This is a genomic window from Lactobacillus sp. B4015, from assembly GCF_026536055.1.
Lineage (GTDB): Bacteria > Bacillota > Bacilli > Lactobacillales > Lactobacillaceae > Lactobacillus > Lactobacillus panisapium.
Window position 1 is genome coordinate 57,672 of sequence record NZ_JAFNOY010000004.1, and the last position, 57,671, is coordinate 115,342.

Here is a 57,671-nt window from a genome sequence, read left to right on the forward strand (position 1 = left end):
TAATAAAATGGCTAATCAACGTCATTTAGCTGCGATTAGAGATACATTTATGACCCTTTTGCCGATTACTTTGTTCGGCTCAATTTTTGTTATTATTGGTGCCGCTCCTCCTGTTGATCGAAACAGTAATCACTTTTTGATTTTATGGGCTAAATTTGCCCAAAAGAATTCTCTTACTTTAAGTTGGCTGAGTGCTATCTCAATGAGCGCAATGTCTGTCTTTATTTGTGTGGGCATTACCTATTTTCTCTGTCAACACTATAAGGAAAATCCACTATCTCCAATTATGTTTTCATTAGCGGGCTTTTTCATGCTCGTTTTTGATCCTAAAAAACTTGGTTTTACAGGAAATATTGTTGATATTAGTTATTGGGATGGACGCGGAATAATTATTGCCATTTTAATCGCAATTCTTACTACGGAAGCATATCATTTTATGCGTAAGCATGACTTTGGCCGAATAAAAATGCCAAAGGGTGTTCCTTCTGCTCTATCAGAAAGTTTTGCTTCTTTTGTTCCAGCACTAGTTATTCTAGCAGTTGATGCTATTATTTTCATTATTTGCCAGAGTAATCACACAACAGCAGTTAAAGCAATTTACGGCTTCCTTTCTCCAAGCTTTAAAGTAGCAGATAGTCTTCCTGCGACGATTTTCTTAACCATTTTAGTTCATCTTTTCTGGTTTTTCGGTATTCACGATGCAGCATTAGCGGGTATACTAGGGCCAATACGTGATGGTAATTTATCAATCAATGCATCAGCTAAATTAGCAGGTAAGGCTTTGCCAAGAATTTTTACCACTCCTTTTTGGGTGTATTTTGTTATTATCGGTGGTTGTGGTTCGGTTTTAGCATTAGCTATAATCATGTCATTTTCTAAGTCAAAGCAAATGAAAACAGTTGGTCGAGTTGGACTTATTCCAGCCTTATTCAACATTTCGGAACCGATGATTTTTGGAACACCATTGATGCTAAATCCAGTCTTTTTTATTCCTTTTATTTTTACTTCTGTACTAAATGCGGCTATTAGCTATTTAGCCATGTCTTTAGGAATAGTTAAGAAAACTTTTGCTTTATTTTCTTGGCAAATGCCTTCTCCAATTGGTGCGTTTTTATCAACTATGGATTGGCGTGCAACTGCTTTAGTTCTAATTTTAATTTTATTAGATATGGCATTATATTATCCATTTATGAAAGTTTATGAGAAAGAATTATTAAAGGAAGAGAATGGTCAAAGTAATTAATTACAAGGTTTAAGGTATCAATTAAAATAACCTTAACCTATTGACAACTTCAAAGTAGAATGCTAACTTAAAAGTTAATTTAATAATTTCATCTTGAAAAGCAGAGTAATTATCATGGTAACCAATAAAGAGAGCTGGCAGTTGGTGAAAGCTAGCAGGTAACAGATAATGAACATGGGCTTCTATTTGATGACTGCTGGTGAAAGTTAGCCAGTAGCGGAATTGCATCCGTTATTATTGCAAGCTATTGTTAGATAGCTAGTGAGATTTATTACGTGAGTAATAAATAAAGTTAAAGGTGGTAACGCGAAGCACTCGTCCTTATTGAAGGAACGGGTGCTTTTTAATTTGTTTTTGGAGGTATTTAGATGACCAAAACTGTCTTTACTAACGTAAATTTGTTTGATGGAGTAACTGACCATATTCGTCCTAACACTTATTTGGTGGTTGATGATGAAACTGGCAAAATCGTTGAAGTTGGAACAAACACTGAACCTGAAGCAGATAAAACGGTTGACTTACAAAATAAGTATGTCATGCCGGGACTGATCAATTGTCATACTCATATCATTATGGATCCTTTGACCGCAGATGGCGGAACTGAAACCGGTGAAGTGGCAGCAGTTGTTCGCGCATTAAGTAATTTGCATGATTTGTTAAAATCTGGAGTTACTTATATTCGTGAATGTGGCAGCACGTTTGATATTGACATTGAATTGAGCAAGCTCATTAAAGATGGCAAAATAACGAGGGTGCCGGAAATTATGCCATCAGGTCGCCCATATTCAATGACTGGCGGACATGGTGATATGCCAAACTTTGGGCATTTGGTTGATTCACCAGACGAAATGCGTAAGGCTGTCCGTCAAGGCATTAAACGTGGGACAAAAGCAGTTAAAGTTATGGCAACAGGTGGCGTCATGACTGAAAACGACTTTATGGATGATCCGCAATTAAGTGAAGAAGAAATTCGGGTTGCAGTCGAGGAAGCTCATCATAAAGGGCTTATTGTAGCTGCCCATGCTGAGGGTAATCCCGGAATTTTAAACGCAATTAAGGCTGGCGTTGACAGTATTGAGCATGGTTTTTATGTAAACGATGAAGAAATTAAGTTAATGCTTGAAAAAGGGACCTACTTAACGCCAACTATAGTTGGTGCCTGGGCATTTATTGAATATGCGCCTGGTAAGATTCCTGAATGGGAAATGGCTAAAATTACGGCAGCTTGGAAAGATTTGCGCGGTAATATTACTAATGCCAAAAATGCTGGTGTGCCAATCACCTTAGGAACTGACGCTGGAACGCCATTTAATGACTTTAAGATGACGCCCGAAGAGTTGCCATTATTAGTAGAACAAGGTTTTACTAATTTGGAAGCCTTACAAACGAGTCTGAATTCGGCTAAATTAATGAAAATTGACAATAGGTATGGTACGCTTGAAAAGGGGAAATTTGCCGACTTCTTAGTTTTAGATGAAAATCCGTTGGAGAATATTAGTGCAGTTGTGCAAAAAGACAAGGCGGTTTACAAAAAAGGTGAACGCGCATATTAATTTTAACAAAACTATTGCTTTTACGAACAAGTGTTTTATAATAAAAAGAAGCTACTTATTAAAAGTAACTTCTTTTTATTGTTTAAAGGAGAAAAAATGGAGCAAAAGTTTTTAGAATTAATGAAGCATGAAGGCCCAGTAACAATTGTCACTATCAATGCTCATCCTGCAAGTGTTGTCAATACTTGGATGTCATATATTAAAGTTGACGAAAAGAATAATTGCTTATATATTCCAGCAGCTGGGATGCATAGTATTGAAAAAGATTTCGCTAAGGACAGAACAGTTCTATTGACAGTAGGATCAAAAAAAGTTGAAGGAACTGCCGGCCCTGGTGCTGGTTTTCATATTACTGGAACAGGGGAATTCTTAGGAAAAGGAGCAGAGTTTTATGAAATGAAAGCTCACTTTCCGTGGATTCGAAAAGTTTTAAAAGTAAAAATAATCAAGATGGAACAAAAGATATAAATCATGATGTAATTTGTAATGTCTATTGTAAAAATGCTCAAATAAATCTTTAATTTTTTACTAATTTTAGATAAAATGGTAACTATATTAATTTATCCAAAAAAGGAGGATTTATGAATGAAAGCATTACTTTACAATATGACGCCGGAACAAAAGGTTTATGTTGATGAATGGAATAAAGAACATCCAGATGATGATCTTGAAACAACTGATGATGAACTAGAAGCCGGGACAGTTGAACAAGCCAAAGGTTTTGATGTTGTTAGTGTCTTACAGATTTTTGACATTAATGATGAAGAAGTTTACCAAAAGTTGGCTTCCTATGGCATTAATCACATTGCTTTGAGGTCAGTTGGCTTTAATATTATTAACTTTGATTATGCCCACAAATATCATATTCTGATTACAAATACACCTGCATATTCGCCAAGAGCTGTGGCAGAGAACACTTTAACTTCTGCAATGTACTTATTGCGCAAGTGGGGTCCAATTCTAAAAAATGAAAAGGAAGATTTGAATTTTATTCGTGAAGCAAGTTTAATAAGCGATGAAATCTACAATCAAACAGTTGGTATTATTGGAGTTGGCCGAATTGGTACTGCTGTGGCCGAAATGTTTCATGCTCTTGGTGCCCGGGTAATTGGCTACGACTTAATTGAAAATCCAGCAAACGAAGCATTCCTTAAATACACTGATTTCGATACTGTGATTAAAGAAGCTGATATTTTAACCCTGCATACGCCACTTGAACCTGAAATTGAAAATATGATTAGTGCTAAGCAATTCAAGGAAATGAAGAATACTGCCTACTTGATTAACGCTGCGCGGGGTCCACTAGTTAATACGCACGATTTAATTGTTGCATTGCAAAACCAGGAAATTGCTGGTGCTTCACTTGATGTCATGACGGGTGAGGAAGAAATTGTGATGAAAAAGTTTACCACTATTTCAGAATTACCTGAAGATTACCGCGAATTGGTAAAAATGCCTAATGTCGTTTTCACACCTCATTCAGCATACTACACCAAGACCTCGGTTAAGAATATGATTAAGCAAAGCATGACAGATGCTAAGCGCGTTTTAAATGGGCAAAGACCAGTTTATCCCGTTGAAGACTAAGTAACTAACTGTTAAGAAAATGACTAGCCACAAAAGGCTGGTCATTTTTTTGCTGATTTGCTAGTTGTTGGATATATCAATTGCTTGCGGAATATTGTTATAATGGATTAGCAGATAAAGAGCTGGAGGTAAAGATGAAAAGGTTTCATCATAAATACACGTTACCAGCAATTATATTGCTGCTAATGGTTGCAATTGGCTTACTGATTACTGGCACGTTAAATATTCGCAATCAAACAACTTTGCCTGCGAATTCTAATTCAAGTGCAATTGGCGTAGAGCTAAATCAAAATTTTGGTTACATTGACTTACATGAGTTGCAATCAAATGGGATCTCTTTTGTCTACTTGAGAAGTACCCAGGGTCGCTCATATTTTGATGATGATTATTTATCTTACCGTGACCAAATTTTGGGAACAAAATTAGCTTTCGGAACTAGTATTTTTTATAGTAATGAATCCACTCCTACGGAACATTATCAATATTTTATGAAAAAGGTAGGCATAAATACAGGGAGTCTGCCAATTTTGATTGAACCTGCGGTTAATGACCGCAGCATTCGTTATATAAAGCAAATGGCTCAGTTTACCCGCATGTTAAGCGCGCAAGGGAAAAGAGTAATGGTTGAGGTCGAAATAAAGTATAAAAAGTATTTTCCCCAGAATGTTCTTTTTATTACCTCAGGTAAAAAAGCCCCTAATAAATTGCGGTACTCATTTTGGCGCTATACCAACAACGGTCGCGTTAAAGGGGTCAAGGGACTTGAAGATGGCGTAACCATGTTAGCTTATAATGGCTCAGTATCACAATATAAACAGAAATATGGACAGTTGACACAATAATGAAAACAGAAATTAAATCTACATTGACAAAATTAGGCCTGACAGAGCCCACATTAATCCAGACGCGAACCAGTCAGTTAATACTTGACGGCACTAGTCTGATCGCGCTTGCTAAAACTGGTACGGGAAAAACATTGGCGTATTCGTTACCAGCTTTAGAGCGAATCGAGCAGAAAAAACCAAATAGCTTGGTAATCATTGCTCCAACCACAGAATTGGCCGTGCAGATTCGCCATGCGATCAATCCCTTTATTCATGCACTAGGTTTAGCGGGTATCACCTTAGTTGGTGCGGGAAACCGTAAAAGGCAAGAAGATAATTTAAAGAAAAAACATCCAGAAGTGGTTGTTGCTACGCCCGGAAGATTTTTTGATTTTTATTCAAGCAACCGAATTAAAACTGAACAAATCCAAACGCTAGTCATTGATGAAGCTGATGATATTTTAGAATTTAGCAAAATGGAGCTCCTTAGCTCTTTAGGGCAGAATATGCCAGCTACTTCGCAAATTTTATTATTTGGTGCCACTGAATCAGAAATCACGCAAAATGCTGCTAAGTTGTTTGACCGGGAGTTTGTCCTCGTTGATGTACGCTCTGAGCAAACGACTACAGTGCAAAATTATTTTTTACAAATTGACAATGCTCATAAAATCGACTTTGTTCAGCGTTTAATGCGCCTAGAACATTTTAAGGGAATTTTGTTCTTTGATTCGAACCAGACATTGATGCGTTTTGCGGGAATTCTTGCTCATACCAAAACTAAATTTGGTTTATTAGCAAATGAATTTGGCAAACAAAAAAGGGAACAGGCACTGCTCGATTTTAGAGCTGGTCGAAGTAAGCTACTGCTTGCAACTGATCTAGCTGCGCGTGGTTTGGATATACCTGGCGTTACGTACGTTATTAACTACGATATTCCTAGCGAAACCAACACTTATTTACACCGGGCAGGCAGAACCGGAAGAATGGGTGCTAGAGGTTTTGTTGTTGCCTTGGGTGATGACCATGATCAGCGTGATTTAAGAAAGCTGTTAGAAGAAACGGTGCAAATTACGCGAGTTTATTTTGCGGGCAATAAGTTGGTGACAAGGCAACCTGAAAAAAAGCCCGTTATTGCTAAAAGTGGGGACAATAAGGCTGGTCAAAGTGAACTGGCTAAAAAGAAAAAACACAAGAAACGGCGCAACAAAAATAAGGGTTATCACCCTCATTATTTAAAAAAGAAGGAGTAAAAATGAGTCGATTAGTTGCTTGGTTAGAGGACTATCTTTTGCCTTTGGCAAATAAATTGGGTCAGACTACCTGGCTGGTTGCCTTGCGCGACGCCTTTGTTTCGGTAATGCCAATCACTATTGCCGGTTCAATTGCGGTTCTAGTTAAAAGCTTAATCGAAGCTGCCAAAATCAACTTGGGATGGAAAACATTTGCTTGGATAATGCAGCCATTAATGCTGGTTAGTGATGTGGTTTGGCGTGGGACTTTTGCTTTATTTGCCTTATTTTTGTCAATGTCATTAGGCTATCATTTAGCCAAAAGCATGGAAGTAGATCCAATTGCGGGTGCGATTGTTTCGCTATCATCGTTAGCGATGAGTATTGCGAACCTAACTAAATATCACATAGGTGGAAAAATGGTTTTACTCCATCATTCCTTTGATATTTCTCAGTTCTCGACGACCGGAATTTTTACCGCCATTTTGTTTGGGACAATCGGTGTTTCAATTTTTGCACTTTGCGTAAAAGCTCGTTTTAAACTTAATCTAACGACAACCTTGCCCTATGCAGAACAGATGGCGCTGGATTCACTAATTCCAGCAATCATTGCTATTTTTTGTGTGGGAATGATTAATTTCGCTTTTCAAACTATTACCGGGACCTTTTTTGGTAATTGGCTGCTGCATTCCATTCAAACGCCGCTAGTAAAACTAGGCCAGGGCTTTGGCATGGTACTTTTGGTAACTTTGTTAGTGCAGGTTTTTGCCTTTTTTGGCATTAATGGCTTAGGGGTTTGGGCACCGCTACTTGATTCTATTTGGCTGACAGCACAAAATGTTAACGTAACCGCGGTGCGTAACGGCAGACCCGCTTCTTTTATTTGGGTTCGTGGTTCCTTTGATTCTTTTGCTTGGTTCGGTGGCGCTGGCGGTACCTTAATGTTAATTGTGGCAATTTTGCTTTTTTCAAAAAGAAGTGATTACCGTACTATTGCCAAAGTGGCCCTTGCTCCGGGTGTTTTTAACATTAATGAGCCGATTGTCTTGGGCTTACCAGTTGTTTTGAACCCAGTTTATTTCATCCCGTTTGTTTTAGCACCGGTTGTCAACGTTGCGTTTTCATATTGGGTAACTTTAATGGGACTAGTTAACCCGGTTCAAGCGGCTGTGCCTGGAATCGTGCCCCCGATTATCGGACCATTTTTGGCCTGTAATTATGATTGGCGTGCCATCGTTTTGTGCATTGTTAACATGCTTATTGCTCTGGCAATCTGGACGCCTTTTGTTTTCGCGGCTGATAAAATTGCCGACACTAACAATCCAGAACCATATTTTACACGGCAATATTAATTACTAAAAAAATTGGCTTTTATCAATTAAATTTGGTAAAGTTAATTTACTATGACCCTGTAGTTTATCTGGATAGAACAATGGTCTCCTAAACCGTAGAGGTGAGTTCGAATCTCACCGGGGTCATTAAAAATAGCTAACAGCTGGATATATTTGTTGATGCATTTTCAATATTGGATCAATTTCATTCTTAATCTACCAAGCTTTATAATTTTAGCTGAATATTATTTAGTTACTATATAAATTGTTGTAAATAATTTTTAATTAACAAAAAGTCTGATTTCCTTTTGGAAGATCAGACCACATTACGAAAAATTTATTTGCTTTTTTGAATTAACATCTAAAGTTAACGTGAAATGTATAAATAGAGTACTAATTATAGTTCTAATCCATTAATATAAATGGATTTTAGCTGTGATAATTATTATCAATAGATAGAATTGCTTGTAAGATTAGTTGGTTATTTAGCCTTTTTTATAAGGATCATCATGGCCATAAGAATTCTTTAAGTTAATTTTACCGTCCCGTTTTTGGCTAATTAACTCGGTTTTTTCTTTTTTTGCACGGTTTTTGGCAAACTCTAATGCATCATCTTTACGATCAAATATTTTTAAAGGCTTCTCTTCACCTGCAATCTTAACAGCCCATTGATCGCCGTGAGTTGTAACCCAAACATTTTTTGTAACTTCTTCTTTACTCATTTTATTCACCTCTTTTCATGCTTTCTACCGAAATTATACAACAGAAATATTTTTAAGAGTTAAATGATGCACATTGAAAATATGTTTACTTTTTCATTCCGCTGCTAAAATTACTAAATACGAAAATTTTTTAATAAGACAATGAATACCGCAAAAGTATATCTTCTGCGGTATTTTTTGACGAAAATAAGATTTAAGCTAATGTGATTTCACCAATTTTTTCTCCGTGTTGAACATCAGTTGGGGAATTGATTGATAATTTTTTAATTTTTGTCATATTGGTAAAAATGACCATAATATCAGGTGATTTCCCAGCAGCCATTATTTGCTTAAGATCCATTGTACCAAGTAAATCCCCGGCTTTTATTGCTTGGTCTTTTTTGACCAGTATGTTGAAGGGCTTACCATTTAATTCAACTGTGTCGAGGCCAAGGTGTAACAGTACTTCTAATCCTGAATCTGTCGTTAATGAAATTGCATGTTTAGTTGAAAAAATGTTCGTGATTGTGGCATTAAGCGGACAGTATAAATCATTTTCAACCGGTTCAACCGCATAACCATCTCCCATGACTTTTTGTGCGAACATCTTATCTGGAACCGAATTTAAAGAAAGGAATTTCCCTGTAGCTGGGGCAAATAGCTCCACTGGTTTAGTAAAAATTTTCTTGAATAAGTTAACCATGTTGTCTCCTTAAAATTAATTTTGATATTCTTGCCAAACTTCAGCCATTCGCTCCATTGCCTGTTTAATGAGCGCATGCGAAGTTCCCAAGTTTAATCTGATGAAGTTATCGGCATTTGCGACATAATCATCACCAATTCCAACAATTACACCAGCTTTTTCCGCCATGATTTTGGCGATCGTGTGCATATCAATTTTACTTTCAGAAATATCAACCCAGGGAAGATATGATGAGTCCATTTCCATCATTTGCCAACCCTTAAAATTTTTCTTGATTGCCTCTTTGGTAATTGCCAAATTTTCTTTAATGTAATTTGTGCATTGGTCAAGCCAAGCATCACCTTTTTCATAAGCTGTCGTCATAGCAATTTGGCCGGGGACATTGGGCGAGGTTACTGAATTACGAGCATATTGCTGCCGCAACTTTTGGCGAATTTCTGGATTAGGGATAATTGAATAAGATAGCTTTAACCCACCCAAATTAAAAGCTTTATTTGGAGAAGTAAACATTACTAAATTATCAAGATATTGCCGATCAAGTTGTAGGGAGCTGACAAATTCGCCCTGCATAATCTGTTCGGAGTGAACCTCGTCTGATACAAGCAAAACATGATATTTTTGACATAGTTGGGCCATCTGGGTTAATTCTTCTTTGTTCCAGACTCGACCTGAAGGATTATGAGGATTACAGAAAAAGGTCAATTTGGGATGCTGGGTTTTCATTGCTTCTTCAATTTTGGTCCAGTTAAGTTGATAGCGGTTGTGTTCCTTAATTAATGGAATACTAATTACTTTGCGTTGATTATGTTCAGCGGCATAGGCAAAGGGGCCATATACGGGAGTATTTAATAAAACCGCATCATTAGGCTTCAGCAAGGCTTGAATAATAACATGCATATTGGGAACGGTTCCGTATCCTAAGGTAATCCAGTCGTGTTCAACGCGATTATGGTGCCGTCTTAATTGCCAATTAATTACGCTTTGGTACCATCTTTCTGTCGGATAAGTATAACCATATGCACCATTTTCTGCCATTCTAACTAAAGCTTGTCGAATTTCTGGCGCAGCTTTAAAGTCCATATCCGCAATCCAAAGCGGAATAAAGTCCGCACGAGCATGGGCAAATTTTTTGTGAACAATATTTTTATCCCATTTACGGGCGTTATCGATTGTTCTATCTGCTAGTGTGTCAAAATCATATTGTGTCACTTTTATAACCTCTATTCTACTGTCTTTGTATTCATTAGTTTTTCAACGCCGTCTTTGACGCTCTGAACTTGGGCACCGTAAACAACTTGAACCGACTTTTCCGCTTTCATTACTGCTAAAGCACCAGATTGCTTAAGTTTATCTTCGTCAATTTTTTGTGGATCTTTAACTTCAAGTCGAAGACGAGTTACACAATTATCAAGAGAAACGATATTTTGTTGTCCGCCTAGCGCTTCCAGAATTACAGTTGGGTCATAAATTCCATTATTTTTGGTCATTACTACATCACCAGCATCCTCACGACCGGGAGTTTTGACGTTATATTTTAAAATGTACCACCGGAAAAGGAAGAAATAGATGGCGAACCAAATGAGTCCAATTGGAATTAAAACCCACCATTTAGAGTTAGGCTGAAGCCAGCCAAATAATATCCAGTCTAAGACGCCGCCATCAGTATTGCCCATGCAAGCACCGGCAAGCATCATGACTGATAATGATAATCCTTGCAAAATAGTGTGGAATACATATAGCATTGGTGCAATAAACAAAAAGAGGTATTCGGTAGGTTCTGAAATGCCTGAGACAAATGCAATTAACGTTGCAGATAATAGAAGTCCTTTAATTCGAGTTCGGTTTTGTGGTTTAGCAGTTACATAAATTGCTAAACAGATTGCTGGCAAGCCAAACATGAATGTTGGCATAAAGCCTTGTGATAAAAATGCGGTTGCTTTACGTGAAATAGGAACACCTGCGTTTAGCTGAGCATAAAAAATGTTTAAAGCCCCGGTAACCACTTTTCCTTTTACAACCGCCGTTCCACCGGCGTCAGTAAAGCGAATCATTGCAAGCAGGATATGGTGCAATCCCATTAGTTTTAAAATTGATAGTGCAATTCCATAGAGGAAGGGACCAAAAATACCAGCATTTTGAATTAAATGTCCTAAGGCCACGATGCCACTTTGGAAAGTAGGCCAAATAAACGGTATTACCAAGCCAACAAATGACTCAACAATTACGGAAATAATCGGAACAAATCTGATACCACCAAAAAACGAGAAAGCATCAGGAAGTTTAATTTCCTGGTAACGTACTAATAAATAATAGGTAATAAGTCCTACTAAAATTCCACCTAGAACTCCCATTTCCAAGCTTTGGATCCCTAAGACATTTGCCTGTCCGGCAGCTTGCATTTTATTTAAAGGAGCTAATTTACCTTGTTGCTTAAGCATAAAGTTAATTCCCATGTTTAGGGAAATGTAACCAGCTAAGGCAGCAATTGCACCGACGCCCTTGTTTCTTTTAGCTAAGCCAAAGGGAAGTGCCATTGCGAACATCACTGGTAAATAAGTAAAGCCAAAGCTGCCTACCGTATTGATGAAGTCAAAGATAATATTAACAAAATGGTTTTGTAGAAAAGAGAAACGTGCCATCATCGGTGGAGCAGTGAAGGCGCTACCGATTCCTACGAGGATTCCCATTGCCGACAATGTAGCAATGGGAAACATAAATGATTTTCCTAAGTCTTGTAAAAAGGCATACAGTCTTGTTTTAAAGCTTTCCTTTTTTTGTGAATTTTCCATAACTTTCCTTCTAACTTTTTAACAAAAAAATACCCAACAACTGAACGCAAAAAACGTCTCGGTTATTGGGTATTGCCTATTTAAAGTAACAAGCCCTTATTTAATTAAGAAGTAATATGAATAATGTGAATCAGCAAATATAATTGGTCGGAATCAGAAAACTGATATTTCAACTGGTCTTTCAGATATGCAACTACTTGTTTTAAACAACTTGCGGCACGTCGGTTGTTATGACTAAGTGAAATTAGGAGTTCTGAATCGCCTGGCTTGGCCTTTTCTGGTTTAGCCGAATTGGTCCGTAAAATCAAATAATGTAAATGGTTCATTAACCGACTGACAGCTAAACTATTTTCAGAAAATTTGCACCCAAATTTTGCCTCAATAATATTATTCACTCCGTTTGAGATTTCCATAATAGTGGAAAAATTTTTGACTGAGCTATCTGATTTTTGAATTTTGTATTCTACTAAATGAATGGCTATAAAGCCAGCTTCATCATCAGATAAGGGGACGTGAGATACTTGCTCGATTAGATTTACTGCTTGTTTACCAACGTGATATTCTTGTGAAAAAAAGCGTTTAATATCGAACAACATTGGGTTAGATAAAGCTAATCCCATATTGTATCGCTTTACTGCGAAGAAGATGTGATCTGTTAACGGAATTAAAAGATGCTCATCAAAATTAGCATCAATTTCATCCTTAGCAAGTTGAATTATCTTTTCAGTTAATTCAAAGTATTCACGCGGGACCTCTTCAGAAAGTTTCTTGAATGAGGCAAGCCACTTATCATCTTCTGCAATTGCAGAAAAAACTTTATCAGTTGTTTTTAGATTGTAATTTTGTCCTGCATGAACTTTAAAGCCGATTCCACGACCCCAGATTATTTTTTCTTGCCTTCTTCCATCTTCCACGAGTATTACGTTATTATTCAATACTTGTGAAATTAGCAAAGCAATCTCCTCATACTGTGTAAATGTAATTGGTTAACCAACAATCTTAAATATTCGTAAACGTTTACAAAGATGATATTAATAATAAAATTTTTGTTTGTCAAATTTATTTTGAAGTATCAAAATTGATGGTAGTAGATTACAATTTCAACTTCACTAATAAAATATTTAGGCAAGTGGTGAACGAAAAAGGCGGTACATGATAACTGCAATCAAACAAAAGACAACTATTGCTGCAATAAATAACTGAAGACGACTTTTACGTGTTTTACGTACGTCAAAACTGAAAACTAAGCAAAAGGCAGCAACTACAATTAATGGTGCAGTTCCAAATAGTAAAACCGAATTAACTCCCATTTTTTCACCAACTTTTATTTTTATGATAATTAAACCACATCGGCTTGAGTTTTTCTTGTCAAATTAATATGATTAATATAGAAAAGGAGGATCTTATGACCAAAATTAAAGTAATGCTGGTTTTTGGCACAAGGCCAGAAGCAATCAAAATGGCGCCTTTAGTACTTAAATTAAAAGCAGATAATCGCTTTGATGAAATAACGGTTGTAACTGCTCAACACCGAGAAATGCTTGATCAGGTTCTGAACATTTTTAAAATAACACCTGATTATGATTTTAATATTATGAAAAAAAATCAAACCCTTGAAGGAGTTACAGCAAAAGTTTTGCTTGATCTTACCGATGTGATTAAAAAGGAAGATCCTGATATTGTATTGGTTCACGGTGATACAACCACTAGTTTTGCTGCAAGTTTAGCTAGTTTTTATCAACAGCGGCCAATTGGCCACGTTGAAGCGGGGCTAAGAACATGGAATAAGTATTCACCGTTTCCTGAGGAAATGAACCGGCAAATGACAGACGATCTAGCCGATTTATATTTTGCGCCGACTAATCTCAGTAAAGAAAACTTACTAAAGGAAAATCACAAGGCAGATAATATCTTTATAACTGGGAATACGGCAATTGATGCTTTGCATGAGACGGTTCGGGCCGATTATCATCACGAGGTCCTTGATTTAATCAAGCCAAAGCACAAAATAATTTTAGTAACAATGCATCGACGTGAAAACCAGGGCGAACCAATGCGGCGCGTCTTTAAAGTAATGCGTGATGTGGTTGACAGTCACAATGACATCGAGATAATTTATCCGGTTCATATGTCGCCTAAAGTTCAGTCGGTAGCAAAGGAAATACTGGGGAATGATCCCCACATTCATTTAATCCCACCGCTTGATGTTGTTGATTTTCATAACTTAGCTAAGCGGAGCTATTTCATTATGACTGATTCGGGCGGAGTTCAAGAAGAAGCTCCTGCTTTGAATAAACCGGTTCTGGTGTTACGTGATACAACGGAGCGTCCAGAAGGGGTTAAAGCGGGTACCTTAAAACTAGTGGGCACGCAAGTTGATGCTGTCCGTTCTGCTATGCTTGAATTACTTGAAAATAAAACTGCTTATAATCAGATGGCCAATGCCAAGAATCCTTATGGTGATGGTCATGCCTCCGAGCGCATTATGGAAGATATTGCTTATTACTTTTCTGATCATAAAAATAAGCGTCCAAGGGATTTTACCTAAATGAGGGAAATTATTTAAAATAAAAAACTGCTGAGTCACTTCACAATGACGCTCAGCAGTTTTTTATTGCCTATTTTGAACCTAATTAATGGGTCTCAAAACTTTTAATTGTCCTTTTTATTTTGATGAGTCTGTATTCTTTTTTTGGCCCGTTCAATCATAGTTGTTTCCTGTGCTTGAAAAACAGAGCGCGTCGTCAAGTAGTTGAAAATTCCAACTAAAATTTGGTCAATAATTTTAACTAAGAGCGCGTTGAGTTTTAACCAAGATAGACCAACCAGCATGATTAAACTGTCCGGAATTAGACTAATAATCCGGTAGGTAAAGAATACGAGTAATTTTTGCCAGGTTGAATGCTCAAGATCAACGTTATTAATAAAGACCGCTTTTTGATTAAAAACAAAAGATGCCAGATTTGAAATAACAAAAGCAATCGTATTGGAAATTAAAACTGGGCTATGCAAGTATTTATGTAATACCATGAAGGCTACAGTATTAATTAGCGCAGCAATAAAGCCAAAAAACATATAAACGAATAAGTTTCGGTGCCTTTTGACTAAATTTTGTCCTAAACGATGAATTGTTGGATCAGCTGTGGAATTAAACTTGGATGTATTATCGTTTTTTTCTTTAATCATTTAATTGATCAGCCATTTCCTTTGCGGCGTTGTCAATTGCAGAAATTGCCTCATCATCAGGTGCATTTTCGATAGTTACCGGTTTGGTAACTTCTGTTGCTCCAACTTGTTTAAACATTTTTTCAAAATCAAAAACATTTTCACAGAAATGGTCGGCATATACCATGTCTCCACTACCCATGACGGCGAAGTACTTACCGCTTAAATCTAGTTCCTTTAGTTGCTCATAAAAATCGGCAACATCATCGGTCATTTTACCCTCGCCATATGTGTAGGTGACAAAGATGCACAATTCACTTGCTAAATAATCACTAGCATCTGTGAATTCTGCTTCACTGGTTTCGACATCAAAGCCCAGGTCTTGTAAGTCTTCTTCCAAGATATCTGCCATATCGGCATCGTTACCAGTCATACTAGCATAGACAATTCTAGCCTTCATCCTTCTCCATACCTTTCTTATTTTTTTGCTTATCACAATATTATACATAATTTCACCGTCTTGATGAAATTCTTTAGTAAAGTTTTAAAAAACGCTATAATGTTAGTAAATATCATTTTACTAAGAGGAGAAGTTTAATTTTGATTACAATTAAATCCGTTCGTGAACTTAAAGGTATGCAGGCTTCAGGCCGTCTACTGGCGTCAATGTTTGAGGGCCTTCGGGATGTGATTAAGCCAGGAATTACAACTTGGAAAATCGAGGAGTTCTGCCAAGAATTTGTCAAAAAACGGGGCGGACGATTGTCAGAGCAAGGCTTTGAGGGCTACAAGTACGGCACGTGCATCTCAGTTAACGATCAAATTGCGCATGCAACCCCGCGTAAAGATACCATCCTAAACGAAGGTGACTTAGTAAAAGTTGATGTCACCTGCAATCTTAATGGCTTCGAAACTGATTCTTGTACTACATATGCCGTAGGCAAGATTTCGGATGCGGATCGTGACCTTATGGAAACAACCAAAAAAGCTATGTATCTTGGAATTGACCAAGCGGTCGTAGGCAACCGAATTGGTGATATTGGTGCGGTGATTCAACATTACGTTGAAGATGAACATCATTACGGTGATGTTAAGGAGCTAGTTGGTCACGGCATTCAGCCAAGCATCCATGAAGATCCTGAAGTACCACATTGGGGTAAAGCTGGACACGGATTGCGGTTACGTGAAGGCATGACTATTACCGTTGAACCAATGGTTGAAGCGGGAGGCGATTGGCGCATTGAACAAAAAACGGTTGCTGATCCAAATGACGATTGGGTATTTTATGCAACCCCAGATGGTTCAAAGTCAGCGCAATTTGAGCACACCTTTGCAATCACTAAAGATGGCCCCAAAATTTTGACTTTACAAAAACCTTATGACGGTTACGAAAAGTATTTACCACACTTTGATGAAATGGATGACTAAATTGAATGGGTAGAAAAATCGGCGCAGCCAAACAACGTATCTCTTTGTTTTATAAGACAGTTTCAGCTAAATTTACGAAAGGTGAAGTCTTGACTAGCGCAATTGCAATTGCTTATTATGTGCTGTTTTCAATTTTTCCGTTAATCATTATTATTGGAAACATTTTGCCTCTTTTTCGGATTAATACAGCACCTATTGCTAGTTACCTTAAGTTGATTTTTCCTGATCGAATTGCGGGATTCATTATGCCAATTATTGATTCTTTGTTAAAAAGCAATTCTACAGGGTACATTTCGTTTGGTATTTTGCTTGCCCTTTGGTCGGTATCTTCTCTTGTTAATGCGATTCGGATAGGAATGAACCGAATCTATGGCGTACGTGACATTGAATTACGTCAGAAATGGCAGGTAACTGTTTGGACGCGTTCCATTACCATTATGTTGACTAACCTGATGATTTTGGTTTTTGCCTTACTTAGTTTAACTTTGATTTTTGGTCAGCAAGTACTTGAATTCTTAAGACCGATTTTTTCTTTTTCAGTAGGCGAGATTGAAAAGGTCTTTAACTACCGTTACCCGGTGATTGGGATCATCTTGATCAGTGCTTTATACTATTTAAATTATTTTTTACCAAACATAAAACTAAAGAAACGGGTTATCTGGCCAGGAGTTTTTACGACTCTAATTGGTTGGCTAATTTTATCTTGGCTGTTTAGTTATTATTTACATAACTTCCACATTAGCTGGGAAAATTACGGAATAATCGGGACCTTTATTATTTTCATGTTATGGCTTAATATTTCTTCCATCCTCTTTTTGCTTGGAACTTGTGTCAATGCTGCAATTGTGACGATAAACTATGGTCAAGTGCAGTATTCGGTAGGACATTTAGCTGAATATGTGCAAAGAAAGCGCCACCGGAAAGACTAGATTCTTCCAGTTTAATTTGCTATATTAGGTTTTAGGAATTTTAAAAGAAAGTGTATAAGGTATGAAAGTAAGGAAAGCGATTATTCCTGCTGCAGGACTTGGTACGCGGTTTATGCCAGTTACCAAGGCGATGCCAAAGGAAATGTTGCCAATCGTAGATAAGCCGACAATTCAGTTTATCGTTGAAGAAGCAAAAAAGTCCGGGATTGAAGATATTTTAATTGTGACCGGAAAGAACAAGCGCTCCATTGAAGATCATTTTGATTCCAATCCTGAGCTTGAGCAAAACTTGCAGGAAAAGGGTAAAACCGGTCTGTTAAAGATGTCGCAGGCGATCACCCATCTTGGAATTAATATTTATTACACTAGACAGCCATATCCAGCTGGTCTGGGCGATGCAATTGCCCGGGGGCGCAGCTTTGTTGGGGACGAGCCTTTTGTTGTAATGTTGGGCGATGACCTAATGATGGACAAAGAGCCGCTTACTAAACAATTGATTAATCGCTACAATGAAACTCATGCCTCGACCATTGCGGTAATGCCTGTTCCGCATGAGGAAGTTTCGAAATATGGCGTTATTGAACCTGATAATGAAATTTTGCCTGGACTAATTAACGTTAAGTCATTTGTTGAAAAGCCTGCAATTGATCAAGCACCAAGTGACTATGCGATTATTGGCAGGTATTTATTAACTCCTGAAATCTTTGCAATACTTGCGGAACAAAAGCCTGATAAGGGCGGTGAAATTCAATTAACCGATGCCATTGATACCATGAATAAGACACAACGCGTCTTTGCCCATGTTTTTAAGGGTGTTCGGCATGATGTCGGGAATAAAGAAAATTATCTGGAGACTTCAATTGAATATGGTTTGCAACACCCTGAGACTAAAGACCAGTTGCGGCAATACATTATTGACTTAGGGAAAAAGCTGCAGGCACAAAGTAAGAAAAAATAATTAAATAACAAAATTTCAGAAACCACTGCAAAGTGGTTTCTTTTTTAGGTAAAATTTTTCTAAATCTAATTCAATTTACTACTTTTAACTAGCAAATTTAGGTATTATGCAATTTGAATATTTTGCTAGGAGAATAACTAATGAAAGATATTTATGTTGTTGCTGCTAAAAGAACGCCGTTTGGTCGTTATCGTGGCTTATGGAATGATCAAGATGCAACCAGTTTAGGTGAACTCGCTCTAATTGAAACCCTTAAAAGCATTAATTTGGATCCCCAAAAGCTTGATGCTTTATTCATGGGTAATGTTTTAGGGGCTGGCTTAGGGCAAAATATGGCGCGCCAAGTCGCTTTGGACGCTGGCATGAAAGAAACAAGCAGCAGTGTTACTGTTAATGAGGTTTGCGGTTCGAGCTTAAAAGCTGTGCGCTTAGCCCAGGGCCAAATGGTCATGAGTGATTTTGATTTAGTCGCAGTTGGTGGAGCCGAAAGTATGACGAATGCTGTTTATTTTGCGCAAGATAAATCTGGGCAGGATATGAAAAGCGAGATGCTTACTAACGGATTAACCGATGCCTTTTCTGGGATGCCAATGGGGTTAACAGCGGAAAATATTGCGGAAAAATGCCACATTTCAAGAACAGAAATGGATGAATTTAGTTTGCGGTCTCACCAAAAAGCGGTTGCTGCAAGAAAGAACGGCTATTTTGATCGTGAGCTAATTAAGGCGGATTCTAACAGTGTGCGGATTGTTTATGATGAAAATATTCGCCCAGATACTAATATGGCGGCTTTGAGTAAGTTAAAGCCAGTATTTAAAGAAAATGGTTTAGTTACTGCTGGCAATGCATCCCCGTTAAGCGATGGAGCCAGCATGATAATTCTGGCAACGGCTGCCAAGGTGGAAGAATTGGGCTTGAAACCATTGGCTCGTCTTGGTGCCTTTGCTGAATCAGGCAATGACCCAGCATACATGGGCTTTGCACCTTATTTTGCCGTGCAGAAGCTGCTTAAGGAAACGACCAGTCAGATCGAAGATTTCGATATTATTGAGTTAAATGAAGCATTTGCTGGTCAATGTGTTGCGCTCGAAAAAGCCCTGGCAATTCCAGCGGATAAGTTGAATATTGCTGGGGGAGCAATTGCATTAGGCCATCCACTAGCTGCAACGGGAACCCGAATTCTAGGAACAGCGATTAACGCTTTGGAACATTTGAAGGGTAAAAGAGCTTTGGTAACCTTGTGCATTGGTGGAGGTCAAGCAATTGCTTGCGAATTAACTAGAGATTTTTAAAATGACGAAGTTTTATGAATTATCCCCTGAAAAAAGACGCGCGCTTTTATCTCAGAAAGGCATCGAATTAGATGAGATTGAGCCAACTGTATTACACGAACTCGATCAATTGAGTGAGAATGTTATCGGACAATTACGTCTACCGGTGGGTGTCGTCCAAAATTTGCTCGTAAATAACAAAAGCTATTTAGTTCCCATGGTAACTGAGGAGCCTTCGGTTGTTGCTGCAGCCAATCACGGGGCAAATCTTTTTGCTCAAAATCATGGAGTCAAAGCACACAGTCAGCGTGATGGCATCTATGGCCAGATAGTTTTGCAAAAGACCTCGGGTTTTGTGCAAGCTAATTTACAAAGAGAGTTGCCTAATTTAATTGCTAAGGCAAATACTAAATTTCACAGTTTGGTTGCTCATGGCGGTGGAGTCCGCCAAATTGATGTGCAAAAAATTACCGGACAACTGGTTTTTTTAAAAGTATTAGTTGATCCTGCGGAGTCAATGGGTGCAAACCGCGTTAATTCAATTTTAGAATTTATGGCGAGCGAATTGAGCAGCTTTCCCGGGATAAGCTGTAAGCTTTTTGCAATACTATCTAATTATCCGAGTCAATTTACTGAAGCTAAAGCCGAATTGGATGTAGCTTCAGTTGGTGGCGTTGCTACGGCCAAACGCATAGCATTATTAAGTCAAATTGGCAAAGTTGATCCTTATCGGGCCGTGACTAATAACAAGGGCATTATGAATGGTGTCGACGGAGTATTACTGGCAACAGGTAATGATGTTCGCGCAATTGAAGCTGCCTGCGGAGTCTGGGCTAATAACAAAGGCCATTACCACAGTCTAAGTAAATGGACAGTCGAAAATGACAAATTGCTTGGGAAAATTGCGTTACCCTTAGCAATCGGAACAGTTGGTGGCTCCATCAGCGCCCGCAAGGATGTTCAACAAAACTTTCGGCTTTTGGGTAAGCATATTTCAAGTGCGGAATTGGCGAATGTGATTGCTGCAATCGGCTTGGCCAATAATCTGGCCGCTCTTTTAGCAATTGCGACTAAGGGAATTCAAGCAGGTCATATGAAATTACAAGCCAGAAACATCGTTGCTGATTTGGAGGCAACTGCAGAAGAAAAAGAACAGGTAAAGAAAAGAATGTCTGATGCAAATAAGTATTCTGTAAGTGATGCTGAATGTTTTTTGGCTAAGATAAGAGAGGAAAATAATGCAAGTAGGAATTGACAGAATTGGTTTTTATACGCCGAATAAATATGTTGATATGGTTGATTTAGCACATGCACGCGGTGAAGATCCCAATAAATTTTTAATTGGAATTGGACAAAGTAAAATGAGCGTTGCGGACCAGACGCAAGATGCCGTTTCAATGGGGATTAATGCTACTTTGCAGTATCTTGATCAAATTGAACGCAACAATGTTGGGTTATTAATTATTGGAACTGAAAGTGGTGTTGATCAATCAAAGTCAGCGTCATTATTTGTGAAAAGTGCGCTTAAGCTTAACCCAGATGTTCGCACTTTTGAAGTTAAAGAAGCGTGTTTTGGTATGACCGCTGGAATTATGATTGCACGTGATTATGTTCGACTTCATCCGCATCATAGTGCGCTTGTTATTGGTAGTGATATTGCGCGCTATGGTGTCAAAACCGGCGGTGAGGTCACTCAAGGAGCTGGCAGCGTCAGTATGCTAATCAAGGCTGAACCGCAAATATTGGCATTAGAAGATGGTCATAGTGCATACAGTGCAGATATCAATGACTTCTGGCGTCCCAATGATTCGACCGTGGCCCTCGTTAATGGCAAGTATTCAAAAGAAGTTTACTTGGACTTTTTCCAGCGTACTTTTAAATCCTATCAAGAAAAAACAGGAATAAAGACAAGCGCATTCTCGGCCCTAATTTATCATTTACCATTTGTTAAGATGGGTTATAAGGCCAATCAACTTGCAATCGCAGGGCAGAACGCAAGTACGACCAAGCACTTAGAAGAAAACTTTACGGCTTCAGCTAAATACAGTCGTGAAGTTGGTAACGTATATACGGCCTCGCTTTATTTAAGTTTGTTAAGTTTGCTTGAAAATGGTTCGCTTGAACCTGAGGCATTAGTAGGACTATTTTCGTATGGGTCAGGTGCGATGGGCGAATTTTATGCTGGTCGCGTTGTGGCTGCCTATCAAAATGTCTTAGACGCAAATGCTACTCAACAAATGCTTAAGCGGCGGCAAAAGCTTATCATCGCCGATTATGAACAAATTTTTAATGAGGCATTGGTTTTACCGCAAGATAATATTGAACTTAATAGTGACGAAGAGCCCGGTTACTGGTATTTTGCCGGGACAAAAGATCACGTCCGGCAATACAAGCAAAAATAACGTGGTGCTCTGATTTAAACGCTAAAAATTAATGTAATAAACAACAGCAGTTGTCAAATAAAAACCGCCTTGCTACAAAAGCAAAGCGGTTTTTATGTTAGTTTAAGTAAATTATTTTCGGGAACAATTTGAATGCCGTAAACATTGATTTTTTCTTGCTGGTCAATGATATATAACGGGATATTGCGACCGTGAAGGTTTTTAACCAGTTTGGTCATTTTGGCTTTAGTCATCGGCTTTTGACCAGGGTAAAGTAAGCATGCACTGCTTGAAATTTTAAGTTTTGCCAAGGGTTTGATTTGCTGATGAATCGTTAAAAAGATGTTGATTTGATCATTCAAATCATTGGTGAGTTGCAATAAATCTATTAATCTCATTATAGTCATTCCTATACAACTTAAAAGTGTTATACTATTGATATTAATTTTTTGAAAAAGGTGGCTTTATCGTTGAAACAATTAAAGCACAAAAAGCTTTTGCTTGCACTAATCGTTATCATTTTGCTAATTTGCATCGGATTTATTAGTGCAGGATTTTATTTCTTTAAAGTGGCTTGTGTGCCTGGTCCAAAGAGCTTCTTAAGTTCTTCAAGTAGCAAACTGACTAAGTCAGATCCACTTTATCACGAGAAGAAATGGTTTAGAGATTCTACCAAACAAAAGTGGCATATTAAATCAGCAGATGGACAGTACCAGTTAACGGCAAATTACCTTCCATGTCGTAATTCTAGCAAAACAGTAGTTGTTTTACCGGGTTACATGGATACAAAAGAAGATATGGGTGAATATGATGCACTATTTCACAAGATGGGGTATAACACGTTAACGCCTGACCCACGTTCTCAGGGACAGAGTCAGGGAAAATATATCGGTTATGGCTGGCCTGAAAAGAATGATGTAAAAAAATGGATTGAATTTCTTTTACAGAAGAAAGGCCAACAACAGCAAATTGTTGTTTACGGGCTAAGTATGGGTGCTGCTACCGCGATGATGGTTAGCGGACTGGAGCTTCCGCAACAGGTAAAGGCTTTTGTCGAGGACTGTGGTTATACCAGCGTAAAGGATGAAATTGAGCACGAGGCAAAGGCTTTGTATAATATGCCAGCTTTTCCACGTTTTCCTTTAGTTGAAATCCTAAGCGGTATTAATAAAATGAAGGTTGGCTATTTCATGAAAGATGGTTCAAGCATCACTCAGCTCCACAAAAATCACCGGCCAATGCTATTTATTCACGGTGATCGAGATAAATTTGTTCCAACAGAAATGGTGTACCAAAATTATCGTGCGACAAGAGGTCCGAAGAAGTTATGGATAGCAGCAGATTCTGCTCATGCCAAGTCTTTTGCCAATCATCCCAAGGCATATCGTAAACATATTGAGAACTTTTTAACAAAGTACGTTAAATAACGGGCAAAAGCTTTGCAAGCGCTTGCACAAACTGCTATGATGTAATTGTGGTTAGGGGTAATGACGTAAACAAGGTTTTATCTCCATAATTTGTATATTGTCAAAGTAAAGTAAAAAATATGTAATGATATAATTTAAATTTTCTATAGTTTGGAAAATTAGTGATTTTCAAAGATAAATATTGGCTGCTCAGACCGCTATTAATATCAGTCATTATTTACCATTGTATCTACAACACAGTAATATGCCTCATCCACTAACAAAAATAGTTGTCGCATTTGCGACAACTATTTTTTATTCGCTGATTTTAGCGCAAGGTTAATTTAACGACACATTCACAACGCGGAGTTTGTGGCAGCATATCAACATTTTCGATTAACCGCACGTTATAAGCTTCACTAAGTAAAACTAAATCCTGGGCTAAAGTTGAAGGGTTACAAGAAATATACACAAAAGTTTTAGGTTTAACCTTGAGTAAAGTCTTAATTAACCGTTTAGCCAGACCAGTTCTTGGCGGGTCGACGATTAAAGCATCAATTGGAACGCCATTTTGCTCTAATTCAGGTAGTACCTTTTCGACACTTCCCTGAATATAATTAGCATTTTTTAAATTGTTCAATTCAACGTTATGATTGGCATCAGCAACCGCCTCGCCAATGGTTTCGATTCCGATAACTTGCTTAACTTGGTCTGCCGCTAGTATTCCTAACGTGCCAACGCCACTATAGGCATCAATTAAAGTGTCTTCAGGGGTTAAGTCTAAAAACTTGAGGGCTTTTGAATAAAGGGTGGCAGTTTGAACCGGATTTAGCTGAAAGAAGGCGCGCGGCGAAAGAGCAAATTGTTTACCTAATATCTCATCAATAATTTGGTTTTTACCGGCAAGTTTTTCAGTCTTATTACCCCAGACTTGCGGATTGCGCCAATCAGTCTCATTTTGGTAAACACTCACGACATTTGGTAATTTCATAATTTCACTGCTTAGTTCAAGCAAGTTTTTAATTTTATGACCAACAGTAATTAGTGTTACTTGAATTTCTTTAGTGGCTTGAGCTTGACGCACAACTATTGTTTTTAACCCATCAGTGTGGCGGTAAGGGCCCGCAATGGTAACATGCAAGCGCTCAGCTAATTCCTTAATTTGCCGTTCTGTTTTTTGCGTTGCCACGCTTTGAGTAGGCATAACTGGTAAGTCGTATAACTGGTGCGAATTTGGCGCAAATAAACCCAATTTGGTTTTGCCGTGGTCGCGTTCAATTTGATATTGGGCCTTATTCCGGTAGTGCCAAGCATCCGGCGCTGGTATAGTTTTCTTAACCTTATACTTGCTAAAACCGCGGGGATGATATTTTTTAAGTGCTTCTAACACGTTGTCATGTTTAAATTCGAGTTGCTTGTCGTAAGATAGGTGAGCCAATTCAAGTCCGCCGATTGCAGGATCAACCCCTTTAGGGTATGCTACCCGGTCGGGACTTTTTTCCTTAATGCGGACAAGTTCCGCTTCAATGTAGTGCGGGTATTCCTTGTTAATTTTGGCTACTACTACTTCATCAGGTAAAGCACCAGGAATAAAAATAATTTTCTTACGGTAATAGCCAATTCCTTCACCGTTTATTCCTAAGCGTTTAATCGTAATGATAACGTCTTTTTCTTTAGTTTCTTTTTGGTTAAATTTTCGGTACATTCTTTTTCTTTCTACAATTAAAACGTTAAAATGATAACAATTTATTGTACTACCTAAGAAAAGTTTTTAGCAAGAATGAAAGAAATTTGCTAGCATGGACATAGACTAATAGAAAGGTGAACCAACATGCCAATAATTACTAAGGTTAGCAGCCAAAAACGACCTGGACGCTATAACATTTTTTTGGATGGTAAATATGCATTTTCAGCTAGTGAGCAAACCGTTGCGGAATATGTGCTCTTAAAGGGGCAGGAACTAACTCCGGAAAAAATAGCAGAAGTTAAGCAATATGATGCAGATGCCAAGGCTACTAATTTAGCTTCACGGTATTTAAATTATGAGCCGCGAACGGTCTTTGAGGTTTTGCAATATTTACAGCAACATCAAATTGATGATGAACCGGCACAAAATGCAGTGGCTCAACTGACCGAAATGGGCTTCTTAGATGATCAAAAATATGTCGAATTAACCATCAGGCAAAATCTGCGCATAGGAACCGACGGCCCGCTGAGTTTAACACAAAAACTGTTGAAAAAGGGAGTGGATCCCGAACTGATTCAGGTAGGGTTAGATGAAATTGCCGATGAAGAGTGGCAAGATGCAGGAATGCGAGTCTTAAAGTCAATGAAAAGCAAGGTGGGGAAGCTGGCTCAGCGCGAACTTGAGCGCAAAATGCGTACGAAACTTATTAGTCATGGCTTTTCTAGTGCATTGGCCGGGGAAATTATTTCCAGTCTTGATCTTGAACAAAATGATGAGGAACAATTAGAAGCGCTAAAAAAGCAAGGCGTGAAAGCTTATAAGCGCTTTCGGCGTTTACCAGAAAGTGAGCGTCAAGCAAAAATGCGAAATTATTTGTTTACGCATGGCTTTTCTAGTAGTGAAATTGATGCCTTTTTGGCGGGAGAGATTATTCCGCTTGACGAATTAGCTGAATATTAGGAGTACTTATGCAAAAATTACAAGAAGAAATTACCTTTGTTGGCCGTCCTTTTTCTGATCAAATGATTGATGAGCAAAAGACATATAATAACTGCAACATCGAGCTTGAACAAGATCAGCAGTTTCAACAATTTTTAACGGATAATGAACTAACCAATCGTAGTAGCATGGTAGTTTTCGGACCAGAAAATTTCATGTACTGGTATGGCGTGCTCACATCAGAAGTAACTGAGCTGCCACAAGGATTAATGAAATTTACGCTTCCTAAGGCTCAGGTGGCGGTTGAAGAAAGGGAGCAGCAAAATCAATCCTTCTTTGCCCAGCCCTTAAACATGGTGATTCCGCAGTTTCTTCAAACTGTGCGCGAACAAGGAATTCAAACATATGAAAACCCTGGGGACAGTTTGACACCTTATTTTGTACAAAAGCTTAATTTAGAAACAAAAAAACTGACCCAGATGCTCTATCTGGAAGTCAGTCAGTAGATATTAATGCTGTTTAGGGTCGATTGACAGATTATCATATTCAACATAAGCGCCCAAGCAGGTTGATAATAGCATGATTAAAAAAACAATGCCCACGGATTTACCAACAATTTGGTCTAGGGTAAGAAAAGCACGCACGACGAAAGTGGCGGCAAAACAAAGAATAAAATCTAAGATAACGTTTGCCATTTGCAAAAGAGGTCGCCTTCTAATACTGAAGAAACGTAAAAGCTGCTTTAAAATACCATCATCAACTTCAACAGCTAATAGGTCAACTGGACGCTGGATTGTGGCTTTGATTGCAAACATAATTAAGGCGCCAACGAAAGCACCGATAGATGTTCTAAATAAGTCAGCTGAGTGCAGGACTAAAGCATTATAGCCAATTCCAATTATCGTGAGGCTGCACAAGTAGGGGATTAAAAGTAAAAAGGTAAAAACAAGTAAGACATGACTTTTTTTCATTAAATAAACCTCATTTCTTACGTGCTATTCTAACATATCATGTGAGTACATGATATAATGTTGATATTAAATTTGTTATTTAAAGAAAGAGAGAAATTAATATGGCTAGCGACCCTGACAAGGGGAATTTATTTAATTTGTTAAAAAATAAATTTTCCCCTGCAAGTGATGAAGAAACTAAAGAGCATTTAACAGCGGAAATTAAAAACTTACACGATAATCACAAAGTAAGCGATACCGAATTTTCAATGTTAAACAATGTTTTGGACTTCCAGGGACGAATGGTTCGTGAAGTCATGGTGCCACGAATCGATGCTTTTATGGTAGATTATGGTGACAGCTTGCAAGATAACCTCAAGGAAATCTTGCGCGAGCCTTATTCGCGGATTCCTGTCTATCAACAAGACAAGGATAAAATTATTGGCGTTATTCACATTAGAACTGTTTTACGCAAGGCCTGGGAAAAGGGCTTTGCCAATATTACTTACCAAGATGTAATGAATCCACCGCTCTTTGCGCCAGAAACAACAGACTTAAGTGAATTGTTAGTTGAAATGCAACAAACGCAGCAACAGTTGGCAATTTTAACAGATGAATATGGTGGTGTTGTTGGTATTGCCACAATTGAAGACTTAATTGAAGAGATTGTGGGCAATATTGATGATGAAGTTGATCATACGGAAGTTTTATCTGAAAAGATTGCACCTAATAAGTATGTAATTTATGGTAAAATGCCCCTTGATGACTTTAACGATCAATTTGGAACCGATCTAGAAATGGAAGACGTTGACACGATTGCTGGTTATATGATTACCAAGTTAGGAATTATCCCAGCTAAAGGTGAAAAATTGTCTGTCAAATTAGATAACGGAATGGTATTGACAACACGCAGAATGATGCGGTCAAGACTACTCACTGTCTTATTAACCATACCGGATAAAGGGCAAAAGGAAGAAGAGCAGAAAAATTAATGAGTGAACAACTAACGGATAAAGTTAATAAAAGAAGAACATTTGCTATCATTTCGCACCCTGATGCAGGGAAAACTACGATAACGGAGCAAATGCTTCTTTTTGGTGGTGTAATTCGCAGTGCTGGTACGGTTAAGGCACGTAAAACCGGTCATTATGCGACTAGTGACTGGATGGAAATTGAAAAGCAGCGTGGTATTTCTGTTACAAGTTCTGTTATGCAGTTCGAGTACGACGGTAAAAGAATTAATATTCTTGATACCCCAGGACACGAGGATTTTTCTGAAGACACGTACCGGACATTAATGGCGGTCGATTCTGCCGTAATGGTAATTGACTCTGCCAAGGGTATCGAACCGCAAACAAAGAAACTGTTCAAGGTCGTTAAACAACGTGGCATTCCCATTTTTACTTTTATGAATAAACTTGATCGTGATGGTCGACCACCGCTAGATCTGATTGCTGAACTTGAAGACCTTCTTGGAATTGAAGGAGTGGCAATGAATTGGCCAATTGGTTCAGGTCAAACACTTCAAGGATTATATAACCTTGCAAACAATCAAGTTGAACTGTATCACAAAGATGGTCCAGATCGTTTTTTGCCTTTAGATCAAGATGGTAATCTTGCAGAAGATGAACCACTTAGTCAAAATCCGCAATTCCAGGATACGCTTGGAGAAGTTGAACTTATCAAAGAAGCTGGTAACACTTTTGACCTTGCTAAAATTATCAAAGGTGATCAAACCCCTGTCTTCTTTGGTTCAGCTTTAACCAATTTTGGGGTTGAGACGTTCCTTAAGAGCTTTGTAAAATTAGCTCCGGCTCCGCAAGAGCATGTTGTTAATGAAGATCAAACGCTTGCGCCAGATGACGAAGAATTTTCTGGTTTTGTTTTCAAAATTCAGGCTAATATGAATCCCAATCACCGGGATCGAATTGCTTTCATTAGAATTGGTAGCGGTGAATTTCAAAAGGGGCTTGATGTCACTTTAGCCAGAACGGGGAAGCCAATCCGGTTGAATAATGCAACTGAATTTATGTCAAGTGAACGTGTCCAAGTCTCTGATGCAGTGGCTGGTGATATCGTCGGCTTATACGATACTGGCAACTTTCAAATTGGAGATAGTATTTATGCTGGCAAGAATAAAATTGTCTATCCTCCTTTGCCAGAATTTACTCCCGAGCTTTTTGTGCGGGTAACTGCTAAGAACGTAATGAAACAAAAGTCATTCCACAAGGGAATGACACAATTGGTTCAAGAGGGGGCAATTCAGCTTTACCGTAATTATCAAACTGACGAGTACATTTTAGGTGCCGTTGGTCAATTGCAGTTTGAAGTATTCAAATTCAGAATGAAAAATGAATATAATTCCGAAGTGGAATTAAATAGTTTAGGCCATCGGGTTGCCCGTTGGATAGACCCAGACCAGCTAGATCCTGCCATGTCGAATAGCCGGAACTTATTGGTTAAAGATCGGTATGATCAACCACTATTCTTATTTGAAAATCAGTTTGCTGAACGCTTTTTCCAAGACAAGTATCCAGATGTAAAACTAACAGAAAAATTGTAAACAAAAAAGAGAGACATTCGTCTCTCTTTTTTACTTGTCAATATGAATTTCAATTAAGTGTTGACTTTTGTCGAAGGTTACCACGTACGAAGGATCTTGCTCTTTGATTAATCGCTTAATTACAAATTCTGCTTCTTCCTTACGTATACGACGATCGTGGTTCTCCAAGGCAATTCCGATCGCATCATTACTTTCGGTATAGATGACAGAAGTATTGCCTAATGAATAAACTTTGACATAATTAACGTTAGTCGAATTCAATTGACTGTGAACTAGATCCTTATAACTATTGGTTACATCTATTAAATGCATGGATTTCACCCGTTTCTTCTAGTAGTTCTTAATTTAGTATAACGCTATTTTAAACAATTTTCTCTATTAAAAAATAATATTTAGATTAATTTATCCCAAACTACTAGCTCAACTTAAAGTAATTAATCTTTGTTTACTGAACTGTGCACAGATTCAGCATTATCCTGTTCACTAATTGTGATTTGTTTATCTGAGACACTGGCTAAAAGGTTTTTAGCAGCTGGGTGATCTAGTTTATAATCAGCGACTTTATCTTCAATTTCTTCTTGAATAATTCTACGTAAAGGACGAGCACCCATAGATGGATTGTAACCCTCTTCAACTAATTTTTCTTTAGCATCGTCGGTAACAGTAATTTGCATTCCTTGATTCTTAACCATACTGTTAACTTCATTTAGCATTAAGTTAACAATCTTGATTAAGTCTTCTTTAGATAATTCATTGAATTCAATGACGTCATCCAGCCTGTTTAAAAACTCCGGTTTGAAGAACTGGCTCATTGAATTTCTAGCAGAGTCGGGATGTTCACTAGAATTTTCAGCAGCAAATCCTACACTGGTTTGTTTAATTCCTTGACCAGCATTAGAAGTCATAATAATGATGGTATCCTTAAAGGAAACCGTCCGTCCTTGTGAATCGGTTAAACGGCCATCATCCAGAATTTGCAAGAATAAGTTCATAACTGAAGGATCAGCTTTTTCAATCTCATCTAATAAAATCAGACTGTACGGATTGCGCCGAACTCGTTCAGTTAGTTGACCTGCTTCTTCATAACCAACATAGCCAGGTGCTGATCCAATTAATTTCGAAACTGAGTATGACTCCATATATTCAGACATATCAAAACGAATCATAGCGTCTTCTGAACCAAACATTTGCTTGGCGAGCTGCTTAGCAAGCTCGGTTTTACCCACACCCGTTGGACCAACAAAGAGAAATGAACCGATAGGACGGCCGGACTTGTTAAAGCCAATCCGGTTTCTGCGAATTGCGCGGGCAACCTTATCAACCGCCTTATCCTGACCAATTACGTGTGCTTTTAGGTTTGAAGCAAGATTTTGCAGTTGGCTTTCTTCCTGTTTTTGTAAGTCGCCAACAGGGATACCTGTTTTTTCTTCGACAATCTTGTTCATGATCTTGCTAGTAATAATTGGTGACTTATCAGGATCAACTTTTTGATCTTTCATCTTATTATATTTTTCGATTTGATCACGATAATAAGCAGCTTTTTCGTAGTCCTCATTTTTCAGGGAATCCTGCTTTAATTGTTGTGCCGCATTTATTCGTTCCTTTATTTTATCTTTATCAACATAGGGAATTGTCAAATTCATGCGAGAACCCGCTTCATCAAGTAAATCGATAGCCTTGTCGGGCAAAAATCTGTCTTGAATATAGCGCTCAGACAATTCAGCGGCGGCCTTGATTGCATCATCGGTGTAGTGAACATGGTGATAGTCTTCGTACCGCTTTTGAATACCTTTTAAAATTTGGATAGTTTCTGCAACTGATGGTTCCTTAACATCAACTGGTTGGAATCGACGAGCTAAAGCGGAATCTTTTTCAATTTCGCGGTATTCTTTTAAGGTTGTTGCACCAACAAGCTGTAAGTCACCGCGAGCTAGTGCAGGCTTAATAATATTTCCAGCATCCATTCCGCCTTCAGCATTACCGGCACCAACAATTTCATGAATTTCATCAATAAATAAGATGATATCATCATGATTTTGCAGTTCTTTGATAAGCTGCTGCATGCGCTGTTCAAATTGACCACGTATCCCGGTGCCCTGAACAAGTGAAACAACATTTAGTGAAATGATTCGTTTATCCTGTAATTTGGCTGGCACTGAACCGTCCACAATTTGTTGGGCTAAGCCCTCTACGACAGCAGTCTTACCAACCCCAGCCTCACCAATTAAGACCGGGTTGTTTTTGGTTCTTCTGTTTAAAATTTCAATGACACGCGCAATCTCTTTATCACGACCAATGACGGGATCAATTTTACCTTTTTTTGCCAATGCGGTTAAATCTGTACCATATTGATCGAGCAATGACCGTCCATTTCCACCATTATTTGGATTACCAGGATTACCTGGGTTCATTCCCGGATTGTTAGGGTTGCCATTCATACCGTTATTGCCGTTACTAAAGTTAAATAAATCGTTAAAATCGCCAAAGAAACCATTATTATCATTATTCATATTAATATTTCCTTGTTGTTGAAGTTCTTGATAGCATTGTTGACATAAATTAATTTCGCGGCTTTGCCCATTGACCTTTGCAAAAAGGTGAATTGAGGCAGGTCGCTTTTGACAGTTTTGACAAAGCATTATGTTATACCGCCTTTCTTTTCAATGATTAAATTATATAATTAGCACTCGCAATAATCAAGTGCTAAAACTCAAAACCTTTTCTGTCTACATGGTAAATATGCTAAAATAAGCCTTAGCAAATTTTTTGCTAAGGATGGAATATGTTTTATAGAAACGGTGGTAAATTTGGATTATCAAGAAATTCTGGAGCAGTTGGCAAATGGTGAATTAGATCATTATGAAGTTAAACCTGAAGAAGCCTTTAATTTTCAAGCTGCTTTAAGATCTTTTGGTAAAAGACAGAATATAACTGGCAAAGCCTTGCGAGGAGGCAAAATAGTTTACACTCAATCAAAGTCTGAACTTTAATGATGTAAACTGTTACATTTATATTGTCTAATTCACAAAAAAATGATAGTCTAATACAGGAATAGGTATTTACTACCGGTTTGATTTTTTCAATTCAAAGGAGATATTTATAATGGAAAAACGCGATTTTCATGTTATTGCAGAAACAGGTATTCATGCTCGTCCAGCAACTTTGTTAGTTCAAGCTGCTTCAAAGTTTGGTTCAGACATTAATCTTGAATACAATGGCAAGTCAGTTAACTTGAAGTCAATCATGGGTGTTATGTCACTTGGTGTTGGTAAGAATGCCGATGTTACAATTAGTGCTGATGGCGATGACGAAAAAGACGCAATTGCTGCTATTTCTGAAACAATGAAAAAAGAGGGTTTGGCTGAATAATGACCAGGACATTAAAAGGAATTGCTGCAAGTGATGGTATTGCTGTAGCACCAGCCTACCTCTTGGTTGAACCGGATCTTACGTATACAAAGACAACAATTAGCGATGTTGACAGCGAATTAGCTCGTTACAAAAAAGCAATTGAAGTTTCAACTGCGGAAGTTGAGCAAATTCGCGACAGTGCCAAAAAAAGTTTAGGAGAAGACGAAGCACAAGTCTTTGAAGCACATTTGATGATTTTGAATGACCCTGAATTTACGGGGGCAATTGAGAATGAAATCAAGGAGCAAAAGGTCAATAGCGAAGCTGCGCTAGATGAAACCGCTCAAAAATTCATTACGATTTTTGAAGGAATGACCGATAACGCATATATGCAACAGCGTGCTGCAGACGTTCGCGATGTTTCTAAACGGATTATGGCTCACCTGCTAGGTAAAGAATTGCCAAATCCTGCATCAATTGATCACGAAGTTATCGTTGTTGCACACGACTTAACTCCAAGTGATACTGCGCAGTTAAACAAAAAGTTTGTTAAAGGTTTTGTAACTGATATTGGTGGTCGGACTGCTCACTCAGCAATTATGGCTCGTTCATTGGAGATTCCTGCAGTTGTCGGGACTGATTCAATTACTAAAGATGTTACTAATGGTCAAAACCTAGTTGTTGATGGGTTGAACGGTGACGCTGTAATTGAACCAACTGATGAACAGGTTGCTGATTACAAAAAGAAAAGTGACGCTTTCTTAAAGCAAAAAGCTGAATGGGAAAAATTAAAGAATGAACCTTCAGTAACTGCTGATGGGAAGAAATTCACGATTGCTGCTAACATTGGTACACCAAATGATATGGCAGGTGTAAACGCCAATGGTGCTGAAGCTGTTGGCTTATATAGAACAGAATTTCTATACATGGATTCTAAAGATTTTCCGACTGAAGAAGATCAATTTGAAGCTTATAAAGAAGTTATTGAGGGAATGCATGGTAAGCAAGTCATTATCAGAACCATGGATATCGGTGGTGACAAGCACCTTGATTACTGGGATTTGCCTGAAGAGATGAACCCATTTTTAGGTGTACGTGCAATTAGATTGTCATTGCAAAATGAGAAGATCTTCCGGACACAGTTACGTGCTTTATTGCGTGCATCAGCATTTGGTAAGCTCGGAATTATGTTCCCAATGATCGGTACTTTAGCTGAATTACGTAAAGCCAAGGCAATTCTAGCTGAAGAAAAAGATAAATTAACTAAGAAGGGTGTAAAGGTTGGCGAAAACCTTGAGGTAGGAATGATGATTGAAGTTCCTGCTGCAGCAGTTTTAGCTGATCAATTTGCTAAGGAAGTTGATTTCTTCTCAATTGGTACTAACGACCTGATTCAATACACAATGGCTGCTGATCGTGGGAATGATAATGTTTCTTACCTGTATCAACCTGCTAATCCCTCAGTATTACGCTTAATTAAGCACACAATTGATGCTGCTCATGAGAACGGCATTTGGTGTGGCATGTGCGGTGAGGCTGCTGGTGATAACACAATGTTCCCAATTTTGCTTTCAATGGGACTTGATGAGTATTCAATGAGTGCTACTTCGATTCTGCGGATCAGAAGCCTAATGAAGAAACTAAACACTGAGGACATTAAGGAATTAGCTAATAAAGCATGCTTTGTTTCAGAAACTGCTGAAGAAAACGAAAAATTAGTTGACGAATTAATGAAAAAAGTAAATAATTAACTATGGAGAATGAAAAGGACGCATTAATAAATATTAATGGGTCTTTTTCATTTTCTTTACCATTTCTTGAGAAAAAATTCACAGTTTATTCACTTTTACAAAGTAGTATTGAAATATAAATAGTGTTAGTTATATTGCTTACAAAAAGAAAGTAATATGATATAATATAGATATTAAGACAGTGTGTTCAAAGGAGCGTGAATCACATGGTAAATTTATACATATCTCCAAGTTGTACTTCATGTCGCAAAGCTAAGGCTTGGCTAAAAAAACATAATATTGATTATAAGGAAAGAAATATTTTTTCTGAGCCTTTAACCAAAGATGAACTTATTCAGATCTTACGAATGACTGAGAACGGTACAGAGGAAATTATTTCTACACGTTCCAGAGCATTTCAACAACTAAAAGTTAATTTAGATGACTTGTCGATTGATCATCTTCTGGATTTGGTGGAGAAAAATCCAAGCCTTCTAAGAAGACCGATTATTATGGATGACCGTCGTCTTCAAGTAGGATACAATGAAGATGAAATAAGACGGTTTTTGCCAAGAAAAGTACGGCGTCTTGAACTGGAAGAAATGCAAAAAATTGCTGACATGTAATAGACTGAGCAGTGCAGAAAAAAAGCGTTGGTTTTTTTAAACTAACGCTTTTATTTTATTCGAAAAATACGCTACAATATAACAAAGGATCTGATGGAGGTGAAGAACTCATGCAAGTAGAACATATTAATGAAAATACTATCCGTGTGAGGATTAATAAAGTCGAGTTAGAAAAGCGCGGTTTAAAGGTTCTAGATTTGCTGGGCGATAAAGACAGGATCCAACAATTCTTTTATTCAATTTTGGATGAAATTGATACTGACCATTCATTTAGTCAAGATGCTCCAGTTACTTTTCAGGTTATGCCGAATAATGGTGGCTTAGATTTACTGATTACTAAGACTACTGAGAAAGATCGTGACAAGCTGTCTAAACTGTTTGAGAATGACTTTGGTGACTTGAAAAAAAGTAAGTTTGGCGATTCACGGCGCTCATTTCTTGACTTAGAGGATGATGGCACGAATGATGTTGGCACAACCGATTCTAACAAGCCGAAAGTTAAAAAAGCTTTTTGGAAGTTACAGAAAAAACAAGCCTACAGCTTTAATGACTTTAATGATGTAACTGAACTTGCAGGTAGCCTTTTAGCCAGTGATCTTTCATCAAGTCTTTATTTTGAACGTGGGCTGTTTTATCTTGATTTAGCATTTACAGATGAAAATTACGTTGAAATTAAGCCAGAAGATGCTTGGATTATTGCTAATGAGTACGGCACAAAGGTAAAAACTGCTGATATGGCCCGGATTAGAACAACGAGTAAATGTTTAATTGAACGTGACGCTCTTGAGCAGTTACGCCATTATTTTGGTCACTTGAAGCACTAATAATTTATTTGAATAAAAAATAAAAAGGCAAGTGGATCTTGCCTTTTTTTGCGTACTTAATAAAGGGTACTTAATAAAGGGTGAAAATTATGTATGCAGCTTTTTGGAAAAATGAATTAGTTACAGCATTTGATCAAGCAGAAAAAGCAAAAGATGAGCTAGTTAAAAATAAGCAGAGACATTATTTTTGTCCTAGTTGTAGACAAGAAGTGCAGTTAGTCATAAACTCTAAAACTGCATATTTTCGACATCGACCAGAAGTTATTAATTTAGCTGGTGAAAAAGATGAGCATGCTCGAAGTAAGAACCTATTAAAAAATGCTCTAGTAGAGGCAAGTTTTACTGCTCAAACAGAGGTAACTTTAGCTTCCGGAAAACTAAGGGCGGACGTTTTAGCAAGTCCTAAATTGGCCTTTGAAGTTCAATGTGCACCTCTAACAAAATCTGAATTTATTCACCGCCATCTTTTATATAGAAAAAATGGAATTGAAGATATTTGGTTAGTGGGTAAACGGCATTATTTAGCGCTGAAAATAAAAAAGTCACAATTCATTTTCTTTCGTGAAAATAAGTTGTGGCGTAATTATTATTTTGAAATTAATCCGTACCAAAAATTTTTGCGATTAAAATTTAATGTCCAACGTGAACCATTAACTGACCGAATACAATATCAGGTAAAGTATTTTGCCTTGAATGGAGCTGGATTAAGTAAACTGTGGCAGTTTCAACCTCATTTTAAAAATTTCTATGTTAATCCTCACGTACAAAAAAGCTATTTACAGACACAAATAATGAAAAAGACCACAAAGGGTATGCAAATCGCTGCTCAACTTTACCAAAATCACTTGACAATTAATGATCTGCCAGATTGGGTTTATGAACGGTTCAGACAAGTAAAGTCACCCGACAACATCACATTATTCTTACATCAAACGTAAATGCCGTGAAGGGTAATAACCGTTTTCTTCTTTTGGTTCTTCAGAAATTTGAGTACAATTATTATTTTTAAATAGCGTAATTAATTTATCGTGGGCAACTATTCCTTCCAGCAAAATTCCATTATAATTACCACTTTCATTAAAGATAATTGTCGTTGGAATATTCTTAACCTTAAATTGACGAACAAGATCTTTATCTTGCTGAATGGAGTCATCAACGTATCTACTTATTTTAGAATTATTAATGCGGTTAAAATCTAACCCTAAATCTAAAGCTACTTGTTCTGGTAGATCTTGAGAATAAACGTTGAAATCGCTATTGACTGCTTTTTGTAGGCTAACTAGATAGCAGCGTGCCTTTTTATTGCCATATTCACATTTAATTGCATGATAATTCCGTAATGCTTGATAGGAAGCCATTGTATATTCCGGAATATCGTTTATAATTTGTCCTTTTAATTTACGCCGAATTATATCTTCCTTAATTACTTTAGAATTTGTGACGGGAATAAAACGAAAGCAAGAATTTAAGTCAAGTTCATCAATTGCTTCTTTAATCAATACTTCTGTTTCATAACAATAAAAACCAATGGGATTGACAAAAAGAAAAATTTCAAACATGACCAGGCTCCTCCATAACTTGATTAATTGAATTAGTATATATAATAAATTTAACAAATATCTATCCTATAAAAAATACTCTCCATTACATTTTACCACGATGCTTGAAAGCGCGTGCAATTTTTGCTTGGTTTGTATTAGAAAAGTTTTGCACGATATGATACTTATCTTTTAATTTTGCTAAAACCGTTTTAATTAGCTCAGGATCAGGATTTTCAATTTCTAATTCATAATCCTGATAACCGTCAGGGTATTGGCTTTTGTCAAAAGTTAACTCACAATCTTGCGGACCAACTGCCAAAATTCGTTTGGTCTTACTGTATGTTTGCAGATGCAATTGACTAGTAGCAGCGAAATGACTTTGTAAAAAATGACCAACATTTCCGGTGAAAGAAATTTCTTGCCTTTGAGCACTTTGCTTTATAAGATTTTGGGCTTGTTCAAGTGCCAGCGAATCATTAATCTCTGTTGCCTCATGAAATTTTTGTTGGACTGGGTTTTGGTGCGGAACTTTAAGTGTTTGTTCCGCACTGTTATCAAAGAGCCGGATCCGGCAGCTGATATTATTATCCTTTAGTAAGCCATTGTTTGTGTCAAAGTAATAATTTTCCTGTGTAAAGCAGGTTTTGATATTAAAATCATCACATAGTTGTTGGTAAACTTGCTCAGGCAAAATTATTTTAGCTTCGATTTCATTATTTTTTGACATCCGACTATCCTTTTCTTTTAATAAATATTGATCAAGGCTTGATTTTACGTTAAAACGAAGTTCAGCTTTAACAAAAGTAGGCCCTCATCAAAAAGGTGCATTTTTCATGTATCTATTATCAGATTTGAAAAAGTACGAACGTGTAAACATCGTTTAGCTCAGTTTGCATTGTTAAAAACACGTAGTTTGTTTACTCTTAATTATAATGTATCAATGTTTATCATTTTGTACCTTTTTTACTTTAATAGTCAAAAAATTGGTTTGAAAAATAATAAAAAGGGAAGATTAGGACTAATCTTTTAACACAGATTAATAAATTTATCATAATTTTAGATTATCGTTTATGTCGCGTTGCTTTAGTAGCAAAAAAAGCAAAAAGTACTGCAATCAAGGCTTTTTGGTAAAAGCAAATGCTTAACTTTTGCATAATTAGCTTGTCTGAATGAAATTGCTATCATTTGTTTTATGTTAAAATGAATGTGCTGTAGAGAAAGGAATTATTTCTATGAATATTGACTGGGATAATTTTTTGTGGCCTTATAACGAGGCTGTTCGTGAATTAAAAGTAAAGTTTCGGTCCTTGCGTCAAAGTTTTTTGACCAAGGGTGAACACTCGCCAATTGAATTTGTGGTTGGACGAGTAAAAACAGTAGATTCAATCAAAGAAAAAATGGAACGTCGTGTAATCAGTCCCGATGTAATTGAGACTGATATGCAGGACATTGCTGGCATTAGAATTGTTTGTCAATTTGTTGATGATATCTATAAAGTAGTGGATTTAATCCATGATCGTGATGACATGGAGGTCTTAGAAGAGCGTGATTATGTTAAAAATGCTAAACCTTCAGGCTACCGCTCTTATCACATGGTTATTTCTTACACCGTTTATTTACCCGAAGGATCAAAAAAATTATTAGCAGAAATCCAAATTAGAACTTTAGCAATGAACTTTTGGGCAACCGTTGAACACACCCTAAATTATAAATACCAGGGTTCTTACCCAGAAGACATTTCTAAAAGATTAAAGTCAACTGCAGAAACGGCTTATAAACTTGACGAAGAAATGTCTTTGATTAAAGATGAGGTTCAGGAAGCCCAAAAGATTTTTACCAAAAATAAAGGTAAGGAAAAATAATGAGGATTACAATTGCTCATAATAATAATGCAGAGACGCTTAAGGTTGTGGCCCATTTAAAAAATGCCCTCGAAGTAAAGGAGGGCGTTGTTTTTGATGCTAAATATCCTGATGTTGTAATAACAGTCGGGGGTGATGGTACTTTAATCAACGCTTTCCATCGTTATGAAAATCAAATCAGTTCAATTCGGTTTATTGGTATTCATACTGGTCATCTAGGCTTTTATACTGATTGGCAAGCTCAAGACGTTGATAAAATGGTCGATGCCCTTTTTTTGCGTGAACCGGAATCTGCCAAATATCCGCTTCTTGAGGTTGAATTAGTCACGGAGTCTAATGAGAAAAAACATTATATAGCTCTTAATGAATCTGCGGTTAAGCGTATTTCACATACATTAGAAGCTAATGTTTATATTGATGGGCAGCTGTTTGAAAATTTTCGTGGGGATGGACTTTGCATTTCCACACCAACTGGTTCCACGGCTTATAATAAATCGCTTGGTGGGGCGGTAATTCATCCTCGGCTCAAGGCTCTGCAGATGGCGGAAATCGCTTCAATCAATAATCGTGTTTTTCGAACGCTTTCCTCACCAATCGTAATTGCCCCCGACCAGTGGATTACAATTATTCCTAATTCGGCCCATTTTGTAATGACAGTTGACGGAAGCAAGTTGGACCTACATAATGCTAAGAAGATTAATTATCGTATCTCCAACAAAGAAATTCGCTTTGACCGCTTTGGTCATACTCATTTCTGGTCACGTGTTCAAAGTGCCTTTATAGGTGGTAAAGATGACTTTATTTAAATTGATTGTACAAACAAAGGCCCCCAAGCAATTAGGGGCTTTTTTAATGAAAAACGGTTTTTCAAAAAAAGCGGTAACCGATGCTAAAAACAATGGTGGTTTAATTTTAGTTAATCACAAACGGCGCTATACCAATTTTGTACTTCATCCACAAGATGAAGTCATTTTTGTTCCCGGCAAAGAAAAGATCAATCCGTGGCTGCAGCCATCCTATCAGCCCATTGATATTGTCCAAGAAACTAACGACTATTTAGCTATTAATAAGCCGGCTGGCGTGCTTTCAATTCCTTCGCGTTATGATGATAATGCATTAGTAAACCGTGTCCTAGGTTACTTTGACCAGCAAAAAATCCTAGGAAGTAAGCCTCATGTGATTACCCGATTAGATCGCGATACATCGGGAATTGTTTTAATGGGTAAGAATGCCATTGCCCATGCGCGTTTTAGCAAGCTCAGTAAAGATGATTTTGTAAAAAAATATCACGCACTTGTTCATGGTAATTTTAAAGCCGATGAAATGTGTGGCATTATTAAGCAACCAATCGGCAGTAATAAAGAAACAGTCAAGCGCTTTATCGATCCTAACGGCAAAAAAGCCGTCACGGCCTACCAGGTTCTTAAGCAAGCTCCTGGAATAAGTTTGGTTGAGTTGCGGCTATATACCGGCCGAACACATCAGATTCGGCTTCACATGCAGTCTTTGGGTCATCCTTTATTTGGCGATCAGCTGTATGGCATTAAAGATGAGTTTAATCGGCAGGCACTCAATTGCTTTTACGTGTCTTTTCCTGATCCCTTTAGGGCAAATAAGCGTGTACAAATTAGAGTTCCTGATCCGCGAGATATGAAGCAATTATGGCAAAAAAGCAAAAAGCATAATAATTAGGGCATAATAAAAAGAGTTGCACCAGCAACTCTTTTTTAGTAGCCTGATTTAGTTATTCACTGAATAAAACCCTCGTCCCTTCAGGTACGTAGATATCTTTTTGAATTGGGGTTAAACACCCATCTTTGGCATTGCGCTTATATAAAGTTGCATTGTCGGAGTTTTGGTTAGTAGCAACAACAAACTGTTCACTTTCATCCCAGTTAAAGTCTCGCGGAAATTCGCCAAAAGTCGATACCCGTTGACGCAATTGGAGTGTATGATCATCGTTAACTGCAAAAACAGTAATTGAATCATGACCACGATTAGAAACATAGATAAATTTACCATCGTGGCTAATTTTAATTGCGGCAGCACCATTGTGATCGGTAAAGTCGTTAGGAATAGTTGAATAAGTGGCAATACTTGTAAATGTCCAATCACTCTCAGAAAATTTAACAACATTAACTTTACTCGAAAGCTCACCGACAACATAAAAGTAATTTCCATCAGGGCTGAAAACGATGTGTCTGGTTCCGAAACCGGGCTCATTTTGGTACTTGGCTAAGTGCTCCAGGTGATTGTCTTTGAGACGGTAAAAGTCGACGCAATCATTACCAAGATCACAGCTAACTATGTTTTTCTTTGGCGTTTGGTCAAAAAAGTGGGGGTGTGGTCCATCTGCTTGTTCTGGCTTTGGTCCGAGATTGTCGGCAGTGTGGGTAACTGAATCGATTAAGCTCAGTTTGCCTTCATCAGTATATGAAAAAACAGCTAATACAGCAGTATGATAATTGGCTGTATAAAGCAATTTATCTTTGCGATTAATACCTATATAAGCTGGTGATGATCCTGGTGTTAAGTACGCATCCTTTTCTTGATATGCGCCATTAACTAATTGAAAAGCGCTAATGCCGCCTTTATCCCCCGCATTATTAATTGTAAAAATTAAATCGCCATCCTGAACAAAATATGTTGGTCCGCCAACCTTGATAACTTCTCTGGCATCTCCAAGCTCAACTTCCAATCCTTTTTTAGAGTTATAAAGTGGCAATTCATAAATGCCAGTAGCTTTCTTTTTAGTATAGCCACCAATTAATAGCTTCATTTATTAAGCCTCCATCTCAAATTTTGGTTATTATTAACTAATAAGATTAGTATAGCATGACATTTATTTGTAAAAAATTTGAATGGTTCGTTCACCTCAAAAAGTGGTAAAGTATGGTATCGGATTTAACGATAAAAAAATTTAAAAAAATAAGAGGTACGCTGAATGGATGAAAATAAAATTCGAAAGCTTTATGCTAAGAATAATGTTTCTGAAGTTTTTACTAATTTGCAGTCCTCATCAGAAGGGTTAAGTTCTGAAGAGGCAGCTCGTCGTTTGCAAAAATATGGTTCTAATGAGATTAAAAAATCACAAGAAGAATCAGAATGGAAAGCATTTTTTAAGAATTTTATCAGTACGATGGCTATTCTGCTTTGGATTTCCGGTGCGATAGCAATGTTAAGCGGAACAGTCGAATTAGGAATCGCAATTTGGCTAGTTAATATTATCAACGGATTATTTAGTTTTTGGCAGGAGCGGGCGGCTAAAAGGGCCACCGATGCTTTAAATAATATGTTACCAACCTACGTGCAAGTTATCCGTAATGGTAAAAAAGTTCAAATTGATTCTAAGACACTGGTTCCCGGTGACGTCTTTGTTTTACAGGCAGGTAATTCAATTCCGGCAGATGCCCGCCTGATTTCTGCTAGTTCAATGCAGGTTGATCAAAGTGCCTTAAATGGTGAATCAGTGCCGGAATCGAAAACAACGGAATATGCCCCTGGTGAGGGTAGTTACGCTGAAACTAATCTGGTTTATTCGGGTACGACTGTTGGAGCAGGTACTGCACGTGCGGTTGCTTTTGCTACAGGAATGAATACTGAATTTGGTAAAATTGCGCAGTTGACCCAGAAGCAAAATAAAGTCGATAGTCCGTTAACGCAGGAACTCAACCGTTTGACTAAGCAATTATCGATTATTGCTGTTTCAATTGGAGTAGTCTTTTTATTAGCAGCAATTTTCTTTGTTAAATATCCTTTTGCAAAAGCTTTTATCTTTGCGTTAGGGATGATTGTAGCCTTTATTCCAGAGGGACTTTTACCAACAGTTACCTTAAGTTTGGCCCAAGGGGTTAAGCGGATGGCGAAAAAGCATGCGCTGGTTAAGGAACTTAATTCAGTCGAAACTTTGGGTGAAACAACTGTTATCTGTTCTGATAAAACTGGGACATTAACCCAAAATCAAATGACTATTCACTACATTTGGACGCCTAAAAATGAATATGAAGTTACCGGTAACGGTTATGAAAATAATGGACAAATTGAGTTAAACAAAAAGCAGTTATGGTATGAAGAAAATCCTGATTTGCATAAATTAGTTCAAATTGCTTCTCTTGATAATGATACTGCTGTTCAGCCAAGTAAAACTAAGGGTGGAAAGCCCAAAATTTTGGGAACGCCGACTGAAGCTTCTTTGATTATCATGGCTGAAAAGGCTGGTTTTGATCGACAAAAGGTATTAGTTAAATACCCACGTTTACGAGAACTGCCTTTTGATTCAGATAGAAAGCGCATGTCAACGATTCATCGTTGGAATGATACCCAAAACATTATCTTTACTAAGGGTTCTTTTAGTGATGTCATCAAGCAATGCGATCAGATTCAAGTTGATGGTCAAGTTCGGGCCATGACTAAAGAAGATCAGGATTTAGCCAAACAGCGTAATGCTGGATATGCAGCCAAGGGATTGCGGAGCATGGCAATGGCCTACCGCATCGTTGATCAAACAACTGATGTGAATAAATTAACAATTGAAACAGCCGAAAATCATTTGGTATTTGTTGGCTTGACAACAATGAGTGATCCACCTCGACCAGAAATATATAATGCTGTTAAACGTTGTCACGAAGCCGGGATTAAAATCATTATGGTCACTGGTGACTCAAAACTAACTGCCAAAACAGTTGCAGTGCAAATTGGTCTTACTTCTAATGCGGCCCGGGTTATTTCGGGTGACGAGTTAAATAAAATGAGTGAAGACGAGCTTCGTGAAGCTTTGAAAGGTGAAGTGATCTTTGCTCGAGTAGCGCCTGAACAAAAGTATAAGGTTGTTAAAACGCTACAAAAAAATGGTGAAATCGTTGCCTCTACGGGTGATGGAGTCAATGATGCACCGGCTTTAAAGCAAGCCGACATTGGTATTGCCATGGGAATGACTGGGACTGATGTTGCAAAAGATGCAGCTAATATCATTTTGACAGATGATAATTTTGCTTCAATTGTAGCCGCAATTGAGGAAGGACGTGCCGTTTACAGTAATATCAGGAAATTTTTGACATATATTTTAACGTCAAATGTTCCAGAAGCTTTTCCATCGATCCTCTTCTTGTTATCTGGTGGACTAATTCCGCTACCAATGACAGTTATGCAGATTTTAACTGTTGACTTAGGAACAGATATGTTGCCTGCTTTAGGATTAGGTGGCGAGCCAGTTGATCCTGACGTAATGAAACAGCCACCAAGAAAGAGAGACGAGCATTTGCTAAATCGAAGCGTAATCGTTAAGGCCTTTTTATGGTATGGTTTAATTTCAAGTATCATTTCAATTAGTGCCTACTTCTTTGTCAATATGCAAAATGGTTGGCCACAAGTTCCTTTAGCTGGTAGCGGCTCAGTCTACATGCGCGCCACCACGATGGTATTAGGGGCAATTATCTTCTCACAGATTGCTAACGTTTTAAATTGCCGGACGAATAAAGTTTCTATCTTTAAGAAGGGTCTGTTTACTAACCGCAGTATCTGGTATGGAATTATTTTTGAAATCCTCTTATTCCTAGTTCTAACGGTTACTCCAGGCTTGCAACAGCTATTTAATACCACAAGATTATTACCAGTTGACTGGCTATTCTTATTCTGTTTGCCAATACCGCTAGTTTTAATCGATGAAATTAAAAAATGGGCTCTCTACCACCGAAAATAATTGGAAATAAAGAAAAACCGCTTATATATTAGTTAAGCGGTTTTTGTTATGCTAAAATTAAATCTTAAGGAGCGTAACAAAATGAAGTGGATATCAACAATTACAAAAGTAGGTCAACAAGCCATTGAGCCTGAAGGCAATATGGTGATTTTATTTGGTGAAAACGTTACTAAAGATTTAGTTGACGTTTCGATTATTCAAAAATTTGATACTAAAACTCCTGTTAGTGGTTTTATTTTTAAAAAAGGCGATACAATTACAATCGATGGGCAAACTTATGTTGCTGATTATGTGGGAGCAATGGTTGAAAGTGACATGAAGGCCTTAGGCCATATAACGTTATTTTTCAATCAAACAAAGCCTAAAAATCCATTAGCAAATGCTGTTTACCTCTCGTTTAGTGCAAAACAGACTATGCCAGCATTTAATGTTAGCGATGACATTATTTATGAACATATTTAATTAGGATGATTTAATGAATTCTCAAGGAAAGCATAAAAAGCAAACTGTTTTTCAAAAATGGTTTTTAAATAATCGTTTTAGTATCGTTTTAGTCAATATTTTATTATTCTTCCTAATTATTTGGGTGTTTAATAAAATTTCATTTGTACTGAATCCAGCTAAAGTATTTGTTAGTGCTATTTTACCACCATTAATTTTGGCACTGATTCAGTATTACATTATGAATCCTCTGGTTGATTTACTGGAGCGAAAATTTAAGGTTCCTCGTGTGGCTACAATTATTGGATTATTCTTGTTAGTTGCTGTTCTGCTTATTTGGACCGTGAATACGTTATTGCCAATAGTACAGGCACAAATTGATTCATTAATTCGTCACTGGCCGCATATTTGGAATGATGCAACAATTGCAGTGCAAAACATGCTAAGCGACCCGCATCTGCACAGTGTGAAAAATAATATTAATGATGCAATTACACGTGGCCAGGACATGATTTTTAAATCTGGACAAAATACGATTGATGCGACACTAGATAACATCTCGTCTGCTATTAGCATCGTCACGGTAATCTTTATGACGCTGTTAACCGCACCGTTTATTTTGTTCTTTATGTTAAAAGATGGCCATAATTTACGGCCATATCTGATGCAATTTGCTCCTAAGAGATGGCAAGATGGTTTTGGCCAGCTGCTTTATGACATCAATTTTGCTTTGTCATCTTATATCCGTGGTCAATTAACTGTTGCCTTTTGGGTAGGAATTATGTTCGGTATAGGTTATAGTATTATCGGACTACCGTATGGGATAGCTCTGGCCGTTTTAAGTGCTTTTTTGAACTTAATACCTTATTTTGGGACTTTTATTGCGTTTATTCCTGCAATTGTAATAGGAATTATGATTTCTGTTCCGATGGTCATTAAGGTTTTAGTGGTCTTTTTCGTCGAGCAAACAATTGAGTCCAGATTAATTAGTCCGTTAGTCATGGGCAATAAAATGGAAATGCATCCCGTAACAACAATTCTTTTATTGATTGGTTCCAGTTCAGTTTGGGGACTGTGGGGTGTAATTTTTGGTATTCCAATTTATGCTATTTTGAAGATAATTACCATTCGCGTGTATAATTACTATCGCAAGGTTTCGAAAGTCTTCGAGGAGGATGAGACCACTTCCTTAACTGAGAAGGATAGTAATAAAAATAATGAAGTGACAAAGAAGTAAAAAAAGTGTGGTCACAAAGCCACACTTTTTCAATTAAGGAGAAAAAATTGACTAATCACGTTGTTTTATATGAGCCTTTGATGCCAGCCAACACGGGCAATATTGCTCGTACTTGTGCAGGCACCAATACTGTTCTTGATTTAATTGAACCATTGGGTTTTCAAATTGATAATAAAAAAATGAAACGTGCTGGACTTGATTATTGGGATAAAGTTGATGTACGTTTACACGATGACTTGAATGCTTTTTTAGCTAGTTTGGGTCCAAATGATGAAATGTATTTGATTTCTAAGTTCTCTGCTAAAAACTACGCTGAAGTAGATTACACAGACTCAAATAAAGATTATTACTTTGTTTTTGGCAAGGAAACTACCGGATTGCCCGAAACCTTTATGCGCGAATATTATGATCGCAACCTGCGAATTCCTATGTCGGATAATATTCGGTGTTATAATTTAGCAAATTCAGTTGCAATTGTTTTACTTGAAGCATTAAGACAGCAAGGATTTCCACAACTTGAGACAAGTCATCACTATGAAAATGACAAGTTAAAGGATAATTACAATCGCCCTGAAAGATATGAGCGTAACCTAAAAGGAGAATAACAATGGAATTTAATAAAGAAACACCTGTTTTGGTAAAGAACTTTCACTATGATTTAAACGAAGAAGCTGAGACTAAGGATGAAGTTAACTTCGGCCTGAAAAAAGTTGAAAAGCAAAATGAGGATGGCACGACTGATGCCGGTGAAGACGGTAACTATTTTGATATTACGGTTGTGTTTGATGTTGCTCCAGCGCCTGGCGATTTTTCGGTTAGTGGCATGATTAGTCAAATAGTTCAGATTAAGGATTATTTTGGCGATGGCAGTGACCTTTCCAAAGCTGACTATAAAATCTTAAGTCGTCCGTTAGTTGAATATATTGAGACTTTGACTTATGAAGTTACGCAAATTACGCTGGATGAACCGGTTAATTTGAACTTCCAAGCCAATTTTTAATTCTTAATTAGGTGCCGTTATGCCTAAGAAGAAAAAAACAACAAAAGCGCGAAAAAAGACGCAAAATGCGGGCATTACCTGGGCGGTAGTCGGTCTTGTTGAAATAATTATCGTTTTCTTAGCGGTAGCTAAATTTGGTATTTTAGGTAAACAGATAGCCAACATTTTCCGCTTATTTTTTGGTGATTCTTATTTGCTGACTGCCGGATTATGTGCAATTTTTGGCTTAGTGATGTTAATTTATAATAAGCCGATGCACTTCAAGTTTAAACGCAGCTGTGGCTTATTTTTAGCTATTTTGGGCATTTTATTGATTCAAAGCAGTATTTACTTCGAACGTGAACTAGTGAATAACGCTTTTATGAATGTTTTTTGGCATGAAATGTCAGCCGAATTCGGTCGTGCTGCAATTACCAAGTCCGTGGGCGGCGGGGGAATTGGAGCAATGTGTTATCAGCTTTTTTACCCATTGCTCGGCCATATTGGTTTGCGCGTTTTTGCCGTTTTATTTATCCCAATTGGCATTTTGATGTTTTTTGACGTGAAGTTTGTTGATGTAATTAATAAATTTCAAAAGTTTAGCCAGCTTTTTATCAGCAAAAATAAGGAAGCGGGAACTAAACTAAAAGATAAATATAGTTCGCTTCGAGAAAAGCAAGCCGAAAAAAAGCAGGAACAGTTGGCAAAGGATTTTCACGATCCGCTTTCTTCTGAATCACCTGTGTTTCCAAATGTTGATGACTTTACCGACAAAAATGATACTGAAACGCAGGCAGATAATCAGGAACCGGATGAAGATATTTCCCAAATTGATTTTGCACTTGATGAAGTCGCACAGCCTGAACCAGAAGAATCCAAAGAACAAATTCAAATTTCAAGCCATGATGAAAGAAACTCATTTGCTAATAAGACAAATTTTGAACCAGATGATAAGGATTTACCCAAATCCCATTCATTTGACGACGAAGATGAAAAAATGAAACAGGAACTCGGTAGCGTCGATCATGGTGACCTTGAGCAGAGCGCTACTTCAAGGCCTAAGGCGGAGTATAAGAAGCCACCAATAACTTTGCTTGATCCGGTTAAAAACACTGATCAAAGTGCTGATAAAGCTTCAATTAGAAAAAATACGCAAAAATTACAAGCTACTTTTAAAAGCTTCGGTGTGAACGTTATTATTAAACGGGCAATTTTAGGGCCAACAATTACGCGTTACGAAGTTCAACCTGCTGTGGGCGTGAAAGTTAGCAGAATCGTCAATTTAGCGGATGATTTAGCGTTAGCTCTTGCTGCCAAGGACATCAGAATTGAAGCGCCAATTCCAGGTAAACCATTTATTGGAATTGAAGTTCCAAATAGGGCAACTTCAGTGGTGGCATTTAAGGATGTTATGCAAAATCAGGATGCTAAAGCAAAAGCTGACCCGATGGAAGTTCCCCTTGGTAAGGACGTAAGTGGGCAAATCATTTCGGCTAATTTGGCCAAAATGCCCCACCTCCTAATTGCCGGCTCGACGGGTTCTGGTAAGTCAGTTGCCATTAACACCATTTTGACAAGTATCTTAATGAAAGCCACGCCAGATCAAGTTAAACTGATTTTAATTGATCCGAAGATGGTTGAACTGTCAGTTTATAATGGTGTTCCTCATTTGCTTATTCCCGTTGTTACCGACCCTAAGCTAGCTGCTAATGCCTTAAGCAAGGCTGTTAAAGAAATGGAACGACGCTATAAGCTCTTTGCTGCTAGTGGAGCCCGTAATATGGGTGAATTTAACGAAAAAGTCCGTATTAATAATCAGGATAAGACTAAACCCGTAATGAAACCATTACCTTACATACTGGTCGTAGTCGATGAGCTGAGTGATCTGATGATGGTTGGCGGTCACGATGTCGAGGGTGCAATTGTGCGGCTGGGCCAAATGGCGCGTGCGGCTGGTATTCACATGATTTTGGCTACTCAACGGCCTAGTGTTGATGTTATCACCGGTTTAATCAAGGCGAATGTACCTTCAAGAATCTCCTTTGCGGTTTCAAGTGGTATAGATTCAAGAACTATTTTGGATCAAACTGGAGCAGAGAAACTTTTGGGAAGAGGAGACATGCTCTTTATGCCCGTTGGGGCATCAAAGCCTGAACGTATTCAAGGTGCCTATATTGCCTCTCATGAAGTGGAAAAAGTTATCTCTTGGGTAAGCAACCAGCAAAAACCTGAATATGATGAAGGAATGATTCCGCAAAAAAATGAGGAAACTGCTGAAAATAATTCCGATGAGCCAGAGGATGAGTTTTACGAGCAAGCAGTTGACCTGGTAAGACGGCAACAGACGGCTAGTGTTTCGATGTTGCAGCGCCGCTTCCGCATTGGCTATAATCGTGCAGCGAGAATTGTTGATGAAATGGAAGCAAAGGGAGTAGTTGGCCCTTCAGAAGGATCCAAGCCACGGCAGGTGTTATTACCTCCGTTAAAGGAGGATGACAAAGGCTAAATTTTTAAGAAAGTTTAGCATGTCTAATTTTTGTTCAGTTTTCCGAAAAAATAATGGTAAAATTAAACCGAATATGGACACAAAGTTGAAAATGTAGCGTTGTTTTAGCAATTATTATATAATTGCAGTACTGTTTTTGCTTGCTGGTTCATAAATAAGTAGTAAAAGGGAATGTTGTGATGCGACGAGCGATTGTATTTGGTGCAACCGGCGGAATCGGTCAGGCGATTTGTACTGAACTAGCACAATCTGGCTGGTCTTTATATCTTCATTGTCACACTAAGTGGCAAGAGGCTTGTCAATTGAGCCAAAAGCTAATGCAGCAATATCCAGAGCAGGATTTTATTCCAATTAGACTAAGTTTTTTAGCTGAAAATAGCGACTTATCAAAGTTCGTTCAAGACTTGTTACCGCTTAATGCCGCTGTATTTGCTCAGGGTATTACGGATTATCATTTTGTAAATGGGCAAGAGATGAGTCATGTTGACGATATGATTAAGGTCAACTTAACAACACCGATTAAACTAGCTGGACTTCTAGAGCCGCTTTTAACTAAAAATGATTTTAGTCGGATTGTTTTTCTGGGTTCAGTCTACGGCAAACAGGCTAGTGCGCTTGAAGCTGTTTATAGTGCAACTAAAGCCGGACTTACGGCTTTTAGCCAAGGATATGCACGAGAGGTGGCTTCAGCTAATTTAACGGTCAATGTTGTTGCCCCCGGTGCGGTTGATACGGCAATGAATGCCATGATTTCGGCGGAAGACATGAACAAAGTAAAAGAAGAAATTCCTGCTGGGCGCCTCGCTAGGGGAAGCGATGTTTCCTACTGGGTCAACGTTTTGCTTGACAAACGTTCTAGTTATTTAACAGGTCAGACAATTTATGTAAGTGGTGGATGGCTTATATAATGGTAAAAGTAATTAGTAGTATATGTTATACTCAAAGTGTAAATTAGAAATTAAAAGAGGTAACTATGGCAGATATCGGAGACAAATTACGCAGTGCCAGAGAGGCAAAGGGACTTTCAATTGAAGATATTGAAAAAGCAACCAAAATTCAAGGTAGATATCTGACGGCAATTGAACAGGATGAATTTGACAAACTCCCTGGTGATTTTTATGTGCGTGCTTTTATTAGACAATATGCACAAGTTGTTGGTTTAGATGGCAAACAACTGCTTAGTGAATATCATAATGAAATTCCGCAAGCGGAACCTGAGGAATACGTTGAGGATTCAATTGATAATAAGAGTGAGGAAGTCCGCAAAACAACTAGTAGCAAAAAGAAACTTTGGAAAGAATATCTTCCCCGAATTATCGTTGGGGTAGGTATTATTGTCGTTATTTTGGTTTGTTACGTTGTTTATGCGCATTTTTCAGCTGGTAATAATCAGAGCAATAATAATTCTGCTAATGACGTATCGGTTTCTTCCGATAATACAAACAAGCCGAAAAAGCAGAAGAAAATTAAGAAGAGCTCTGTCAAAATCAAGGAATTGGCCACGGCGCAATACCGTGTTACTGGCTTAAAGAAGAACCGTAATTTGGTTGTTCGTGCTGGTGAGCAGGCTACTAACGTTTCTATTTCAATCAATGGTATCCACCAATTTTCACAGGTTTTGAACCCTAATCAAAAGCATACTTTGTATTTACCAACTACTGCTCAAACAGTAACGGTTACTTTTGGTAATGGTTCTGGAACATCCATTTCTTTTGGTGGCAAAAAAGTACCATATGATACGCAAACAACTGGCAATACTTTAACCTTCTATATTGGTAAGCAACACCGTGTAAACCAATCTAATACGACTAATAATAGTAATTCGACTACTAATAATTCAACTACTGGTCATTCGGGTACAACTACCAACCAGCAACAGAACCAACATCAAAATAGTGGAACTACAAGCAACCAGCATACTGGTCAGACTAATAGTCAAACTGGTGGCCAAGGTGGTCAAACTGGCCAACAGACTGGACAAGCAAATAATAATGAACAGAGCGGTGAAACTAATCACTCTGATAGCTCTTCAAGTAATGGTACTGATGGGAGATAATGAGCTATTCAATTAGGAGGAAAAGTAAAGAATGAATTTACCCAATAAATTAACGGTTTTTAGAATTATTTTAATTCCGGTATTTATGTTAATTATAATTTTTGGTGGTGATGCCAGTACGCAAGTTGCTGGAACAACTGTCTACTGGAAATTAGTTATTGCTGCGATTGTTTTTGCGGTTGCTTCGGCTACCGACTGGTTTGATGGTCACATTGCCCGTTCACGCAATTTGGTAACTAACTTTGGTAAATTTGCCGACCCGTTAGCAGATAAGATGTTAACGATGACAGCATTTATTATGTTGATTTCCTTGAAATTGGCACCGGCTTGGGTTGTTGCCATTATTGTCTGCCGTGAACTAGCAGTAACCGGATTACGGTTAATCTTAGCTGAAAACAAGGGCCAAGTGATGGCAGCAGAAATGCCAGGAAAGATTAAGACCACTTGTCAAATGTTGTCAATCATCTTTTTATTGATTGGTGACTTCTACCATATTGGTACGATTTTACTTTACCTTGCGCTAATCTTTACCATCTACTCAGGATGGGATTACTTCCACAGTTCATGGGATGTATTTAAAGGGTCAATGTAAGTTTATGAGAATTAACTAAAAAACACCAACTTTGTTGGTGTTTTTTGTTTGCTCTGATATCGCCATTTAACGTTCTCATTTGCCAAGCTCAGTTTAACTTGTTAGGATTAAATTAGAAATAAAATTGAAAAAGGGGGAATTTTATGGTAAAGGAAATACCAATGGTTGAATTTAAAAATGTGACTAAGATTTATCCGAAGTCAAAACAACCAGCAGTTGAAAATATTAATTTCAAAATAGATAAGGGTGAATTTTGCTGTTTAATTGGTACCTCTGGCTCAGGAAAAACCACGTTAATGAGAATGATTAACCGGATGAATAGTATAACTAAGGGCGAGGTTTTAGTTAACGGTAAAAACGTGACAGAATTTAACCCGGTAAGTTTACGCCGGCGAATAGGTTATGTCATTCAAAATAATGGCTTAATGCCACACATGACAATTAGGGAAAATATTGTTTTAGTACCTAAATTATTAAAATGGCCTAAAGAAAAATTAGCTGAGGAAGCTAAACGATTAATCAAGATGGCAGAATTACCGGAATCATTTTTGGATCGCTATCCGGTTGAATTGTCAGGTGGACAGCAACAACGAATTGGTGTTGTTCGGGCATTGGCTGCAAATCAAAATTTAATTTTAATGGATGAACCTTTTGGTGCACTTGATCCGATTACTCGTGAAAGTTTGCAAACACTGGTACAAAATTTACAAGTGCAATTGGGCAAAACGATTGTTTTTGTAACGCATGACATGGACGAAGCTCTCAAATTGGCTACTAAAATTGTCGTTTTGCATGATGGGCAACTTATTCAGGTAGGAACACCTGAAGAAATTTTGCACCATCCGGCAAATGACTTTGTTAAGAGCTTAATTGGTGAAGAGCGTCTGTCAGAAGCAAAATATGAAACGGTCAAAGTTAAGAATGTGATGACAGCTCCTGTCAAAATTAATTTAGGTGCATCGCTTACTGATGCGTTGACCATGATGAAAGAGCACCGCGTTGATACCTTACTGGTAGTTGATGATGATAATCACTTAAAAGGCTATATTTCAATTACTGACTTGCAGCGTAAGTATCCTGAAGTAAGTACTGTAAGTGATATTATGTTGCCAGTTACTGCCACTGTGGAATCGGATGAATATTTGCGGGATAACTTTAGCCGCATTTTAAGTCGCAATGGGCAATATATTCCAGTGGTTGATTCTGCTAATAAACTAGTTGGAATCGTTACTCGCTCTAGTTTGGTAAACGTTGTTTATGAAAAAATTTGGGGCGACAAGAGTACGTTAAAGACGCAGACTGAAAAGAAGGCGAATTAAAATGTCAGCTTTTATGGCTCAGCACGGTTCCGAATTGTTAGTTAAAACCTGGCAGCAAATTTATATTTCTGCAATTTCGCTTGCACTGGGAATAATTGTCGCAGTTCCTTTAAGCGTCATTTTAATGAAATTTCCGCGAACAGCAAAAGTTGTAATTGCGCTTGCCAGCATGTTGCAAACAATTCCGGCACTAGCATTATTGGCAATGATGATTCCCTTCTTTGGCGTGGGCCGAGTGCCTGCAATTGTGGCTTTATTTCTTTATAGTTTAATGCCAATTTTACGTAATACTTATGTGGGCCTGATGGATGTCAATGCGGATACGGTCGATTCAGCTCGTGGGCTTGGCATGACAGAAATGCAATTGATTTTAAAAGTAGATATTCCATTGGCAATGCCAGTGATTATGGCTGGAATCCGTTTATCAGCCATTTATGTGATTGCTTGGGCAACCTTGGCTTCATACATTGGTGCAGGAGGCCTAGGTGATTTTATCTTCAATGGCCTTAGCTTGTATCAGCCCGACCTAATTTTTGGTGGTACTATTCCGGTAATTATCCTAGCTCTGTTAACAGATTATTTACTAGGTAAATTGGAAAAAAAGATCACGCCAAAAGGCATATAGGGAGGCTAACATAATGAAAAATTGCTTTAAAAAATTAACATTATTGATTACTGCTTTTTTGGTTATGCTGGCTACCAGTGGTTGCGGTTTACCAGGATTATCTGACAGTCAAGGAAGTAACGAAAATATTAGAATAACTGCGTTAACAACGACTGAATCGCAAATTGTTGCTAATATTGTGGCGCAACTTATTGAACACGAAACGCCATATAAAACTTCGATCGTAAATAATTTAGGTTCGGCACCTATGCAGCACCAAGCGCTTTACCGCCATGATGCCGATATTCAGGCAGCTGCCTATGATGGTGGTGAACTGACTGCCAATTTGTTATTGCCGGCAATCAAAGATTCAAAAAAGGCTAATAATACGGTTCGACGCGAAGTAAAGAAACGGTGGGACCAAACGTATCTTCATACTTATGGCTTTGCCAATAATTATGCATTCATGGTTAGGGCAAAAGATCAGAAGAAATACCACCTGTACAATATTTCAGATCTAAAAAAGGTGCAAAATAAGTTTTCCTTCGGGGTTGCATCTGAATGGGTTAATGCTCCAGGAGTCGGCTATCCTGCTTTTCAGACAGCTTATGGTATTACTTTTGCCAAAGCCCATCCGATGAACATCGGGTTAGTTTATTCAGCTTTAAAAAACGGTAAAATGGACGTTATTTTAGGTTATTCAACCGATGGCCGAATCGATAGTTATAAGCTGCACTTGTTAAAAGATGATAAACACTTCTTTCCACCGTATAATTGCGGCATGTTGATTAATAACTATGTTTTGCGCGAGCACCCGGAATTAAAACCACTTTTAGAGCGGTTAGTAGGTAACATTAGTGTTCATGATATTCGTAAAATGAATTATGACGTTGATGATAAGCTGCTTGAACCGTCCACGGTGGCTCACCAATTCTTAGTAAAGCATGATTACTTTAGAAAGGAGAAATAATGGCTAGATTATCTTTATGGCAGCAATTTATTTATTATTATCAACATAATGGTTTTTATGTGCTTGAACAGTTTAATCGAACTTTCCTAATTTCGATTTATGGCGTGTTATTTGCGGCCATTATTGGAATTCCGTTAGGTATTTTTATTTCACGTAATGCTCATTTAGGTGATTTTGTCGTTGAAATTGCTAACTTTATTCAAACTATTCCTTCGCTGGCATTACTGTCAATTGTGATGATTGGCTTGGGATTAGGCGTAATGACGGTCATTTTTACGGTTACGCTATATTCTTTGTTGCCGATTATTAAAAATACATACACTGGGATGCGCAGCGTTGACAAAAATGTAATTGATTCTGGTAAGGGCATGGGTATGACTAAATGGCAGGTATTGCGCATGGTTAGATTGCCTTTGTCAATGTCAGTTATTATTGCTGGTCTAAAAAATGCGTTAGTTATTGCCATCGGAATTACTTCGATTGGCTCCTTTGTTGGTGCAGGGGGTTTAGGTGATATCATAATTCGTGGTACCAATGCTACTAATGGTAGTGCAATTATTTTAGCTGGTGCGTTGCCAACCGCACTAATGGCAATATTGGCAGATGTCATTTTAAATTTCTTACAAAAATGGTTACAACCAAAAGGATTAAAAAAATAAATCGGCTTTTTCGCGTATTTAGTAGTGAAGAAACAAATTTAAACGTTTGTTCGCTTATTTCTTGCAAATATATACTAAATCAAAGTATAATTAGTACGTATTAAATTGAGGATTATACTAGAGGAGGAAAAATACTTGGCCAAAGATGAGAAACAGGCTGCATTAGAAAATGCACTGAAGAAAATTGAGAAAAATTTTGGTAAAGGTGCTGTTATGCGCATGGGCGATAAGGCAAATACTAAAATTTCGACCATTCCATCTGGTTCGCTTGCACTTGATGCAGCTCTTGGAGTTGGCGGCTATCCGCGTGGAAGAATTGTTGAAATTTATGGGCCTGAATCTTCAGGTAAAACTACCGTAGCTTTGCATGCTGTAGCAGAAGTGCAAAAGCGCGGGGGAACAGCTGCCTATATTGACGCAGAAAACGCAATGGATCCTGCCTATGCAGAAGCACTTGGTGTTGACGTTGACTCACTTATTTTGTCACAACCAAATACAGGTGAGGAAGGCTTGCAGATTGCTGACACGCTGATTACTAGTGGCGCGATTGACATTTTGATAGTTGACTCAGTTGCTGCTTTAGTGCCCCAAGCTGAAATTGATGGTGAAATGGGCGACAGCCACGTCGGACTTCAAGCACGGTTAATGAGTCAGGCTTTGCGTAAGCTTTCTGGTAATATTAATAAAACCAAAACAATTGCTATTTTTATTAACCAGATTCGTGAAAAAGTTGGGATTATGTTTGGTAATCCAGAAACCACACCTGGTGGACGTGCACTGAAGTTTTATTCGACAATTCGGCTAGAAATCAGACGAGCTGAAAAGATTAAGCAGACTGGTGGAGAGATAACCGGTAATCGTGTCAAGATTAAAGTTGTCAAGAATAAGGTTGCGCCGCCATTTAAGGTTGCTGAAGTTGATATGATGTATGGTAAAGGGATCTCACAAAGTGGTGAACTTCTCGATATGGCAGCTGATAAAGATATTATTGCCAAGGCCGGTTCGTGGTACTCGTATAATGAAGAGCGAATTGGTCAAG

At 37.8% G+C, this 57,671-nt stretch carries 58 protein-coding genes, 1 tRNA gene and 1 other annotated feature (2 of these 60 cut by a window edge); of the genes, 43 read left to right on the plus strand and 16 right to left on the minus strand.

Going from position 1 to position 57,671, the window contains the following annotated elements; genetic code table 11:
• The 8 genes from J3U71_RS04965 to J3U71_RS05000 form a co-directional block, all read left to right on the plus strand.
• On the plus strand, window positions 1-1,243 hold the 3' portion of the coding sequence (locus tag J3U71_RS04965) for a PTS sugar transporter subunit IIC (RefSeq protein WP_267392929.1). Its footprint begins 53 nt before the window's first position; only the last 1,243 of its 1,296 coding nucleotides appear in the window; its start codon lies beyond the left edge, outside the window; it ends in the stop codon at window positions 1,241-1,243.
• An 84-nt stretch (window positions 1,244-1,327) separates the two neighbouring features.
• Window positions 1,328-1,569 (plus strand) — a binding site (T-box leader).
• Window positions 1,570-1,611: 42 nt separating this feature from the next.
• Window positions 1,612-2,796, plus strand: coding sequence for a metal-dependent hydrolase family protein (locus J3U71_RS04970; protein ID WP_267392927.1), 1,185 nt, complete (start codon window positions 1,612-1,614; stop codon window positions 2,794-2,796).
• 96 nt (window positions 2,797-2,892) lie between these two features.
• Window positions 2,893-3,264, plus strand: a complete 372-nt coding sequence (locus tag J3U71_RS04975; protein WP_220269326.1) for a pyridoxamine 5'-phosphate oxidase family protein — start codon at window positions 2,893-2,895, stop codon at window positions 3,262-3,264.
• A 117-nt stretch (window positions 3,265-3,381) separates the two neighbouring features.
• On the plus strand, window positions 3,382-4,383 hold the full coding sequence (locus J3U71_RS04980; RefSeq protein ID WP_267392924.1) for an NAD(P)-dependent oxidoreductase: 1,002 nt from the start codon (window positions 3,382-3,384) through the stop codon (window positions 4,381-4,383).
• Between the two features lie 134 nt (window positions 4,384-4,517).
• Entirely contained in the window at window positions 4,518-5,225 is a 708-nt protein-coding gene (locus J3U71_RS04985; RefSeq protein ID WP_267392922.1) for a GH25 family lysozyme, read from the plus strand.
• Complete coding sequence (locus tag J3U71_RS04990; protein WP_416381424.1) at window positions 5,222-6,457, plus strand: DEAD/DEAH box helicase; 1,236 nt, start codon at window positions 5,222-5,224, stop codon at window positions 6,455-6,457. The genes J3U71_RS04985 and J3U71_RS04990 overlap by 4 nt, the downstream gene beginning before the upstream one ends.
• Window positions 6,458-6,459: 2 nt before the next feature.
• Window positions 6,460-7,788 (plus strand): PTS sugar transporter subunit IIC, encoded by a 1,329-nt coding sequence (locus J3U71_RS04995; RefSeq protein ID WP_267392918.1) that lies wholly within the window; start codon window positions 6,460-6,462, stop codon window positions 7,786-7,788.
• Window positions 7,789-7,841: 53 nt separating this feature from the next.
• Window positions 7,842-7,914: transfer RNA gene (locus J3U71_RS05000), tRNA-Arg, on the plus strand.
• 338 nt (window positions 7,915-8,252) lie between these two features.
• On the opposite strand, the gene J3U71_RS05005 is transcribed toward J3U71_RS05000, so the two are convergent.
• The 6 genes from J3U71_RS05005 to J3U71_RS05030 all read right to left on the minus strand — a co-directional run bounded on the left by J3U71_RS05005 (window position 8,253) and on the right by J3U71_RS05030 (window position 13,270).
• Window positions 8,253-8,489 carry a DUF2188 domain-containing protein gene (locus tag J3U71_RS05005; RefSeq protein ID WP_220269331.1) on the minus strand — a complete coding sequence of 79 codons (237 nt, stop codon included), beginning with the start codon at window positions 8,487-8,489 and terminating at the stop codon, window positions 8,253-8,255.
• Window positions 8,490-8,682: 193 nt separating this feature from the next.
• A complete protein-coding gene (locus J3U71_RS05010) occupies window positions 8,683-9,171 on the minus strand; it encodes a PTS sugar transporter subunit IIA (RefSeq protein ID WP_267392916.1) in 489 nt (162 codons plus the stop codon).
• 15 nt (window positions 9,172-9,186) lie between these two features.
• A complete protein-coding gene (locus J3U71_RS05015; protein ID WP_267392914.1) occupies window positions 9,187-10,380 on the minus strand; it encodes a MalY/PatB family protein in 1,194 nt (397 codons plus the stop codon).
• 11 nt (window positions 10,381-10,391) lie between these two features.
• Entirely contained in the window at window positions 10,392-11,960 is a 1,569-nt protein-coding gene (locus J3U71_RS05020) for a PTS transporter subunit EIIC (RefSeq protein WP_220269334.1), read from the minus strand.
• Window positions 11,961-12,064: 104 nt separating this feature from the next.
• Window positions 12,065-12,913 carry a PRD domain-containing protein gene (locus J3U71_RS05025; RefSeq protein WP_220269335.1) on the minus strand — a complete coding sequence of 283 codons (849 nt, stop codon included), beginning with the start codon at window positions 12,911-12,913 and terminating at the stop codon, window positions 12,065-12,067.
• A gap of 168 nt (window positions 12,914-13,081) precedes the next feature.
• Window positions 13,082-13,270: a hypothetical protein gene (locus J3U71_RS05030; protein WP_220220927.1), complete on the minus strand. Its 189-nt coding sequence runs from the start codon at window positions 13,268-13,270 to the stop codon at window positions 13,082-13,084.
• A 95-nt stretch (window positions 13,271-13,365) separates the two neighbouring features.
• Between J3U71_RS05030 and wecB the strand changes: the two genes are divergently transcribed.
• Window positions 13,366-14,508: a non-hydrolyzing UDP-N-acetylglucosamine 2-epimerase gene (gene wecB, locus J3U71_RS05035; RefSeq protein WP_267392909.1), complete on the plus strand. Its 1,143-nt coding sequence runs from the start codon at window positions 13,366-13,368 to the stop codon at window positions 14,506-14,508.
• 104 nt (window positions 14,509-14,612) lie between these two features.
• On the opposite strand, the gene J3U71_RS05040 is transcribed toward wecB, so the two are convergent.
• Together J3U71_RS05040 and J3U71_RS05045 are read right to left on the minus strand one after the other, a co-directional pair.
• Window positions 14,613-15,146 carry a GtrA family protein gene (locus J3U71_RS05040; protein WP_267392907.1) on the minus strand — a complete coding sequence of 178 codons (534 nt, stop codon included), beginning with the start codon at window positions 15,144-15,146 and terminating at the stop codon, window positions 14,613-14,615.
• Complete coding sequence (locus tag J3U71_RS05045) at window positions 15,139-15,585, minus strand: flavodoxin (protein ID WP_103752059.1); 447 nt, start codon at window positions 15,583-15,585, stop codon at window positions 15,139-15,141. The genes J3U71_RS05040 and J3U71_RS05045 overlap by 8 nt, the downstream gene beginning before the upstream one ends.
• A 140-nt stretch (window positions 15,586-15,725) precedes the next feature.
• Between J3U71_RS05045 and map the strand changes: the two genes are divergently transcribed.
• The 6 genes from map (at window position 15,726) to J3U71_RS05075 (ending at window position 22,113) form a co-directional block, all read left to right on the plus strand.
• Window positions 15,726-16,553, plus strand: coding sequence for a type I methionyl aminopeptidase (map, locus tag J3U71_RS05050; protein WP_220220929.1), 828 nt, complete (start codon window positions 15,726-15,728; stop codon window positions 16,551-16,553).
• Between the two features lie 5 nt (window positions 16,554-16,558).
• Window positions 16,559-17,482 (plus strand): YihY/virulence factor BrkB family protein, encoded by a 924-nt coding sequence (locus J3U71_RS05055; protein ID WP_220269339.1) that lies wholly within the window; start codon window positions 16,559-16,561, stop codon window positions 17,480-17,482.
• A 61-nt stretch (window positions 17,483-17,543) separates the two neighbouring features.
• Window positions 17,544-18,440: a UTP--glucose-1-phosphate uridylyltransferase GalU gene (gene galU / locus J3U71_RS05060; RefSeq protein ID WP_220269340.1), complete on the plus strand. Its 897-nt coding sequence runs from the start codon at window positions 17,544-17,546 to the stop codon at window positions 18,438-18,440.
• Window positions 18,441-18,580: 140 nt separating this feature from the next.
• Window positions 18,581-19,732 carry a thiolase family protein gene (locus tag J3U71_RS05065; protein WP_267392903.1) on the plus strand — a complete coding sequence of 384 codons (1,152 nt, stop codon included), beginning with the start codon at window positions 18,581-18,583 and terminating at the stop codon, window positions 19,730-19,732.
• Between the two features lies 1 nt (window position 19,733).
• On the plus strand, window positions 19,734-20,966 hold the full coding sequence (locus J3U71_RS05070; RefSeq protein WP_267392901.1) for a hydroxymethylglutaryl-CoA reductase, degradative: 1,233 nt from the start codon (window positions 19,734-19,736) through the stop codon (window positions 20,964-20,966).
• Complete coding sequence (locus tag J3U71_RS05075; RefSeq protein ID WP_267392899.1) at window positions 20,950-22,113, plus strand: hydroxymethylglutaryl-CoA synthase; 1,164 nt, start codon at window positions 20,950-20,952, stop codon at window positions 22,111-22,113. The genes J3U71_RS05070 and J3U71_RS05075 overlap by 17 nt, the downstream gene beginning before the upstream one ends.
• A 92-nt stretch (window positions 22,114-22,205) precedes the next feature.
• On the opposite strand, the gene J3U71_RS05080 is transcribed toward J3U71_RS05075, so the two are convergent.
• A complete protein-coding gene (locus tag J3U71_RS05080) occupies window positions 22,206-22,490 on the minus strand; it encodes a hypothetical protein (RefSeq protein WP_220232902.1) in 285 nt (94 codons plus the stop codon).
• A gap of 51 nt (window positions 22,491-22,541) precedes the next feature.
• Here J3U71_RS05080 and J3U71_RS05085 point away from each other — a divergent pair, with 51 nt between their 5' ends.
• Window positions 22,542-23,519: an alpha/beta hydrolase gene (locus tag J3U71_RS05085; protein ID WP_374106782.1), complete on the plus strand. Its 978-nt coding sequence runs from the start codon at window positions 22,542-22,544 to the stop codon at window positions 23,517-23,519.
• Between the two features lie 307 nt (window positions 23,520-23,826).
• Here the strand turns inward: J3U71_RS05085 and rlmD are convergent, their stop codons facing one another.
• Window positions 23,827-25,203 (minus strand): 23S rRNA (uracil(1939)-C(5))-methyltransferase RlmD, encoded by a 1,377-nt coding sequence (gene rlmD / locus J3U71_RS05090; RefSeq protein WP_267392897.1) that lies wholly within the window; start codon window positions 25,201-25,203, stop codon window positions 23,827-23,829.
• A 126-nt stretch (window positions 25,204-25,329) separates the two neighbouring features.
• Here rlmD and recX point away from each other — a divergent pair, with 126 nt between their 5' ends.
• Window positions 25,330-26,145, plus strand: a complete 816-nt coding sequence (gene recX, locus J3U71_RS05095; RefSeq protein ID WP_267392895.1) for a recombination regulator RecX — start codon at window positions 25,330-25,332, stop codon at window positions 26,143-26,145.
• Between the two features lie 8 nt (window positions 26,146-26,153).
• On the plus strand, window positions 26,154-26,630 hold the full coding sequence (locus J3U71_RS05100; protein WP_267392893.1) for a hypothetical protein: 477 nt from the start codon (window positions 26,154-26,156) through the stop codon (window positions 26,628-26,630).
• Window positions 26,631-26,633: 3 nt separating this feature from the next.
• On the opposite strand, the gene J3U71_RS05105 is transcribed toward J3U71_RS05100, so the two are convergent.
• Window positions 26,634-27,095, minus strand: a complete 462-nt coding sequence (locus J3U71_RS05105; RefSeq protein WP_103752071.1) for a hypothetical protein — start codon at window positions 27,093-27,095, stop codon at window positions 26,634-26,636.
• Between the two features lie 101 nt (window positions 27,096-27,196).
• On the opposite strand from J3U71_RS05105, the gene J3U71_RS05110 reads away from it, so the two are divergent.
• Together J3U71_RS05110 and J3U71_RS05115 are read left to right on the plus strand one after the other, a co-directional pair.
• Window positions 27,197-28,066, plus strand: coding sequence for a hemolysin family protein (locus J3U71_RS05110; protein WP_220220938.1), 870 nt, complete (start codon window positions 27,197-27,199; stop codon window positions 28,064-28,066).
• Complete coding sequence (locus tag J3U71_RS05115) at window positions 28,066-29,637, plus strand: peptide chain release factor 3 (RefSeq protein WP_267392891.1); 1,572 nt, start codon at window positions 28,066-28,068, stop codon at window positions 29,635-29,637. Before J3U71_RS05110 ends, J3U71_RS05115 begins: the two co-directional genes overlap by 1 nt.
• A 30-nt stretch (window positions 29,638-29,667) precedes the next feature.
• Here the strand turns inward: J3U71_RS05115 and J3U71_RS05120 are convergent, their stop codons facing one another.
• Both J3U71_RS05120 and J3U71_RS05125 read right to left on the minus strand, forming a co-directional pair.
• Window positions 29,668-29,949, minus strand: a complete 282-nt coding sequence (locus tag J3U71_RS05120) for a DUF1827 family protein (RefSeq protein ID WP_103752074.1) — start codon at window positions 29,947-29,949, stop codon at window positions 29,668-29,670.
• A gap of 122 nt (window positions 29,950-30,071) precedes the next feature.
• A complete protein-coding gene (locus J3U71_RS05125; protein ID WP_267392889.1) occupies window positions 30,072-32,276 on the minus strand; it encodes an ATP-dependent Clp protease ATP-binding subunit in 2,205 nt (734 codons plus the stop codon).
• 168 nt (window positions 32,277-32,444) lie between these two features.
• On the opposite strand from J3U71_RS05125, the gene J3U71_RS05130 reads away from it, so the two are divergent.
• The 6 genes from J3U71_RS05130 to J3U71_RS05155 all read left to right on the plus strand — a co-directional run bounded on the left by J3U71_RS05130 (window position 32,445) and on the right by J3U71_RS05155 (window position 37,106).
• Window positions 32,445-32,627: a hypothetical protein gene (locus J3U71_RS05130; protein WP_220269352.1), complete on the plus strand. Its 183-nt coding sequence runs from the start codon at window positions 32,445-32,447 to the stop codon at window positions 32,625-32,627.
• A 112-nt stretch (window positions 32,628-32,739) separates the two neighbouring features.
• Window positions 32,740-33,006 carry a phosphocarrier protein HPr gene (locus tag J3U71_RS05135; RefSeq protein ID WP_220220941.1) on the plus strand — a complete coding sequence of 89 codons (267 nt, stop codon included), beginning with the start codon at window positions 32,740-32,742 and terminating at the stop codon, window positions 33,004-33,006.
• A complete protein-coding gene (gene ptsP / locus J3U71_RS05140; RefSeq protein WP_267392886.1) occupies window positions 33,006-34,739 on the plus strand; it encodes a phosphoenolpyruvate--protein phosphotransferase in 1,734 nt (577 codons plus the stop codon). The genes J3U71_RS05135 and ptsP overlap by 1 nt, the downstream gene beginning before the upstream one ends.
• Before the next feature lie 206 nt (window positions 34,740-34,945).
• Entirely contained in the window at window positions 34,946-35,344 is a 399-nt protein-coding gene (gene spxA, locus J3U71_RS05145) for a transcriptional regulator SpxA (RefSeq protein WP_220269354.1), read from the plus strand.
• Between the two features lie 110 nt (window positions 35,345-35,454).
• A complete protein-coding gene (locus J3U71_RS05150) occupies window positions 35,455-36,168 on the plus strand; it encodes an adaptor protein MecA (RefSeq protein WP_267392882.1) in 714 nt (237 codons plus the stop codon).
• An 89-nt stretch (window positions 36,169-36,257) separates the two neighbouring features.
• Window positions 36,258-37,106 carry a competence protein CoiA gene (locus J3U71_RS05155; protein ID WP_267392880.1) on the plus strand — a complete coding sequence of 283 codons (849 nt, stop codon included), beginning with the start codon at window positions 36,258-36,260 and terminating at the stop codon, window positions 37,104-37,106.
• Here J3U71_RS05155 and J3U71_RS05160 read toward each other — a convergent pair.
• Together J3U71_RS05160 and J3U71_RS05165 are read right to left on the minus strand one after the other, a co-directional pair.
• Entirely contained in the window at window positions 37,092-37,727 is a 636-nt protein-coding gene (locus J3U71_RS05160; protein ID WP_220269357.1) for a DsbA family protein, read from the minus strand. The genes J3U71_RS05155 and J3U71_RS05160 overlap by 15 nt on opposite strands.
• Before the next feature lie 85 nt (window positions 37,728-37,812).
• On the minus strand, window positions 37,813-38,436 hold the full coding sequence (locus tag J3U71_RS05165; RefSeq protein ID WP_267392876.1) for a CYTH domain-containing protein: 624 nt from the start codon (window positions 38,434-38,436) through the stop codon (window positions 37,813-37,815).
• Window positions 38,437-38,941: 505 nt separating this feature from the next.
• On the opposite strand from J3U71_RS05165, the gene J3U71_RS05170 reads away from it, so the two are divergent.
• Genes J3U71_RS05170 through J3U71_RS05180 form a run of 3 tightly spaced genes read left to right on the plus strand, consistent with a single transcriptional unit; the run spans window position 38,942 to window position 41,263 of the window.
• The gene (locus J3U71_RS05170) at window positions 38,942-39,571 is read left to right on the plus strand and encodes a GTP pyrophosphokinase (RefSeq protein ID WP_103752084.1); all 630 of its coding nucleotides are present in this window, start codon (window positions 38,942-38,944) and stop codon (window positions 39,569-39,571) included.
• On the plus strand, window positions 39,571-40,377 hold the full coding sequence (locus tag J3U71_RS05175) for an NAD kinase (protein WP_220269359.1): 807 nt from the start codon (window positions 39,571-39,573) through the stop codon (window positions 40,375-40,377). Before J3U71_RS05170 ends, J3U71_RS05175 begins: the two co-directional genes overlap by 1 nt.
• Window positions 40,364-41,263, plus strand: coding sequence for an RluA family pseudouridine synthase (locus J3U71_RS05180; RefSeq protein ID WP_267392872.1), 900 nt, complete (start codon window positions 40,364-40,366; stop codon window positions 41,261-41,263). Before J3U71_RS05175 ends, J3U71_RS05180 begins: the two co-directional genes overlap by 14 nt.
• A 52-nt stretch (window positions 41,264-41,315) precedes the next feature.
• Here the strand turns inward: J3U71_RS05180 and J3U71_RS05185 are convergent, their stop codons facing one another.
• Entirely contained in the window at window positions 41,316-42,350 is a 1,035-nt protein-coding gene (locus J3U71_RS05185; protein WP_267392870.1) for a lactonase family protein, read from the minus strand.
• Between the two features lie 165 nt (window positions 42,351-42,515).
• Here J3U71_RS05185 and J3U71_RS05190 point away from each other — a divergent pair, with 165 nt between their 5' ends.
• From J3U71_RS05190 to recA, 14 genes are all read left to right on the plus strand, one after another.
• The gene (locus J3U71_RS05190) at window positions 42,516-45,269 is read left to right on the plus strand and encodes a cation-translocating P-type ATPase (protein ID WP_267392868.1); all 2,754 of its coding nucleotides are present in this window, start codon (window positions 42,516-42,518) and stop codon (window positions 45,267-45,269) included.
• An 81-nt stretch (window positions 45,270-45,350) separates the two neighbouring features.
• Window positions 45,351-45,731 (plus strand): PTS glucitol/sorbitol transporter subunit IIA, encoded by a 381-nt coding sequence (locus tag J3U71_RS05195; RefSeq protein ID WP_267392866.1) that lies wholly within the window; start codon window positions 45,351-45,353, stop codon window positions 45,729-45,731.
• 13 nt (window positions 45,732-45,744) lie between these two features.
• Entirely contained in the window at window positions 45,745-46,947 is a 1,203-nt protein-coding gene (locus J3U71_RS05200; RefSeq protein ID WP_220232912.1) for an AI-2E family transporter, read from the plus strand.
• Window positions 46,948-46,994: 47 nt separating this feature from the next.
• Entirely contained in the window at window positions 46,995-47,552 is a 558-nt protein-coding gene (locus J3U71_RS05205; protein ID WP_220220954.1) for a tRNA (cytidine(34)-2'-O)-methyltransferase, read from the plus strand.
• A gap of 2 nt (window positions 47,553-47,554) precedes the next feature.
• A complete protein-coding gene (locus J3U71_RS05210) occupies window positions 47,555-47,947 on the plus strand; it encodes a DUF1149 family protein (RefSeq protein WP_103752092.1) in 393 nt (130 codons plus the stop codon).
• A 19-nt stretch (window positions 47,948-47,966) separates the two neighbouring features.
• Entirely contained in the window at window positions 47,967-50,432 is a 2,466-nt protein-coding gene (locus J3U71_RS05215; RefSeq protein WP_267392864.1) for an FtsK/SpoIIIE family DNA translocase, read from the plus strand.
• 179 nt (window positions 50,433-50,611) lie between these two features.
• Window positions 50,612-51,340, plus strand: coding sequence for an elongation factor P 5-aminopentanone reductase (gene ymfI / locus J3U71_RS05220; protein ID WP_220269366.1), 729 nt, complete (start codon window positions 50,612-50,614; stop codon window positions 51,338-51,340).
• A 65-nt stretch (window positions 51,341-51,405) separates the two neighbouring features.
• A complete protein-coding gene (locus J3U71_RS05225; protein WP_267392862.1) occupies window positions 51,406-52,488 on the plus strand; it encodes a helix-turn-helix domain-containing protein in 1,083 nt (360 codons plus the stop codon).
• Window positions 52,489-52,519: 31 nt separating this feature from the next.
• Window positions 52,520-53,080 carry a CDP-diacylglycerol--glycerol-3-phosphate 3-phosphatidyltransferase gene (gene pgsA, locus J3U71_RS05230; protein ID WP_103752096.1) on the plus strand — a complete coding sequence of 187 codons (561 nt, stop codon included), beginning with the start codon at window positions 52,520-52,522 and terminating at the stop codon, window positions 53,078-53,080.
• 143 nt (window positions 53,081-53,223) lie between these two features.
• Complete coding sequence (locus tag J3U71_RS05235) at window positions 53,224-54,399, plus strand: ABC transporter ATP-binding protein (RefSeq protein WP_103752097.1); 1,176 nt, start codon at window positions 53,224-53,226, stop codon at window positions 54,397-54,399.
• Window position 54,400: 1 nt separating this feature from the next.
• On the plus strand, window positions 54,401-55,024 hold the full coding sequence (locus tag J3U71_RS05240; protein WP_103752098.1) for an ABC transporter permease: 624 nt from the start codon (window positions 54,401-54,403) through the stop codon (window positions 55,022-55,024).
• A 13-nt stretch (window positions 55,025-55,037) separates the two neighbouring features.
• Window positions 55,038-55,973: an osmoprotectant ABC transporter substrate-binding protein gene (locus J3U71_RS05245; RefSeq protein WP_103752099.1), complete on the plus strand. Its 936-nt coding sequence runs from the start codon at window positions 55,038-55,040 to the stop codon at window positions 55,971-55,973.
• Window positions 55,973-56,632 (plus strand): ABC transporter permease, encoded by a 660-nt coding sequence (locus J3U71_RS05250; protein WP_220269368.1) that lies wholly within the window; start codon window positions 55,973-55,975, stop codon window positions 56,630-56,632. The genes J3U71_RS05245 and J3U71_RS05250 overlap by 1 nt, the downstream gene beginning before the upstream one ends.
• A gap of 135 nt (window positions 56,633-56,767) precedes the next feature.
• Window positions 56,768-57,671: the 5' portion of a recombinase RecA gene (recA, locus tag J3U71_RS05255; RefSeq protein ID WP_220269369.1), read on the plus strand. It continues 209 nt past the right edge of the window; the window shows 904 of its 1,113 coding nt (coding positions 1-904); it begins with the start codon at window positions 56,768-56,770; the stop codon falls past the right edge of the window.

Coding starts and splice junctions, on each gene's coding strand:
- J3U71_RS05110 (WP_220220938.1), top strand. CDS start 27,197: ATGGCTAGCGACCCTGACAAGGGGAATTTATTTAATTTGTTAAAAAAT.
- J3U71_RS05215 (WP_267392864.1), top strand. CDS start 47,967: ATGCCTAAGAAGAAAAAAACAACAAAAGCGCGAAAAAAGACGCAAAAT.
- J3U71_RS05250 (WP_220269368.1), top strand. CDS start 55,973: ATGGCTAGATTATCTTTATGGCAGCAATTTATTTATTATTATCAACAT.
- ymfI (WP_220269366.1), top strand. CDS start 50,612: ATGCGACGAGCGATTGTATTTGGTGCAACCGGCGGAATCGGTCAGGCG.
- J3U71_RS05020 (WP_220269334.1), bottom strand. CDS start 11,960: ATGGAAAATTCACAAAAAAAGGAAAGCTTTAAAACAAGACTGTATGCC.
- spxA (WP_220269354.1), top strand. CDS start 34,946: ATGGTAAATTTATACATATCTCCAAGTTGTACTTCATGTCGCAAAGCT.
- J3U71_RS05195 (WP_267392866.1), top strand. CDS start 45,351: ATGAAGTGGATATCAACAATTACAAAAGTAGGTCAACAAGCCATTGAG.
- J3U71_RS05155 (WP_267392880.1), top strand. CDS start 36,258: ATGTATGCAGCTTTTTGGAAAAATGAATTAGTTACAGCATTTGATCAA.
- J3U71_RS04970 (WP_267392927.1), top strand. CDS start 1,612: ATGACCAAAACTGTCTTTACTAACGTAAATTTGTTTGATGGAGTAACT.
- pgsA (WP_103752096.1), top strand. CDS start 52,520: ATGAATTTACCCAATAAATTAACGGTTTTTAGAATTATTTTAATTCCG.
- J3U71_RS05200 (WP_220232912.1), top strand. CDS start 45,745: ATGAATTCTCAAGGAAAGCATAAAAAGCAAACTGTTTTTCAAAAATGG.
- J3U71_RS05070 (WP_267392901.1), top strand. CDS start 19,734: ATGACGAAGTTTTATGAATTATCCCCTGAAAAAAGACGCGCGCTTTTA.
- J3U71_RS05235 (WP_103752097.1), top strand. CDS start 53,224: ATGGTAAAGGAAATACCAATGGTTGAATTTAAAAATGTGACTAAGATT.
- J3U71_RS05040 (WP_267392907.1), bottom strand. CDS start 15,146: ATGATTAAAGAAAAAAACGATAATACATCCAAGTTTAATTCCACAGCT.
- J3U71_RS04975 (WP_220269326.1), top strand. CDS start 2,893: ATGGAGCAAAAGTTTTTAGAATTAATGAAGCATGAAGGCCCAGTAACA.
- J3U71_RS05115 (WP_267392891.1), top strand. CDS start 28,066: ATGAGTGAACAACTAACGGATAAAGTTAATAAAAGAAGAACATTTGCT.
- J3U71_RS05210 (WP_103752092.1), top strand. CDS start 47,555: ATGGAATTTAATAAAGAAACACCTGTTTTGGTAAAGAACTTTCACTAT.
- J3U71_RS05030 (WP_220220927.1), bottom strand. CDS start 13,270: ATGGGAGTTAATTCGGTTTTACTATTTGGAACTGCACCATTAATTGTA.
- J3U71_RS05100 (WP_267392893.1), top strand. CDS start 26,154: ATGCAAAAATTACAAGAAGAAATTACCTTTGTTGGCCGTCCTTTTTCT.
- J3U71_RS05080 (WP_220232902.1), bottom strand. CDS start 22,490: ATGAGATTAATAGATTTATTGCAACTCACCAATGATTTGAATGATCAA.
- recX (WP_267392895.1), top strand. CDS start 25,330: ATGCCAATAATTACTAAGGTTAGCAGCCAAAAACGACCTGGACGCTAT.
- J3U71_RS05125 (WP_267392889.1), bottom strand. CDS start 32,276: ATGCTTTGTCAAAACTGTCAAAAGCGACCTGCCTCAATTCACCTTTTT.
- J3U71_RS04980 (WP_267392924.1), top strand. CDS start 3,382: ATGAAAGCATTACTTTACAATATGACGCCGGAACAAAAGGTTTATGTT.
- J3U71_RS04995 (WP_267392918.1), top strand. CDS start 6,460: ATGAGTCGATTAGTTGCTTGGTTAGAGGACTATCTTTTGCCTTTGGCA.
- galU (WP_220269340.1), top strand. CDS start 17,544: ATGAAAGTAAGGAAAGCGATTATTCCTGCTGCAGGACTTGGTACGCGG.
- J3U71_RS05240 (WP_103752098.1), top strand. CDS start 54,401: ATGTCAGCTTTTATGGCTCAGCACGGTTCCGAATTGTTAGTTAAAACC.
- J3U71_RS05045 (WP_103752059.1), bottom strand. CDS start 15,585: ATGAAGGCTAGAATTGTCTATGCTAGTATGACTGGTAACGATGCCGAT.
- J3U71_RS05120 (WP_103752074.1), bottom strand. CDS start 29,949: ATGCATTTAATAGATGTAACCAATAGTTATAAGGATCTAGTTCACAGT.
- J3U71_RS05170 (WP_103752084.1), top strand. CDS start 38,942: ATGAATATTGACTGGGATAATTTTTTGTGGCCTTATAACGAGGCTGTT.
- J3U71_RS04985 (WP_267392922.1), top strand. CDS start 4,518: ATGAAAAGGTTTCATCATAAATACACGTTACCAGCAATTATATTGCTG.
- J3U71_RS05075 (WP_267392899.1), top strand. CDS start 20,950: ATGCAAGTAGGAATTGACAGAATTGGTTTTTATACGCCGAATAAATAT.
- J3U71_RS05160 (WP_220269357.1), bottom strand. CDS start 37,727: ATGTTTGAAATTTTTCTTTTTGTCAATCCCATTGGTTTTTATTGTTAT.
- J3U71_RS05055 (WP_220269339.1), top strand. CDS start 16,559: ATGGGTAGAAAAATCGGCGCAGCCAAACAACGTATCTCTTTGTTTTAT.
- J3U71_RS05065 (WP_267392903.1), top strand. CDS start 18,581: ATGAAAGATATTTATGTTGTTGCTGCTAAAAGAACGCCGTTTGGTCGT.
- ptsP (WP_267392886.1), top strand. CDS start 33,006: ATGACCAGGACATTAAAAGGAATTGCTGCAAGTGATGGTATTGCTGTA.
- J3U71_RS05135 (WP_220220941.1), top strand. CDS start 32,740: ATGGAAAAACGCGATTTTCATGTTATTGCAGAAACAGGTATTCATGCT.
- J3U71_RS05150 (WP_267392882.1), top strand. CDS start 35,455: ATGCAAGTAGAACATATTAATGAAAATACTATCCGTGTGAGGATTAAT.
- J3U71_RS05165 (WP_267392876.1), bottom strand. CDS start 38,436: ATGTCAAAAAATAATGAAATCGAAGCTAAAATAATTTTGCCTGAGCAA.
- J3U71_RS05225 (WP_267392862.1), top strand. CDS start 51,406: ATGGCAGATATCGGAGACAAATTACGCAGTGCCAGAGAGGCAAAGGGA.
- J3U71_RS05245 (WP_103752099.1), top strand. CDS start 55,038: ATGAAAAATTGCTTTAAAAAATTAACATTATTGATTACTGCTTTTTTG.
- rlmD (WP_267392897.1), bottom strand. CDS start 25,203: ATGTACCGAAAATTTAACCAAAAAGAAACTAAAGAAAAAGACGTTATC.
- J3U71_RS05180 (WP_267392872.1), top strand. CDS start 40,364: ATGACTTTATTTAAATTGATTGTACAAACAAAGGCCCCCAAGCAATTA.
- J3U71_RS05190 (WP_267392868.1), top strand. CDS start 42,516: ATGGATGAAAATAAAATTCGAAAGCTTTATGCTAAGAATAATGTTTCT.
- J3U71_RS05105 (WP_103752071.1), bottom strand. CDS start 27,095: ATGAAAAAAAGTCATGTCTTACTTGTTTTTACCTTTTTACTTTTAATC.
- J3U71_RS05185 (WP_267392870.1), bottom strand. CDS start 42,350: ATGAAGCTATTAATTGGTGGCTATACTAAAAAGAAAGCTACTGGCATT.
- J3U71_RS05010 (WP_267392916.1), bottom strand. CDS start 9,171: ATGGTTAACTTATTCAAGAAAATTTTTACTAAACCAGTGGAGCTATTT.
- J3U71_RS05005 (WP_220269331.1), bottom strand. CDS start 8,489: ATGAGTAAAGAAGAAGTTACAAAAAATGTTTGGGTTACAACTCACGGC.
- J3U71_RS05175 (WP_220269359.1), top strand. CDS start 39,571: ATGAGGATTACAATTGCTCATAATAATAATGCAGAGACGCTTAAGGTT.
- wecB (WP_267392909.1), top strand. CDS start 13,366: ATGACCAAAATTAAAGTAATGCTGGTTTTTGGCACAAGGCCAGAAGCA.